Annotated in this window: 55 protein-coding genes (2 of these 55 running past the window's edge); 17 read left to right on the plus strand and 38 right to left on the minus strand. The window is 42.6% G+C overall.

Annotated elements, in window-relative coordinates; genetic code table 11:
• Window positions 1-729, minus strand: partial view of a malate dehydrogenase gene (gene mdh, locus L1077_RS00805; protein ID WP_237135184.1) — the 5' portion only. Its footprint begins 207 nt before the window's first position; the window shows 729 of its 936 coding nt (coding positions 1-729); it begins with the start codon at window positions 727-729; the stop codon falls past the left edge of the window.
• A gap of 242 nt (window positions 730-971) precedes the next feature.
• Here mdh and argR point away from each other — a divergent pair, with 242 nt between their 5' ends.
• Window positions 972-1,439: a transcriptional regulator ArgR gene (gene argR, locus L1077_RS00810; protein WP_046354427.1), complete on the plus strand. Its 468-nt coding sequence runs from the start codon at window positions 972-974 to the stop codon at window positions 1,437-1,439.
• 2 nt (window positions 1,440-1,441) lie between these two features.
• Here argR and L1077_RS00815 read toward each other — a convergent pair whose 3' ends face one another.
• From L1077_RS00815 to L1077_RS00835, 5 genes are all read right to left on the minus strand, one after another.
• Entirely contained in the window at window positions 1,442-2,371 is a 930-nt protein-coding gene (locus tag L1077_RS00815; protein WP_237135185.1) for a Dyp-type peroxidase, read from the minus strand.
• A 24-nt stretch (window positions 2,372-2,395) separates the two neighbouring features.
• Window positions 2,396-3,427, minus strand: a complete 1,032-nt coding sequence (locus L1077_RS00820; protein ID WP_237135186.1) for an ABC transporter ATP-binding protein — start codon at window positions 3,425-3,427, stop codon at window positions 2,396-2,398.
• On the minus strand, window positions 3,427-5,058 hold the full coding sequence (locus L1077_RS00825) for an ABC transporter permease (RefSeq protein WP_237135187.1): 1,632 nt from the start codon (window positions 5,056-5,058) through the stop codon (window positions 3,427-3,429). Before L1077_RS00825 ends, L1077_RS00820 begins: the two co-directional genes overlap by 1 nt.
• Window positions 5,058-6,062 carry a Fe(3+) ABC transporter substrate-binding protein gene (locus tag L1077_RS00830; protein WP_237135188.1) on the minus strand — a complete coding sequence of 335 codons (1,005 nt, stop codon included), beginning with the start codon at window positions 6,060-6,062 and terminating at the stop codon, window positions 5,058-5,060. The genes L1077_RS00825 and L1077_RS00830 overlap by 1 nt, the downstream gene beginning before the upstream one ends.
• Window positions 6,063-6,799: 737 nt before the next feature.
• Window positions 6,800-7,474: a tRNA-uridine aminocarboxypropyltransferase gene (locus tag L1077_RS00835; RefSeq protein ID WP_239032850.1), complete on the minus strand. Its 675-nt coding sequence runs from the start codon at window positions 7,472-7,474 to the stop codon at window positions 6,800-6,802.
• Between the two features lie 68 nt (window positions 7,475-7,542).
• Between L1077_RS00835 and L1077_RS00840 the strand changes: the two genes are divergently transcribed.
• On the plus strand, window positions 7,543-8,082 hold the full coding sequence (locus tag L1077_RS00840) for a GNAT family N-acetyltransferase (RefSeq protein WP_237135189.1): 540 nt from the start codon (window positions 7,543-7,545) through the stop codon (window positions 8,080-8,082).
• Window positions 8,083-8,126: 44 nt separating this feature from the next.
• Here the strand turns inward: L1077_RS00840 and L1077_RS00845 are convergent, their stop codons facing one another.
• From L1077_RS00845 to folB, 3 genes are read right to left on the minus strand one after another with little or no spacing between them, the layout of a single operon-like run.
• A complete protein-coding gene (locus L1077_RS00845) occupies window positions 8,127-8,930 on the minus strand; it encodes an undecaprenyl-diphosphate phosphatase (RefSeq protein WP_237135190.1) in 804 nt (267 codons plus the stop codon).
• Window positions 8,931-8,936: 6 nt separating this feature from the next.
• Window positions 8,937-9,416: a 2-amino-4-hydroxy-6-hydroxymethyldihydropteridine diphosphokinase gene (gene folK / locus L1077_RS00850; protein ID WP_237135191.1), complete on the minus strand. Its 480-nt coding sequence runs from the start codon at window positions 9,414-9,416 to the stop codon at window positions 8,937-8,939.
• 1 nt (window position 9,417) lies between these two features.
• On the minus strand, window positions 9,418-9,768 hold the full coding sequence (gene folB, locus L1077_RS00855; protein WP_237135192.1) for a dihydroneopterin aldolase: 351 nt from the start codon (window positions 9,766-9,768) through the stop codon (window positions 9,418-9,420).
• Window positions 9,769-9,873: 105 nt separating this feature from the next.
• Here folB and plsY point away from each other — a divergent pair, with 105 nt between their 5' ends.
• Window positions 9,874-10,470, plus strand: coding sequence for a glycerol-3-phosphate 1-O-acyltransferase PlsY (gene plsY / locus L1077_RS00860; RefSeq protein ID WP_237135193.1), 597 nt, complete (start codon window positions 9,874-9,876; stop codon window positions 10,468-10,470).
• Here the strand turns inward: plsY and tsaD are convergent.
• The 3 genes from tsaD to L1077_RS00875 are packed head-to-tail and all read right to left on the minus strand — an operon-like array spanning window position 10,467 to window position 12,450.
• Window positions 10,467-11,483, minus strand: a complete 1,017-nt coding sequence (tsaD, locus tag L1077_RS00865) for a tRNA (adenosine(37)-N6)-threonylcarbamoyltransferase complex transferase subunit TsaD (protein WP_237135194.1) — start codon at window positions 11,481-11,483, stop codon at window positions 10,467-10,469. The genes plsY and tsaD overlap by 4 nt on opposite strands.
• A 24-nt stretch (window positions 11,484-11,507) precedes the next feature.
• The gene (locus tag L1077_RS00870) at window positions 11,508-12,107 is read right to left on the minus strand and encodes a YjaG family protein (protein WP_237135195.1); all 600 of its coding nucleotides are present in this window, start codon (window positions 12,105-12,107) and stop codon (window positions 11,508-11,510) included.
• Entirely contained in the window at window positions 12,100-12,450 is a 351-nt protein-coding gene (locus L1077_RS00875) for a putative signal transducing protein (RefSeq protein WP_237135196.1), read from the minus strand. Before L1077_RS00875 ends, L1077_RS00870 begins: the two co-directional genes overlap by 8 nt.
• A 35-nt stretch (window positions 12,451-12,485) precedes the next feature.
• Here L1077_RS00875 and L1077_RS00880 point away from each other — a divergent pair, with 35 nt between their 5' ends.
• From L1077_RS00880 to L1077_RS00890, 3 genes are all read left to right on the plus strand, one after another.
• Window positions 12,486-12,884: a DUF2721 domain-containing protein gene (locus L1077_RS00880; protein ID WP_237135197.1), complete on the plus strand. Its 399-nt coding sequence runs from the start codon at window positions 12,486-12,488 to the stop codon at window positions 12,882-12,884.
• A gap of 57 nt (window positions 12,885-12,941) precedes the next feature.
• Window positions 12,942-14,468: a DUF3369 domain-containing protein gene (locus L1077_RS00885; RefSeq protein WP_237135198.1), complete on the plus strand. Its 1,527-nt coding sequence runs from the start codon at window positions 12,942-12,944 to the stop codon at window positions 14,466-14,468.
• 110 nt (window positions 14,469-14,578) lie between these two features.
• Window positions 14,579-15,487: a LysR family transcriptional regulator gene (locus tag L1077_RS00890; protein ID WP_237135199.1), complete on the plus strand. Its 909-nt coding sequence runs from the start codon at window positions 14,579-14,581 to the stop codon at window positions 15,485-15,487.
• 54 nt (window positions 15,488-15,541) lie between these two features.
• On the opposite strand, the gene ubiA is transcribed toward L1077_RS00890, so the two are convergent.
• Together ubiA and L1077_RS00900 are read right to left on the minus strand one after the other, a co-directional pair.
• Entirely contained in the window at window positions 15,542-16,405 is an 864-nt protein-coding gene (gene ubiA, locus L1077_RS00895; protein ID WP_237135200.1) for a 4-hydroxybenzoate octaprenyltransferase, read from the minus strand.
• Window positions 16,406-16,939 (minus strand): chorismate--pyruvate lyase family protein, encoded by a 534-nt coding sequence (locus L1077_RS00900; protein ID WP_237135201.1) that lies wholly within the window; start codon window positions 16,937-16,939, stop codon window positions 16,406-16,408.
• 155 nt (window positions 16,940-17,094) lie between these two features.
• Here L1077_RS00900 and L1077_RS00905 point away from each other — a divergent pair, with 155 nt between their 5' ends.
• Entirely contained in the window at window positions 17,095-17,490 is a 396-nt protein-coding gene (locus tag L1077_RS00905) for a flagellar basal body-associated protein FliL (protein ID WP_237135202.1), read from the plus strand.
• On the opposite strand, the gene glpG is transcribed toward L1077_RS00905, so the two are convergent.
• The 6 genes from glpG to L1077_RS00935 form a co-directional block, all read right to left on the minus strand.
• On the minus strand, window positions 17,468-18,292 hold the full coding sequence (glpG, locus tag L1077_RS00910; RefSeq protein ID WP_237135203.1) for a rhomboid family intramembrane serine protease GlpG: 825 nt from the start codon (window positions 18,290-18,292) through the stop codon (window positions 17,468-17,470). The two genes, L1077_RS00905 and glpG, sit on opposite strands and share 23 nt — an antisense overlap.
• Window positions 18,289-18,606, minus strand: a complete 318-nt coding sequence (gene glpE, locus L1077_RS00915) for a thiosulfate sulfurtransferase GlpE (RefSeq protein ID WP_237135204.1) — start codon at window positions 18,604-18,606, stop codon at window positions 18,289-18,291. The genes glpG and glpE overlap by 4 nt, the downstream gene beginning before the upstream one ends.
• Before the next feature lie 85 nt (window positions 18,607-18,691).
• Window positions 18,692-19,720, minus strand: a complete 1,029-nt coding sequence (tdh, locus tag L1077_RS00920) for an L-threonine 3-dehydrogenase (RefSeq protein WP_237135205.1) — start codon at window positions 19,718-19,720, stop codon at window positions 18,692-18,694.
• Between the two features lie 42 nt (window positions 19,721-19,762).
• The gene (locus L1077_RS00925) at window positions 19,763-20,959 is read right to left on the minus strand and encodes a glycine C-acetyltransferase (RefSeq protein ID WP_039611733.1); all 1,197 of its coding nucleotides are present in this window, start codon (window positions 20,957-20,959) and stop codon (window positions 19,763-19,765) included.
• A 309-nt stretch (window positions 20,960-21,268) separates the two neighbouring features.
• Window positions 21,269-21,817 carry a D-glycero-beta-D-manno-heptose 1,7-bisphosphate 7-phosphatase gene (gmhB, locus tag L1077_RS00930; RefSeq protein WP_237135206.1) on the minus strand — a complete coding sequence of 183 codons (549 nt, stop codon included), beginning with the start codon at window positions 21,815-21,817 and terminating at the stop codon, window positions 21,269-21,271.
• Window positions 21,814-22,857: a glycosyltransferase family 9 protein gene (locus tag L1077_RS00935; RefSeq protein WP_237135207.1), complete on the minus strand. Its 1,044-nt coding sequence runs from the start codon at window positions 22,855-22,857 to the stop codon at window positions 21,814-21,816. Before L1077_RS00935 ends, gmhB begins: the two co-directional genes overlap by 4 nt.
• 128 nt (window positions 22,858-22,985) lie before the next feature.
• Between L1077_RS00935 and L1077_RS00940 the strand changes: the two genes are divergently transcribed.
• Window positions 22,986-23,711 carry a 3-deoxy-D-manno-octulosonic acid kinase gene (locus L1077_RS00940; RefSeq protein WP_237135208.1) on the plus strand — a complete coding sequence of 242 codons (726 nt, stop codon included), beginning with the start codon at window positions 22,986-22,988 and terminating at the stop codon, window positions 23,709-23,711.
• On the opposite strand, the gene hldE is transcribed toward L1077_RS00940, so the two are convergent.
• The 3 genes from hldE to L1077_RS00955 form a co-directional block, all read right to left on the minus strand.
• Window positions 23,708-25,156, minus strand: a complete 1,449-nt coding sequence (gene hldE, locus L1077_RS00945) for a bifunctional D-glycero-beta-D-manno-heptose-7-phosphate kinase/D-glycero-beta-D-manno-heptose 1-phosphate adenylyltransferase HldE (protein WP_237135209.1) — start codon at window positions 25,154-25,156, stop codon at window positions 23,708-23,710. The genes L1077_RS00940 and hldE overlap by 4 nt on opposite strands.
• On the minus strand, window positions 25,153-25,746 hold the full coding sequence (locus L1077_RS00950; protein ID WP_237135210.1) for a D-sedoheptulose-7-phosphate isomerase: 594 nt from the start codon (window positions 25,744-25,746) through the stop codon (window positions 25,153-25,155). The genes hldE and L1077_RS00950 overlap by 4 nt, the downstream gene beginning before the upstream one ends.
• Before the next feature lie 61 nt (window positions 25,747-25,807).
• Window positions 25,808-27,247 carry a capsule assembly Wzi family protein gene (locus L1077_RS00955; RefSeq protein ID WP_237135211.1) on the minus strand — a complete coding sequence of 480 codons (1,440 nt, stop codon included), beginning with the start codon at window positions 27,245-27,247 and terminating at the stop codon, window positions 25,808-25,810.
• A 145-nt stretch (window positions 27,248-27,392) separates the two neighbouring features.
• Between L1077_RS00955 and waaA the strand changes: the two genes are divergently transcribed.
• Together waaA and L1077_RS00965 are read left to right on the plus strand one after the other, a co-directional pair.
• Window positions 27,393-28,655 (plus strand): lipid IV(A) 3-deoxy-D-manno-octulosonic acid transferase, encoded by a 1,263-nt coding sequence (waaA, locus tag L1077_RS00960; RefSeq protein ID WP_237135212.1) that lies wholly within the window; start codon window positions 27,393-27,395, stop codon window positions 28,653-28,655.
• A complete protein-coding gene (locus tag L1077_RS00965) occupies window positions 28,656-29,201 on the plus strand; it encodes a DUF1415 domain-containing protein (protein WP_237135213.1) in 546 nt (181 codons plus the stop codon).
• Window positions 29,202-29,252: 51 nt separating this feature from the next.
• Here the strand turns inward: L1077_RS00965 and L1077_RS00970 are convergent, their stop codons facing one another.
• From L1077_RS00970 to purL, 5 genes are all read right to left on the minus strand, one after another.
• The gene (locus tag L1077_RS00970; RefSeq protein ID WP_237135214.1) at window positions 29,253-29,573 is read right to left on the minus strand and encodes a YdbL family protein; all 321 of its coding nucleotides are present in this window, start codon (window positions 29,571-29,573) and stop codon (window positions 29,253-29,255) included.
• 11 nt (window positions 29,574-29,584) lie between these two features.
• The gene (locus tag L1077_RS00975; RefSeq protein ID WP_023399504.1) at window positions 29,585-29,764 is read right to left on the minus strand and encodes a YnbE family lipoprotein; all 180 of its coding nucleotides are present in this window, start codon (window positions 29,762-29,764) and stop codon (window positions 29,585-29,587) included.
• 15 nt (window positions 29,765-29,779) lie between these two features.
• Entirely contained in the window at window positions 29,780-32,335 is a 2,556-nt protein-coding gene (locus L1077_RS00980; protein WP_237135215.1) for a YdbH domain-containing protein, read from the minus strand.
• A gap of 213 nt (window positions 32,336-32,548) precedes the next feature.
• A complete protein-coding gene (locus L1077_RS00985; RefSeq protein ID WP_237135216.1) occupies window positions 32,549-33,874 on the minus strand; it encodes a hypothetical protein in 1,326 nt (441 codons plus the stop codon).
• 669 nt (window positions 33,875-34,543) lie between these two features.
• On the minus strand, window positions 34,544-38,428 hold the full coding sequence (purL, locus tag L1077_RS00990; RefSeq protein ID WP_237135217.1) for a phosphoribosylformylglycinamidine synthase: 3,885 nt from the start codon (window positions 38,426-38,428) through the stop codon (window positions 34,544-34,546).
• Window positions 38,429-38,672: 244 nt separating this feature from the next.
• Between purL and mltF the strand changes: the two genes are divergently transcribed.
• Entirely contained in the window at window positions 38,673-40,055 is a 1,383-nt protein-coding gene (gene mltF, locus L1077_RS00995) for a membrane-bound lytic murein transglycosylase MltF (protein WP_237135218.1), read from the plus strand.
• 94 nt (window positions 40,056-40,149) lie between these two features.
• On the plus strand, window positions 40,150-40,314 hold the full coding sequence (locus tag L1077_RS01000; protein ID WP_237135219.1) for a hypothetical protein: 165 nt from the start codon (window positions 40,150-40,152) through the stop codon (window positions 40,312-40,314).
• Here the strand turns inward: L1077_RS01000 and tadA are convergent.
• The gene (tadA, locus tag L1077_RS01005; protein ID WP_237135220.1) at window positions 40,305-40,823 is read right to left on the minus strand and encodes a tRNA adenosine(34) deaminase TadA; all 519 of its coding nucleotides are present in this window, start codon (window positions 40,821-40,823) and stop codon (window positions 40,305-40,307) included. The genes L1077_RS01000 and tadA overlap by 10 nt on opposite strands.
• Window positions 40,824-40,995: 172 nt before the next feature.
• Between tadA and L1077_RS01010 the strand changes: the two genes are divergently transcribed.
• On the plus strand, window positions 40,996-42,300 hold the full coding sequence (locus tag L1077_RS01010) for an inosine/guanosine kinase (protein ID WP_237135221.1): 1,305 nt from the start codon (window positions 40,996-40,998) through the stop codon (window positions 42,298-42,300).
• A gap of 40 nt (window positions 42,301-42,340) precedes the next feature.
• Here L1077_RS01010 and glsB read toward each other — a convergent pair whose 3' ends face one another.
• The 8 genes from glsB to L1077_RS01050 form a co-directional block, all read right to left on the minus strand.
• Window positions 42,341-43,258, minus strand: a complete 918-nt coding sequence (gene glsB, locus L1077_RS01015) for a glutaminase B (protein WP_237135222.1) — start codon at window positions 43,256-43,258, stop codon at window positions 42,341-42,343.
• A gap of 113 nt (window positions 43,259-43,371) precedes the next feature.
• Complete coding sequence (locus L1077_RS01020) at window positions 43,372-43,935, minus strand: phosphoribosyltransferase (RefSeq protein WP_237135223.1); 564 nt, start codon at window positions 43,933-43,935, stop codon at window positions 43,372-43,374.
• Between the two features lie 221 nt (window positions 43,936-44,156).
• Complete coding sequence (gene parC / locus L1077_RS01025; RefSeq protein WP_237135224.1) at window positions 44,157-46,445, minus strand: DNA topoisomerase IV subunit A; 2,289 nt, start codon at window positions 46,443-46,445, stop codon at window positions 44,157-44,159.
• Between the two features lie 18 nt (window positions 46,446-46,463).
• Entirely contained in the window at window positions 46,464-48,353 is a 1,890-nt protein-coding gene (gene parE, locus L1077_RS01030; protein ID WP_063360748.1) for a DNA topoisomerase IV subunit B, read from the minus strand.
• A 33-nt stretch (window positions 48,354-48,386) separates the two neighbouring features.
• Window positions 48,387-48,944 carry a YqiA/YcfP family alpha/beta fold hydrolase gene (locus tag L1077_RS01035; RefSeq protein WP_237135225.1) on the minus strand — a complete coding sequence of 186 codons (558 nt, stop codon included), beginning with the start codon at window positions 48,942-48,944 and terminating at the stop codon, window positions 48,387-48,389.
• Window positions 48,929-49,693, minus strand: a complete 765-nt coding sequence (locus tag L1077_RS01040) for a metallophosphoesterase family protein (protein ID WP_237135226.1) — start codon at window positions 49,691-49,693, stop codon at window positions 48,929-48,931. The genes L1077_RS01035 and L1077_RS01040 overlap by 16 nt, the downstream gene beginning before the upstream one ends.
• Window positions 49,680-50,162 (minus strand): DUF1249 domain-containing protein, encoded by a 483-nt coding sequence (locus tag L1077_RS01045; protein WP_237135227.1) that lies wholly within the window; start codon window positions 50,160-50,162, stop codon window positions 49,680-49,682. The genes L1077_RS01040 and L1077_RS01045 overlap by 14 nt, the downstream gene beginning before the upstream one ends.
• 15 nt (window positions 50,163-50,177) lie before the next feature.
• The gene (locus tag L1077_RS01050; RefSeq protein ID WP_237135228.1) at window positions 50,178-50,798 is read right to left on the minus strand and encodes an NUDIX domain-containing protein; all 621 of its coding nucleotides are present in this window, start codon (window positions 50,796-50,798) and stop codon (window positions 50,178-50,180) included.
• A 211-nt stretch (window positions 50,799-51,009) separates the two neighbouring features.
• Between L1077_RS01050 and tolC the strand changes: the two genes are divergently transcribed.
• From tolC to L1077_RS01065, 3 genes are all read left to right on the plus strand, one after another.
• Complete coding sequence (tolC, locus tag L1077_RS01055) at window positions 51,010-52,359, plus strand: outer membrane channel protein TolC (RefSeq protein WP_237135229.1); 1,350 nt, start codon at window positions 51,010-51,012, stop codon at window positions 52,357-52,359.
• A 125-nt stretch (window positions 52,360-52,484) separates the two neighbouring features.
• Window positions 52,485-53,408, plus strand: a complete 924-nt coding sequence (lpxL, locus tag L1077_RS01060) for an LpxL/LpxP family Kdo(2)-lipid IV(A) lauroyl/palmitoleoyl acyltransferase (RefSeq protein WP_237135230.1) — start codon at window positions 52,485-52,487, stop codon at window positions 53,406-53,408.
• A gap of 31 nt (window positions 53,409-53,439) precedes the next feature.
• Window positions 53,440-54,048: a TcpQ domain-containing protein gene (locus L1077_RS01065; RefSeq protein ID WP_063360754.1), complete on the plus strand. Its 609-nt coding sequence runs from the start codon at window positions 53,440-53,442 to the stop codon at window positions 54,046-54,048.
• A gap of 19 nt (window positions 54,049-54,067) precedes the next feature.
• Here L1077_RS01065 and glnE read toward each other — a convergent pair whose 3' ends face one another.
• Entirely contained in the window at window positions 54,068-56,863 is a 2,796-nt protein-coding gene (gene glnE, locus L1077_RS01070; RefSeq protein WP_237135231.1) for a bifunctional [glutamate--ammonia ligase]-adenylyl-L-tyrosine phosphorylase/[glutamate--ammonia-ligase] adenylyltransferase, read from the minus strand.
• 80 nt (window positions 56,864-56,943) lie between these two features.
• Here glnE and L1077_RS01075 point away from each other — a divergent pair, with 80 nt between their 5' ends.
• Window positions 56,944-57,671: the 5' portion of a DUF350 domain-containing protein gene (locus L1077_RS01075; RefSeq protein WP_237135266.1), read on the plus strand. It continues 166 nt past the right edge of the window; only the first 728 of its 894 coding nucleotides appear in the window; the start codon lies at window positions 56,944-56,946; its stop codon lies off the right edge, out of view.

Consider the following 57,671-nt stretch of genomic DNA (forward strand, 5'->3'; position numbering starts at 1 on the left):
TTGAAGACCTTTAACAAGTGAGAAGCAGAAACGCGCTGCGGCTGCACCCATTGAAAGCGTTGCAGAACCGCCACCCGCTTTTGCTTCAACAACTTCAGTACCTGCGTTTTGGATACGCTTAGTAAGAGAAGCAACTTCCTCATCAGAGAACTCAACACCTTCAACTTGAGAAAGAAGAGGTAGAATAGTTGTGCCAGAGTGACCGCCGATTACAGGTACTTTTACTTCTGATACGTCTAGGCCTTTAAGCTCTGAAATGAATGTTTCAGCGCGGATAACATCTAGTGTTGTTACACCGAAAACACGTGTAGCATCATAAGTGCCTGCTTTTTTGAATACTTCACGTACAATTGGTACAGTGCCGTTTACTGGGTTTGTGATGATACCAACAAACGCCTTAGGGCAGTTTTTAACGATACCTTCAGCCAGAGTTCTAACGATACTCGCATTCACATTGAATAGATCCGCACGGTCCATACCAGGCTTACGTGGCATACCAGCAGGGATCAAAACGATGTCTGCGCCTGCAAGTGCAGGATCTAAGTCATCTTTACCGTAACCTGCAACTGACACAGCAGTTGGGATGTGAGAAAGATCAACAGCAACACCTGGAACAACTGGTGCAACATCGTATAGTGCTAGCTCAGAGCCTGCAGGCAAACCGTTTTTAAGCAGAAGAGACAATGCTTGACCGATACCACCAGCGGCACCTAATACAGCAACTTTCATTATAATTCTCCATATATTGAAGGTAGGAATTTTGTGTGCTGTAAAGATAATGAAAAGCGAGGGTAAAGACAAATTTATCCGCGTTATTTTCAAGATTTTTTCGACTATAGTTGTAAACAAGAGACAACTTTCTCGCAATTTGCCTTTACGATATGCCATGAAAATTACTCCAGCGTTAAAATTTGGGTAACTGTTGGGATTTGTGTAAAATCGGGCAACCAAAATTAATAGAAGAGATGTATATGCAAGCGCAAGACAAACAAGAAGCCTTAGTTAAAGCCTTTAAAGCACTTTTAAGAGAGGAAAACTTTGGCTCTCAGGGCGAAATCGTTGATGCGCTAAAAGATCAAGGCTTTGACAATATAAGTCAAAGTAAAGTATCAAGAATGCTGAGCAAATTCGGCGCGGTTCGCACCAGAAATGCCAAACAAGAAATGGTTTACTGCCTGCCAGCAGAAATGGGTGTCCCAACAGCAAAAAGTCCTCTGAGACAGCTTGTTATCGATATCATGCACAATGAGATGATGATTATCATCAGAACCAGTCCCGGTGCAGCGCAGCTGATTGCTCGTCTGCTAGACTCTTTAGGCAGTGCCGATGGTGTATTAGGCACAATTGCCGGTGACGACACTATTTTCATCGCACCCGCGAAAATATCTGAGATTGACGCGACTTTAGACAAAGTAAAAACCTTGTTTGACAACGTATAAACTTAATCGTCAGCCATTATTTGCGCCATCTCTTTCAAAAATTGTAAGGATGGTGCAAAAAAAGATGCGCCCATATCCGCTTCAGAATAATCTAATAGGGGATCGTAACACTCTTGCCCTGATAGCAAACCGAACCGGCTCATTAGTACCGTCTCAAATGCATTACCGTGCGCTGCACAACTCAGATTAATGCTACCTTGCTCAAACACATCCCCAAACGGCATACTCTGATCCAACAGCAAAACTAGCCCTTGCGCATCTTTAAGCTCTGCACGACTGGCATGACTAAATGCCACCTGAGGCTCTATCAGCTTATTGTCCAAGCGTGTGCGGCCCATCAGCGCCTCTTGCTCATCAATTGCAAGTTGCTGCCACCTCGCCAAATCAAACTTCACTCGCTGAATATGAATGTAGCTGCCTTGATGATCTAGTCCTTCGGGGTTATCAACTAACGCGACTTTACGCTTAAAGCGACCGTGTGGTGATTCACTGGCATAAATAAAACCGTTAAAGTTTCGTCCATCCAAAAAGCGGAAGCCACGAACATGCGCGACAAGTTCAACGCAGCCCCCCAGCATATGTAAGACACTTTGCGCAAATAGGTGATTTACATCTTCTCTATCCGAGCGAATGACATAGAGCAAATCAAAAGGCTGACTATGAATTAAATGATCGGTAGAGCGAATATGAGGAAAGCTTTTAAGTTCAGGCGGTATAAATTCAGGATAGATATGAGGCCAATATTGGGCACCAATAGCGACGAAGCTGCTAAGCATAGATTCAGAGAATCTATCACTTAACTCATCTTGCAGTCGCCCAGCTTGCGCTAGTGCTTCTCGCACAGCTTCATCCTGCCCTTCAAGCACATTGAAGAATAAATGTAAGCCATGCAAGTTTGCCTCTGCACAGATCCCCGATTGCGGCTGGGCCATACCTTTTCCTTATCGTTTATCGCTCTAAGAAAAGAAATTTACCGCATGGGGCTTAATTTTTAAAGAGATAGGTTTAGACAAATCTAACGGTTTGTCAGCAGGTTTTGCTATTTCTAGCTGTTGGCCCTGCAATTCGATGGCATATAAATACTCAGTACCCACAAACCTCTCTTGATTCACTTGGATCGCACCATGGTCAGTATTATACAATTCAATGTGGCTCGGCCTGACAAATATTTTCCCTTTGTCTTGTGCGTCATTTTGCTGAGTTAATGAGTTCACTTGCCCAAATTGAGTGCTAAATGCCCCATTACCAGCATGTGTTGCATCTAAATAGATCCCCTGACCTAAAAACTCTGCAACCACTTGGTTTTTTGGCTGATGGAACAATTCAGTTGGACACCCTAATTGTGCTATTTGACCTTTGTGCATAATGGCAAGTCGATCTGAAAAAGCAAAAGCTTCATCTTTAGAGTGACTGACAAAAATCGCAGATACTTTTTGATCTTTTATAATACTGCGTATGTCACTGATAAGTTGAAAGCGAACTTGCGCGTCTATATTTGAGAAAGGCTCATCTAACAGTAACAAGCTCGGGCGATAAGCCAGCGCTCTTGCAATAGCGACCCTTTGCTGCTGTCCGCCAGACAACTCATGCGGGAAGCGCGTGGCATAAGCACCTAAATGCACCAGCTCTAACATTTCAGATACACGAGATTGCTTTTCAGCGCGGCTTAACTTTCCTAGCCCAAATGCAACATTTTGCGCTACCGTCAAATGCGGAAATAAAGCATAATCTTGAAACATCATGCCGACATTTCGATGTTGCGGCGCTACAAATGTGTTTTCACCGTTAACTTGGTTCTGGCCAATTTTAATACTGCCTTGTTGTGGCCTGATAAGTCCGGCAATGGCTTTAAGTGTGGTTGTCTTTCCACATCCGCTGGCGCCTAACAAGCAGACGATTTCATTTTCCTTTACCTGCAAATCAAGGTTGTCGATCACGGCATGACCGTCATAACTGTATTGCAAGGATTCTATAGCAAGGCTGTACATTATGTTTGCTGCTCCATTGAGCGGTTAACCAAATAAAGCGGGATTAACCCAACCAGTACGATAAACAAGGCCGATATTGATGCTAACTCTAACTGTTCATCGCTTACAAACTGAAAAACATGGGTTGCGAGTGTTTCAAAATTAAACGGCCTGAGCAGCAGTGCTGCCGGTAGCTCTTTCATACACTCAATAAATACCAATAAACCCGCGGTTAATATACCGCGCTTTAATAGAGGAATGTGCACGCGACCCAATGTCTGCATATTATTTTTGCCCAAAGACGCACTCGCCATATCAATACTTGGGCTGATCCGCACAAAACTCGCTTCTACAGCCCCTTGAGCTATGGCGTAAAAGCGCACTACATACGCAAAAACAAGGGCAAAAATGGTACCACTGAGTAACAGCCCGGGTTCAAATCCCGTGCCATCCAGCCAGCGGTTTAAATAGTCATCAAATAATGTGAGGGGCAATAACACCGCGATAGCTAAAACGGTACCAGGCAAAGCGTACCCCATACTCGCGACCTTCCCCGGAACGCTCTTGGTTTTTTGCTCGCCTATACGCTGATAAAACACCACCAAAATACTAAAGCAAATAGCGATTGCGCTGACATAAAGGCTAATTTTTAAGCTTTGCCACGCATAATTAAAAAACGCGTCATTCCAAGCCTGATCGAAATAACCAATCGCGTAACTGGTCAATACACCCACGGGAATAAAAAACGCAACAATCAATATAAGACTGCAAAAACCTGTCGCCAACCAGCCACTTTTACCGTTCAGTTCATATAAGCTGGTGTCATTTACACTACTTTGACGCTCATGTACGACCTTACTTTTACGGCTCATTTTTTCTAGTGACAATGCAATGAAAAGAAACAGCAACATGATCCCTGAAATTTTTGCGGCTGCAGTGAGAGAATAGTAGCCGAGCCAAGTATCATAAACAGCGGTGGTAAGTGTACTGACTGCAAAATAATGCACTGTAGCAAAATCCGCCATCGTCTCCATGCTTATTAAAGCAAGTGCAGCAACAATAGCACCACGGGATAAAGGCAGGCTTACTTTGAGAAAACTCTGAAATGGTGATAAGCCCATTAACTGGCTGGCCTGAACCAATTTGAAGGACTGCTCTCTAAGTGCTGTTTTAAAGATTAAATACAAGTAAGGGTAGAGTACCAACGCTATCATCACAATAGCACCGGGCAAAGTACGGATATCAAAGAACCAGTAATCATCAGGACTCGTCCAGCCAAACCAGTCTCTTAAAAAGATCTGTACAGGGCCTGCATAATCCAATAAATCTGTATACACGTAGGCAATGATGTAGGTGGGCATCGCAAGTGGCAGCATTAAAGCCCACTCAAACACCCGCTTACCGGGAAAGTGACAATACGCTGTTAACCACCCAAGGGGCAGTGCAATTAATGAACTCAGTAACAACACCCCTGCAATCAGCCAAATAGTATTACTGATGTAGTCCCAAAGAACGGTGTCCCACAGGTGTGAGAATACTTCAGATTCTCCTTGTAATGATTCAAAAATGAGAAAAGCCAGCGGGGTCGACAGACATATGCCAATCACCCACGCTGTTATCTGCCAATTGGACAGTTTATTTTTTAGCTGCATTAAAGGTCAAATTTTACCTCATCGATTAGCTTTAGAGCCAATGGACGGTATTTACTAATTTCAGCAAGCGGCAAGCTGTCTTCCTTAAACACTCCCCATGACGCTACCATTTGAGATAATTCGACGCCCGGCTTGACCGGATATTCCATATTCGTCGATGCGTACATATTCTGCGCCTTATTGTCCGTCATAAACTCTATGAGTTTCAAGGCATTTTCTTTATTTTTTGCATACTTGGTTAGAACTACGCCAGATACATTTAAGTGCGAACCGCGATTTTTTTGATTAGGAAAGTTGATGTAAACAGACTCAGCCCATGACTTTTGCTTGTCATCTGCCATCATCTTTCCAAAATAATAGCTATTGCCTAAAGCAATATCACACAAGCCTTCTTTAACTGCCTTAACTTGTGCACGGTCATTACCTTGAGGTTTTCGTGCGAGGTTGTTTTTAACTCCGACCAACCATTCTTTAGTTTCAGTTTCACCATGATGTGCGATCATAGATGCAACTAACCCTAAATTGTACGGGTGCTTGCCAGAGCGAGTACAAATTTTTCCTTTGTACTTTGGATCGGCCAGCTCTTCGTAGCTTAGTGACTCCAATTTACCAAGCCTTGCTTTTGATGAGTATACGTTACGCACACGTTTGGTAAGTGCAACCCATTGCCCTTCTGGATCTCTAAAAGAGGCTGGGATATTTTGCTCAACGGTCTTACTTGCGATTTGCTGCGTAAGGCCAAGGTCTTCTAACTGGATCATGGCGCTAAAATTTGAAGTTAACACTAAGTCTGCACGCGAGTGCTTACCTTCTCTTTTAACACGTTCAATTAAGCCTTTTTTTGCAAAAACAACGTTGGTTTTAATCCCAGTTTGCTTTGTAAAGTCATCAAGGATAGGTTGAATTAAAAATGGTTGGCGAAATGAGTAGATATTTACTTCATCGGCTGCAAAAGCTGGCATACAGGTCACAGCGGTCAATAATGTGGCGATAGCTCGTTTCATGAAGACTCCAAATCCAAACAATTATTATTATCAAGTAATTCTAACGCGATTATACATAAATTACAGCCCGCTGAGTGGGTGAACAAAATTATTATTACCGCATAAAGACAATTTATCTGTAAGAGATTTCTCACTCTGTTTGTAGATATCGAGTAATCTAATCCAGATTTAACCGCCCTCAAATAAGGAACCTATTGTTATTTAATAATTTTTATATATCAAATAGAAGATAGTCCTTTTTTGATAATCTTCAAGCTAATGTATTAATGCGCAGCACAGCATATACTTTAGTTGTCTCTTGGGGAGAGGCATAGCAGGGAAAACGGATGTGATAGGCGCGACATGGATTGACCCCCGAATGGAGTATGGAACTAGGATTATGATGTACTTGCAGGAAGCAAGTATTTAAGTAAGGATGTTCAGATATTCAGGATGTCAGGGCTAGATGGAATTAGGAAGGGAAATGGATTAGCCCAAAAGGAATTAGGAAGGGAAATGGATTAGCCCAAAAGGAATAATTGCAGGGTAATGTCAAACGCTGGATATGTTTGATGCAACTTAGGATGGGGTCAGGATGAGCCAAGTGGATTAGTACAGGATGTGCAAGAATTCGCAGAACCAAAACACCAAGCGAATTGTATGGAAATGAATTAGGGAGTTGAGTTATTCAACATAGCAGGATGCTGTTTAGAAGATTCCGTCAAGCGCGGCTCGAAAGAGTCGCGCTATCTTCATGTTTATATGTCAGAAAACTTACTTCGTTTACCTCGTAAATACGCATCTCTAAAATCAATAAAATGCGATGTGAGATTTTCAGCCGCTTCTGTTTCACCATTTTCTTCAAATACAACACAAGCGACTTCCGCCGTGCCGAGCTGGTGCTCATGGGGCGCAACTCTTAACTTATAATTTGACAAACTTTGCGGTGACACAGATAACACAGGGAATTGATCCAAATATGGGCTCTTTCTGAACATTTTCTTGGCTTCACGCCATGTGCCATCAAGAAAGATAAAGAGCGGTTTTTTCCCTTCTATACGCTCTACTGTTTTTATCACCCGCTGTGGTTGCACATTTTCTTCGGGAAAAACCACAATAGGTTGATACAGTGGATTCTCTAACAACGCAATCAATGCATCGCTCGGCTCTGTTCGATCCCATCGAAATGCATGATTATCAGGAACAATATCTGCGATTAAACGCCCAGTATTGGATGGTTTAAAACTTTCGTTATGATACATTAACAAGCACACTGCGCTTGAGCACTGAGCTTGCTTAACGCCAGCGCAAATACATAATGGCTCTGCGAGTAAGCAAGTCTCACATCGAGTAAGTTTTGAACCTCGTGCTTTGAACTCTCTCTTAGATTCAGAAATTTGCTGTGCACGAAGCGCCAATACAGAGTTACCCAAAATATTCTCCAAACAAAAATGACGCAGTATTGTATCAAGTCTAATAATAAAAGGATAAAGCAATTATTATGAAAGTTAATCAAACCAATCGACTCAAATACCGGCTACTCACTCCAGAGGATGCCCACCTGCTCTTTCAATTAGATCAAAGTCCTGCTGTGATGCAGTTTATTAATGGTGGCAAAGTCACGAGCCAAGAAGACATAGATTCAATATTTATACCTCGACTCAAGCAATTCTCTAACCCAGACAGTGGATGGGGATTATGGGGCTGCTTTTTGCAGCAAAGCAACGACTTTATCGGCTGGATCCTCGTGCGCCCTATGGACTTTTTTACAGAGAAAAGAGACGACACCAATTTGGAAATAGGTTGGAGGTTTATGCAAGCGAGCTGGGGTAAAGGCTACGCGACAGAAGCCGCTAAGCAGATCGCTGATGCCATAGCCGAACATAACATCGCAAAAAAGCTCACAGCCTTAGCTCACCCTGACAATCAAGGCTCAATTAATATCATGAAGAAAATTGGCTTAGAATACCGCACAAAGGCTATACACACAGAACCTTTGGGCAGTACAGAAGTGGTAGTTTACGATAAAAATATCGCTTGATCGCATATCAGATATATGGGGCTCATATCGCCCCATATATTAAGTTACATAGATAAATAGATGACCAAGAAGGCGCCTAATGCGAGTCGATAGATCACAAATGGCAGCATGCCCATCTTCTCAATAACCTTTAAGAAAAAGTGAATACATGCATAAGCCGCAAAGAATGACAATACTGCACCAGTAGCAATATCCGCAATATTAAACTCATCTCCTTCAGAAATAAGCTTATAGGTTAAATAACTTCCTGCAGCAGCAATCACAGGAATTGACATTAAAAATGAAAATCGCGCTGCACTTTGTTTGTTCAGACCCATCAATAAGCCTATTGTCATCGTGATCCCTGAACGAGACGTACCAGGCAGTAGCATTGCAATTACCTGAGACAGGCCAATGCATAGCGCCATCAACCAGTTGATCTGGTATATCGTTTTTATTTGCTTAGCCGTTTTATCTGCATACCAAAGTAATAAACCAAAACCAATGGTCGTCCCAGCAATGATCCAGGCGTTTCTTGAGTACTCTTCCACCAAGTCTTTGGCAAAATAACCAATCACCAACGAAGGTAAAGTGGCTAGTAATATAAACCAACCTAATTTGCTATCCTCAGTTGTCCCTTGACTGCCAAAGGACTTAAACCATGCGGCTAGGATTTCACTTACCTCTTTACGAAAATAAATAATCACTGCAAAAAGGGTCCCCACGTGAACCGCAACGTCAAATGCTAGGCCTTGATCTTGCCAACCAAAAACCTGTGAAGGTAATATTAAGTGAGCAGAGCTCGAAATTGGTAAAAACTCTGTTAAACCTTGGATTAAGGCTAGAACGATGATTTCAATCAAACTCATTGTAAATTAGAACTCCACTTTCCATAGCTTTTGACTAGGGTTATGATAATTTTCCCATATAGATGAAATAGTCTCACCTGTGGTTGGGAGCGTAATGTGTCCACCTACTTCAGTCAAAGGTAACAGTACAAAAGCGTTTTTTGTAATTTCGTCCCGAGGTAACTGCGCAGGCTGCTCACAGACCAAATCGTCATAAAGCAACAAATCGAGGTCTAAAGTGCGGGGACTAAACTTTTTATCGCCTTGAGTGCGACCGTTATCACGCTCAATTTTTTTGAGTAAGTGACACACTTCATCCACTGACATTTGCGTATTAGCAGCAAATACCGAATTGAAGAAGTTACGCCCATTAAACCCCACAGGCTCGCTCTCATAAACGTTTGAATGTTTATAATCTGGGAAGTGGTCAATTAAAGCCGTCAACCCATTTTTAAAATGCCGCTCCCGATCTACATTGGAACCAATACTGATATAAATCTCTGACATGCTATTTTTTCCGATAGATTTCAATACCAACTGTAGCAGCTTGTGCAACTGCTGCTGGTTTACTGACTTTAATTCGAACATCACTGACAGCAAATTCAGTCAGAATCATCTTAGCCAATTTTTCTAACAAGGTTTCCAATAGCTCCACTTGAATTGATTCTGATAAGCCAATGACTCGTTCGCTAACTTTTGCGTAATCTACGGTAAGATTTATATCGTCAGTTTGCGCTGCTGGGGTAATATCTGTAGACATTTCAATATCAAAATAAAGGCTTTGTTTACTTTCTTTCTCAAAGTCGTAAACTCCTATTATGGTCTCGACGTGTAATTGCGAGATATAGACCTTGTCCATGTATACTCCTAGCATGACTAAAACGGGGTCGGCGAATAATATTAGGCCGTGTAAAAAGAATCGCGATCATAGCCCAAAACAGAGCAATAAAAAATAAGGAAGCTTGTGTTAGTCATTTTAATGTGTATTTGTGCTTATTTATTTGGTTCGATTTCCTCAGCGATTTTAATATCAAGGCTGTTCTCATTGCCTGATCCCCGCTTTTCAGGTTCGAATAATCCAGGCGCCACCAATGTATTGCGCATTGGAGGAAAACTGCCGGCGGCATTGGTACTTATTTTTGATGTTTTAAAAGGCACGATTCCAGTTTGGGGCGCTTATTTCTTAAATATAGAACCGATTTGGTTAGGGGCAGTCGCTGTAAGTGCTTGTCTTGGACATATTTACCCCGTTTTCTTCCACTTTAACGGTGGAAAAGCGGTCGCCACTGCGTTTGGGGCTTTATTACCCATTGGCTTGCCTTTGGCTGGCATGCTGATAATGACATGGTTACTTGTTCTTTGGGCTTTTCGCTTTTCCTCCCTTGCAGCCATCGTGACTGTCACCGCGGCGCCGTTTTACACTTGGCTTCTCAAACCACAATACACGCTCCCAGTTGGCTTTTTAACGCTGCTTATTATTTTCCGCCACAGAGCAAATATTTCTAGGCTCCTCCAAGGAAAGGAGCCTAAAGTCGGGAAAAAAAGCGCTGGGAAGGATTAAGAAATCGCTGGTAGGCTGTCTAAAGGCCAGCGAGGTTGAGTTTTCATATCAAGCGGTGCGGTATGACCTGCTTTTAAACGCTGCATACCTGCAAACGCAATCATCGCCCCGTTATCCGTACAAAACTCAGTGCGAGGATAGTAAACACGTCCTTTCATCCCCTGCATCATACGCTCAAGCTTTGTTCTCAGTTCAACGTTAGCACTCACACCACCAGCGATGACAAGGCGTTTTATGCCTGTTTGCTTTAATGCGCGTTTACACTTAATTGCCAATGTATCAATGACGGCAGTTTGAAACGCATGTGCAATGTCAGCTTTAGTCTGTGTGTCATCACCCTCATTCTTTATCGTGTTTGCAGCTGCTGTTTTAAGACCACTAAAACTAAAGTCCAGTCCAGGTCTGTCTGTCATTGGCCTAGGGAAGACAAAACGCTCCGGCACTCCCTGTGTAGCAAGTTTTGCTAGTAATGGGCCGCCAGGGTAATCTAAACCCAATAGCTTCGCAGTTTTATCAAATGCCTCACCTGCGGCATCATCCACAGACTCACCTAATATCTCATATTCGCCAATGCCAGCCACTTTAACCATCATAGTATGACCACCAGAGACAAGCAGTGCAACAAAAGGGAACTCTGGTTTGTCATCTTCTAACATGGGTGCAAGTAAATGACCTTCCATGTGATGTACAGCAACCGCAGGAATATTCCAACCAAATGCCAACGAGCGCCCGATCGAAGTACCCACCAGCAATGCACCTACTAAACCTGGACCCGCTGTATAGGCAATCCCATCTAAAGACTCAGGGCCACAGCCAGCCTGCTCAAAAGCGGCTTCAATCAGTGGAATAGTTTTACGTACATGATCCCGAGACGCAAGCTCCGGAACGACGCCACCATAATCGGCATGCACTTTCACTTGACTGTAGAGCTGATGAGCAAGCAACCCTTGTTCATCATCATAAATAGCGATGCCAGTTTCATCACAGGAAGATTCTATACCTAAAATACGCAATCTAATTCTCCACTACACTTTTTACTACACATTTTCGATGGCCAAACCAATGTTAGTTTGACCATCAATTATCGCTTGCGCTTTTAACTGTTTAACGCTTTCAGAAGAAATGCGCCCCATATTTTCAACAAAGTCTATTAGCTCGCCCAATACTTCAATTTCATATTGCATCAGTGGGTGTTCTCGAACCTGCCTATTGTCAGGAATAACATCTTCTTGGGCGAATAGAAACTCAATATATCGCGCTACAGTGGCCTGAGAAATTTTTGCGACATTGACGAATTCTACGTCATCTTTGGTCATGATCCCTTGGATAAAACCCAACAATGCAGTTGCGACATCTATCGCAGGGTATGTACCAAACATATCAAAGTCAGATAATTCAGGGACATTAGGCTCGATTTTCTCGATTTGCTTTTCTAAGCTGATTTTACTTTTTGGTAATAGCAGCTTTTCCCAGCATAAATTCAATGCACTTCTAAAAACTTGCTCGTCACCAAATCCAGTTGCTTCACTAAATAACCCATAGTTTGGTGTCATTCTTTCCAAAATAGCCGCCGCAAGTACCGCTTTTTGTAAATAGTTCAGTTCACGAATGCGCTGAAAGTTGTTTGCTTTACTCATACTCTCTTCCACAGTGCCAACAATACTCGAAAGCTGAGCCATTGAGCTCATTGCAATGCTGACATTGCCAATCTAATTTCGATTTTTTCTGGTGGTAGTTTACCAATATTTCTTCTCCAAGGGGCAACTTTATCGCAGGCACAAAGATCTTAATGGTATTATCAGCAAACGGAAGCTCTCCAAGGGAAGATGATAACGCCTCCCCTTGCATAGTCGTCTTGATGCGAGCTTGATGCAATAGACCATTCACAAGGTGAGCTTCAATCATATTATCAGTGCTGAATACACAGCACCATTTATCTAAATCATTAACCATCGCACTCAATGTTAATTTTGCTATCATAAACAATATTGTAGTGTGTAAATTGGAAGAGCTCTATGACGCTTACCACACCCGGGTTATTATTCCCCGCTATTTCGTTGCTATTATTGGCTTACACAAATCGTTTTTTAGTACTTGCTCAGTTAATCCGTGAGCTCAACGCACGTGAAGGAGATACTTTGCGCCCGCTTGTTGTTCAACAAATCAATAACTTAAAAAAACGAATTAAATTAATCCGTTTAATGCAAGTATGGGGTGTCTTTTCATTTATTCTCTGCACACTGTCCATGTTTGCCTTATTTATCGATATCAATTTGCTTGGGATAGTACTATTTGGCGCCAGCCTTTGCTGCCTAGTCGCGTCTCTTATGCTCTCTCTTTACGAAATCCACATTTCTTGCGATGCAATAGAAATAGAACTTAACAATATTGAAAAAAAGCCTATGCAAGAGTAAGCAACTCGTTTTGACCTTACTATACTGAGATTATCAATAGCTAAAGGTAGGTCATGTGTGAGCGGTTTTCTTTTTTCAAATGAGCAACTAAGAGAAGAAGCATCACAACCTGAAGAGCGTGCTTTTTGGGATGTGCTAGTCGTTGATGATGAGGAGGACATTCACCAAGTCACCAAATTGGTTCTCTCTGATTTTAAATTTGAGGATAAAGCATTACGTTTTCATCACGCTTATTCGGCCAAACAAGCAATGGAAATCTTAGAGACCCAAGATTGTATATCGGTTGGACTGATTGACGTTGTCATGGAAAGTAATCATGCGGGACTTGATCTAATAAAGTTTATCCGCAATGAAATGGCTAACCATGACATCAGATTAATTCTTCGAACTGGCCAACCTGGAGAGGCCCCTGAAGAATCTGTGATCCGCGATTACGATATCAACGATTATAAAAATAAAACGGAGCTTACCGCTGTAAAACTGAAAACGCTTCTTTACTCTGCACTGCGCTCGCACCGAGACATTCAAACAATAGAGTTGCACAAGAAAGGCCTAGAGAGGATCATTGCTGCATCATCTAGCTTTTTAGAATGTGACAATGTGCAAGATTTTGCATCAACCATCTTAGAGCATGTTGCACAAGTCTTAGGACTATCTGATTCAGAAATTTATTGCGCTGCAGCAACCAATAAGCAAACAGATTCCGGTTCTCAATTCAAACTATTGGCTGCTTCAGGAGAAGGAGTAGAACCGAGCTCAGATAAGATCCCCAATAACGTCAAGAACTTATTTATTGAAACTCACAACAGAAAAACTTCTTGCAAGTCTTGCAATGAATATGTCGGGTACTTCACCTCAAAAGGCGGGCTGGAGACCATGCTATACGTAAATAAAGAAAGCTCTCTACGTAGCACTGATTGCCAGCTCCTAGAGTTTTTTGCAAACAATATTGCGCTTGCACACGATAATATTAAGCTGCGTGAAACTGTCAAAGAATCACAACGTGAGCTCTCCTATATTTTAGGTGAAGCAGTAGAAAAGCGCTCCAAAGAAACAGGCTCTCACGTTAAACGTGTCGCGATGTACAGTAAGCTACTCGCTGAGTTATCTGGCATTAACAGCTATCAGGCCGAAATTATTAAAATGGCTTCCCCTTTACATGATATTGGTAAAATCGGCATTCCCGATGTCATATTGAACAAACCAGGCAAACTGACCAGCGATGAATGGGAAGTAATGAAAACACATGCGCAGCTGGGTTACGACATATTGAAAAAATCAACAAATGAAATACTACAATGTGGCGCAACAATTGCCCATCAGCATCACGAAAAATGGGATGGTTCAGGTTACCCTCGTGGGTTAAAAGGCGAAGATATTGATATCGTTGGAAGAATTACAGCTATTGCTGATGTTTTCGACGCTTTGGGTAGTAAACGCTGCTATAAAGCAGCTTGGTCCCTAAAAAATGTACTTGAAGAGATAAAATCACAAAAATCCAAGCAATTTGATCCCAAATTAGTTGATTTATTTATAAATAATCTGGAACAATTCATTTTAATAAGGGATACCTATCCCGACTAGAACTTTGTAAGCGAAATGTAAAAAATTCACTTGGATGTTTCCTGAAACTGTATTAGTATTAGGAAATCAACGTCATGATTGCATTTTTGTTGAAATAAAAGGAATTTCAAATGAGATTTGAACAACTAGAGCAGTTCGTTGCTCTTGGTAACCTTCGTCACTTTAGACAGGCTGCCGAACAAACCCAGATAAGTACATCTGCTCTAACGAGAAGTATACAGACTCTGGAAGATGAAATAGGGTGTGAGCTGGTAAAACGCTCTACACGCTCAGTAAAATTAACCGAGCAAGGCGAGTTATTTCTCAATTACTGTAAAGCAACCCTAAGTGAGCTGGATGTCACGAAAAATACCATTAAGCAAAGCCTATTTGGCAGAGATCAACAAAAACTAGTTGTTGGATATACGGCCAAAGCTAGTGAAATTGTTCCAATGTCATGTGGCCGATTCTTAGCTGACTCTCCAAATGTAAAAATTGAGATGCAACTGTTAGATGAACACGAATTAACGAGAAAGCTTCAATTAGGAGAAGTAGATATCAGCGTATATTTATCTTCTGCTACTAGCCTTATCAGTGATATTCATTTACCGGATCAGCTGATTTTATTTGTATCAAAGCAACACCCTCTTGCCCAACAAGAGTGTATCCGCAGAGGAGAATTATCACAGTATCCAATGTACAGCTGTTTCTCGCAGTCTAAACAAGTGCAGAGTATGCTAAACGAGTCTGTAGAGGGTCTTAACAAGTCAACGAGTGTGAAGATAGGTAATATCACTCAAGTAATTGACGGGCTTAAGAGCAGCCAAAGTTTTGCTATTGCAAGCATTGAGCATTCAAAGACAATTGCACAAGATCCTGAGTTAGTCCTATTGAAGACCAACAAAGACAATAGCCATGAGCAATTAGTTATTAATACAAACCACCAACTTAATGGGAACAGCCATGTAAATAGCCTACTGCAATTGATTGAAAAAACAGCCGCTCAATTGCAAGTAAATGGTGCGCCAGTGCATTCTTAATTTTTTTTATACTCGACGCGCTAAGCCCACACTATAGCGGTGTGGGCAAAACATCTAGCCCAACAACACTCCGATAAATATCATCAAGCCCACATAATTATTATTTAAAAAAGCTTTGAAACACGCATCCCTATCGCGCCCCACAATCTCTCGTTGTAAATACACTAACATTGCGGTGGCAATCATCAATGCGGCCCAATACCAAATACCTAACATGAAATAGATACCCACTATCAACATACACAATAAGAAGCATATATTTAATAATGCAATAATGTGTCTATCCCATTTACCAAACAAAATTGCTGTCGATTTAACCCCGATCTTAATATCATCGTCCCTATCTACCATCGCATACATTGTATCGTACGCAACAGTCCACATCACATTGGCAATAAATAATAACCACGCTACAAGTGGTACCTCGCCCGCAGCAGCCATAAATGACATAGGAATACCCCAGCTAAACGCAGCGCCTAAAACCACCTGAGGTAAATGCGTATATCGCTTCATAAACGGATATAGAGCCGCCAGCAATACCCCGCCGACTGACAGAGCGATTGTTTGCCAATTTAAAGTCAGCACCAATAAAAAGGACATTAAGATCAACACGAGGAAGAGCGTTAGCGCTTCTTTTTCTGATACTGCTCCACGCGCTAACGGACGCTGTGCTGTTCTTTTCACTGAGCCATCTACTTTTCTATCTGCATAATCGTTAATTACGCACCCAGCACTGCGCATCATAAAAGTCCCTGCGCCAAAAACTATAATGTGTAGAAGGCTTGGCATGCCTCCAGAAGCTAGCCATAGGCTCCACATAGTAGGCCACAACAATAAAAATGTGCCAATCGGCTTATCCGTTCGCATCAATTGTTTGTATTGGGCTACATTGGCATATTGCAACGACGCTACTTTCATTTATTTAATCTCATTATTAAAAATTTCGCATACCAAAACTTTAGCAGAGCCTTTGGTAAATATACTGCGTCTAGCAAAGATAGGACTATGCTGTGCGCCGAGTAGTTTACATAATTGCATATGTGATTGGGTATCATCAACATAGCTTACTTCTAGCTCTCCCCTATGCCAAAGTGACTGTTGAAATAACTTCTCGCCAAGTGGTTTATCACCGAGATTCATCAGCCCTTGTTCGTTTGCATTCAACAAAATCCAACTTTGCGCATAAACATGGGGCAAATCATCACAATAGAGTAACACCTGCCGACATACTGCTTGCTCAACCTCGCTTGCGAGAGCTTTGGCAATATCTTGCGGTAGCATCAGATGCTGTTCATCGAGAACTTTTACTTTAAAGCTGTCACTTTGACTTTTTAACAATGCCGTTAAAGAGCCTTGCTCAATCAAACGTTCATGTATTTTTGAAGGTGCTTTGGCGACAACCTCGTCGCAGCTCCCCCACTTAAAATTTAGAGAAATAGGATTTTTTAACAATGCAATAATTCAATAAAGACTAAACCGCTGTCATGATAGCAAAGCTTAGCAATGCAAAAAAGTTCGTGATTATCCAAATGCTGGCTGTTCATGTTTTAAGTTTAAGTATAAACTAACCATATTGTTGATATTTAGTTACGTATTTTCAGACGATTATGGTTCGTACTCTTTTATTATTTATGGCGTTAACGGTCAGTGTTACAAGCTTTAAGCTTAAAGCAGAATCAAATGTTGGCTATTACGGTTTTGAGCCAGATATTATTACGAACTATATTGGTCAATCCAATAAAAAACTCGGTTACGTGCGCGTTACTATAGATTTAATGCTGGATGATATTGCAAATATCGCTGTAGTCGAACACCATACCCCATTACTGAGAGATGCGATTGTTCAAATCCTGAGTAAAGAACCAGAAGAAACGATAAAGTCCCTTACTGGTCGAGAGGAGATCAGGAAGCGCTGCGCCGAAAAGTTGAAAACACTGCTTAAAGATGAAACCGGACAAGAAATTATCCGAGAAGTTTTATTCACGAAGTACCTCTACCACTAATTTGATGCATTATTGTTGCAAGGCTCATTCCTGTTAGTAATCCAACTAAATGGGCCCAATTTGCCATACTGATAAATAGCACATCAGTAAATCCTAAAATCATCCACACCAGCATAAACCCGATCATGGGTTTAGACAAAATAGCCTGCTCATCTTTATTAAGATATGAGTAGATCCAGCAAAACCCCATCTGTGCGTACACAACACCGCTCAACCCACCAAAGTTCGCATCCACAACTAAAAACTGCGCCCAATTACTCAATAATGCACTGACAGTGAAAAGAGATAGCAAAGTTATAAAGCCCGCTCTGTTGACAATTTGGTTACCCAAAAAGATCCACCAGCTCAAGTTAAACAATAAATGTACCGCACCAAAGTGCATAAAAGCAGGAGTTAGCCAGCTCCAAGGGTGGTTTATATCAAATTTAAGCGCTTCGAATACAGCCGATGGCGTGAAGTAATAAAAACTGATGTAGACAAGTAAAGCGATGATTGTGACAGCCTGTACGAGCCAGTTTAGACGCATAAAACGCTGGAATAAGTTTAGCTGAGCGCCTTGATATTTTAATGCACTGTCTGTTTCACCCACTTGCCAAGAGGCATTGCTGTACTTTTCATGATAGGGGTTTGCTAAGAACTCTTGCCAAACAGCCTGAGCAGTATGCAGGTCATGCTCTTGTACCCACACTGACACAGTTCTTCCATCTTCACTATGTAATTGGCTTTCTACCCCAAGTGTTCTTAGGTAATCAACGGCTCCTTGAACCGCTCTAGGGTCTGATAAGGAGCCAAGTAGCTTCATTTTTCTACATGTTCCGGAAGTGTTTGCTCCCATTGAGTAAAGCCACCATCCATACTGTAAACATCTTCAAAGCCTTGCTCAACTAAATAATTCGCAGCATTTTGAGAGCTGATCCCATGGTAACAAACAATTATGATTGGCTGTTCAAACTCTTTTTCCTGCATAAAATGGGCTAAGTTTTCATTAGAAAGGTGCTCTGAACCAGGAATGTGTCCCGCTGCAAACGAGTTAGGATCACGGATATCTGCAACAACCACGTTGTCTTGTGTCATTAACGTTTTTGTTTGTTCAATACTAATATGTTTAAAAGCCATATCTCTCTCATTAAAAAAGCGGCCCAATTAATACAATACCTTATATAAAGGAAAGTACAATTTAAAGCCGCCTGTTGGATTTAAATTACTTAGTCCAGTCTAGAATCACTTTACCTGACTGGCCTGAGATCATTGTATCAAAGCCCTGCTGGAAATCATCCACATTAAATTCATGGGTAATGATAGGCTCAAGGTTCAAACCAGACTGAATTAAGCTTGCCATCTTGTACCAAGTCTCAAACATTTCGCGTCCGTAGATCCCTTTGATAACTAGCCCTTTAAAAATAACCTGGTTCCAATCCACCGCCATGTCACTGGGTGGAATACCCAACATTGCAATTTTACCGCCGTGGTTCATGTTGTTTAGCATGCTATTAAATGCAACCGGTACACCAGACATTTCAAGACCCACATCGAAGCCTTCTGTCATACCCAGTTCTTTCATCACATCTTCAAGGTTTTCGCTTGCCACATTGACCGCCTTAGTAGCGCCCATTTTACGTGCAAGGTCTAGTCGATATTCATTCACATCAGTGATAACAACATGGCGTGCACCAACATGCTTGGCAACAGCGGCTGCCATAATGCCAATTGGACCAGCGCCAGTAATCAATACATCTTCACCCACTAAATCAAATGATAAAGCAGTATGTACGGCATTGCCAAATGGGTCAAAAATCGATGCTAATTCATCTGAAATATTATCTGGTATCTTAAATGCGTTATAAGCTGGGATAACTAAGTATTCAGCGAATGAGCCTTCTCGATTAACGCCCACACCAATGGTATTGCGACATAAGTGTACTCGACCTGCTCGGCAGTTTCGACAGTGCCCGCATGTGATATGACCTTCACCAGAAACACGGTCACCAACAGAAAAACCTCGCACCTCTTGACCCATATCGACGATTTCACCCACATACTCATGGCCCACGACCATAGGTGTTGGGATCGTATTTTGAGACCATTCATCCCACTTATAAATATGGACATCGGTGCCACAAATTGCCGTTTTACGGATCTTGATTAGTAAATCGTTGTGCCCCATTTCAGGTTTAGGCACATCGGTCATCCAGATCCCTTCTTCAGCTTTCAACTTGGATAATGCTTTCATAATATTCACTCGTTAGAAAGTAGGTGCGCTAGCACCTAGCAATTAAATCACACCTAAATCTTTACCAATGCGGATAAACGCTGCAATCGCTTTATCCAATTGTTCTTTAGTGTGCGCAGCTGAAATTTGCGTACGAATACGAGCTTGGCCTTTAGGTACTACAGGGAACGAGAAGCCAATCACATATATACCTTCAGCGAGCAATCTATCTGACATTTCTGCTGCCACTTTTGCATCGCCCAGCATAACAGGAATGATTGCATGATCTTTACCAGCACATGTAAAGCCAGCCGCTTCCATCTCGTTGCGGAAGTATGCTGCGTTTTCCCATAGTTGGTCACGTAATGCTTTACCGTCTTTAAGCATATCAAGCACTTTGATAGATGCTGTCACGATAGATGGCGCTAACGAGTTAGAAAACAAATATGGACGAGAGCGCTGGCGTAACCACTCTACAATCTCTTTTTTACCTGAAGTGTAACCACCCGATGCGCCACCAAGTGCTTTACCAAGTGTACCTGTGATAATGTCAACTCTGTCCATAACACCACAGTACTCAGCCGTGCCCGCGCCATTTTCACCAACAAAACCAACGGCGTGTGAATCATCTACCATAACAAGTGCATCGTACTTATCCGCAAGATCGCACACTGCTGCTAAGTTACAGATAACACCATCCATTGAGAAAACACCATCCGTTGCTATTAGCTTCGTTTTAGCACCCGCTTCTGTTGCTGCAATCAACTGCTTCTCTAAATCAGCCATGTCATTGTTTGCATAACGGAAGCGTTTAGCTTTACACAGACGTACACCATCAATAATAGATGCGTGGTTTAAAGAGTCTGAGATAATTGCGTCTTCTGGGCCAAGGATCGTTTCAAATAAACCAGCGTTCGCATCAAAGCATGACGAGTATAAAATCGTATCTTCAGTTTTTAAAAACTCACTGATTTTTTCTTCTAATGTCTTATGAATATCTTGAGTACCACAAATAAAGCGTACAGATGCAACGCCAAAACCATGATCAGATAAACCGCTTTGCGCTGCAGCAATCAGATCTGGATGGTTAGCCAAGCCTAGGTAGTTGTTTGCACAAAAGTTAATAACGCTTTCACCCGTTGATACAGCGATTTCTGCTTGCTGCTGTGATGTAATAATGCGTTCTTTTTTATATAAGCCTTCAGCTTTCACTTCTTCTATTTGTTGTTGAAGTTGGCTGTAAAATGCCGCTGATCTCATGTAGAGTCTCCATTGGTTGCACGGAGTGTGTACGCCTAATTTTGCTTCTGAGGTGAACACACGACTATGATGCCTCGAATACTGCATGAGTTATTTAACTCAATGCAACAATGTTTCGATTCGATAGACGTTGAAACTCAGGTTAAATCAATTAAAAGGGTACACACCAAATGAAAAGTCATACTCAAGCCAATTACCCACTTGTTGTATGAATGAGTTAAATTACTTGAGTATATTTTAAAAGGTTCGCAAGCTAAATGCACGGATTGTGATTATCTTGTTTTATATGAGCGTAAAGCTAAATGGGCGTTAACCTAATTTTTGGGGCAGCTGTGCCAAAGAATCGCAAACAAAATCTGCAAATGATTCATCCTCAGCTGTGAGCTCTTGTCCTGAACGCACCAATATTTTAGTTGCTACACCTGCTGCAATAGCAGCTTTCATATCTGAAGCCTTATCTCCCACCATGATACTGGTTGTAGGATCTATATCATGCTCTTCAATCGCTTGTAATAGCATGCCTGGTTTTGGCTTTCGGCAATCGCAATCACGCAAGTACTGTGGTAGTGCTTTTTTGGGGTGATGTGGGCAAAAATAAACGCCTGCGATGTCAATACCATGCCTATTAAACTGCTCACACATCCACTGTGTTAAGCGCTGGAACTGAGCTTCATCATAATATCCGCGTCCAATACCAGATTGGTTCGTCACCACGACAAGCTTATAACCTAATCCTGTAAAGTATTGACACGCTTCAAACACACCGTCGATGAACTCAAAGTCTTCAATGGCATGTACATAAGCATGATCATGATTGATCACACCATCTCTATCTAAGAATACTGCTTTAGATTTCATAATTTCTCTTGCTGAACGACTTTATCAAACATCGCTGTTACATCATCAACACTAATTTGTGCCATTAAATCTGCGCCTTTTACCCGAGTGCCCCAAGGCAACTCACTGGCTGGCTTGCCTTTTTGTTGCAATAAATTTTGGTGATACACCTCAACAACATATTGCTGATATAAGTATGGCCCTGTTCGCTTTGGATTGGAATGCGCATATAAGCCAATAACTGGCGTGCCCACCGTCACAGCCATATGGGCAGGTCCTGTATCAGGCGCAAGTACTAATTTTGCTTGTTGAAGTACACATAGAAGGGTTTTCAACCCAGTTTTGCCCACGAGATTTAAAATCGGACATTTTGCCTGCTCAATAATGGCTTGGCTTAGACTAACTTCCAACTCAGTTGGGCCACCGGTTATTACAACCTGAAAGCCTTGTGCTGTAGCATAGTCTGCAAGCGCTGCATAACGCTCTGGCAACCAATTTCGCTCTTTTTTACTCGCAGCAGGTGAAATGACAAACACGCGTTCAAGGCCTTTCAAAAGCGTTTTTGCCTGTTCCTCATCCTCTGCAGTATAAGGCATACTCCAAGTTGGGTCTTGAGGCTGTGCGCCAATTGCCTGAGCGAAATGATGAAAACCGTCGAGTACATGCGGTTCTGTTTGACCTGTGATACGTTGATTAACAACTAACGAGTGCAACTCTTTTGAGCGCGCGCTATCAAAACCAATTTTCACTTTTGCAGGAATGCACAGCGCAGCCACATTAGAACGAAACGCAACCTGCATGTGCAGCAGCACATCAAATTTTGTGCCTTTAAAATGCGCCTTTAAATCCTTAAACGCCGCTTTACCGCGTTTTTTATCAAACACCACAAACTCTACACCCGGTAAGTCGGCCAATAACATCGCCTCTACTTTACCTATTACCCACGTTATTTTCGCTTGAGGATGTGCGCGTTGAATCGCTTGGACCGCTGACACTGCATGACAGACATCGCCAATAGCTGATAGTCGAAGCACGCAAATAGAAGAAATTGTTTTTGACACTCGCCTTACCTAATCAGTTTAAGAACGCATGATCTTAAATTAATCGTCTCGATTTGCAACACTTGTGCATTTCCCTCTTGAGAAAAAATCGCTAAACTTGCGACATATTTCCACTTTGCTAGCCACTTATGCTCAAAATAGACAATACCGGCAACCACTTCATTATAACGCCACAAAATAGCGTATTAAACATTAACCAAGACTGGTTTGATGTAGAACATTGGCGGCAAAAAGACGCTATCGTAAACAGTAAACTTGGCCGCGCGCCAGCATGGTTTATTCAATATCAAAAAGGCAGTATTGCCGTATTAAAACACTATTGGAGAGGCGGCTTAATAGGCAAAGTATTAAATGATCAATACGTATTTTTAGGCTTAGAGAAAACCAGAGTATACAAGGAATTTAAGCTTCTTTTAGAACTGAAGGCGTTGAACCTACCAGTGCCAGGACCCATTGCGGCTTATATTAAACAAACCTATGGTATTTATCGTGCTGATATACTGACACAAGCTATCCCAAGCGCACAAAGTGTGTGTGAAAAGCTACAACAATGCCACTTATCAGAAAATGAATTAGTGTCCGTCGGTCAAACCGTTGCTGATTTCCACCGTCAAGGTGTCTATCATGACGACCTCAATATCAATAATATCCTTTTTGATGGACAGGGTAACGTCAATTTAATCGACTTCGATAAAGGAGAGATCAGAGCCATAGATAAAACATGGCAACAGGCTAATATTGATAGGCTGGCGCGCTCTTTTAAAAAAGAAGCCGGCAAATGGCCGACTTTCTTTTTTGACGAATCACACTGGCAAGTGCTGCTTAAGGCTTACGAAAAGCAATTAAACAATTAACTTTTGCTCAAACGTGCTTTTTTTATGATATTCGAGGTTGAGCAACCGTCTAGAAAAGACAATACCTCAACCTGACCGCCTTGTGCTAAAACATGATCGGCACCCGCGATCTCCTCGACCTTATAATCACCACCTTTGACAAGAACATCAGGGCTTATCGTCGCAATTAAATTAGCAGGCGTATCGCCTTCTACTTCTTTGCCAAAAGGAATCACCCAGTCAACAGACGCAAGAGCTGAGATAACCATCGCACGCTCGCTTAAAGGATTAATTGGCCTATCAGCCCCTTTCAAACGCGAAATTGACTCATCGTTGTTTAACCCTACAACTAAACGGTCTCCCATCGCTTTAGCCTGCGCTAAATAACGCACATGACCGGCATGTAAAATATCAAAACAGCCGTTCGTAAACACTATTTTCTCGCCATTTTGCTTAGCAAAAGAAATATGCTGTAGTACATCCTCAAAAGGTGTCTGATAATGCTCGCCCGTCTCTTTCAAGTACTGGCTCAACTTTGCACTCAACTCTTCCGGCGTCACCGTGGCTGCGCCTAATTTCCCAACCACGATACCCGCTGCCAAATTAGCCATTTCAACGGCATCTTTGGCGTTCATACCAGCGCCTAGCATAGTCGTTAACGTTGCAATGACCGTGTCACCAGCCCCTGTCACATCACTTACTTCAAGTACTTGTGCTGGAAAGTCGTGTTTTTCATCTTCGGATATAAGAGACATCCCATGCTCAGAGCGCGTAAGTAACATAGCATCGATACCCGCTTCAGAGATTAGCTGTCGAGCACTTTGGGTAATCGCAGCCTCTGAACTGACATCACCACCGGCGAGCTTAAACTCATTTAAATTAGGCGTAATAAAGTCAGCACCGCGATATAGCGATAAATCACTTAACTTAGGATCAATGAGTACCGTTTTACCTGCACGTTTTGCAATAGCAATCATCTCAGAAATGTTAGCAAGGGCGCCTTTATTGTAATCAGAAAACAAGACATATTCATATGCATCAATGACTTGCTCAAGTTTTTCAGTCAGTAATACACTGTGCTCCGCTAAAAATTGCTCTTCCATATCTAAGCGAACAACCTGCTGATGGCGACTGATCACACGCATTTTCGCAATGGTCGGCAGGTGTTCCACGCTTACCAGCTGAGAATCAATATTTTCATCTGCCAAAATACTATTAAGCTTGCGACCATTGTCGTCTTGGCCAATCAAGCCAAGAAGGCCAACTTTACCGTCAAGGTGTGCAATATTCTTCGCCACGTTAGCAGCACCACCGGCTTTGTCATCCAAGCTACTTACTTTAACGACAGGCACTGGTGCTTCAGGTGAAATTCTACCGGTATCACCATGCCAATATCTATCCAGCATCACATCACCTACAACAAGCACACGTGCATTATTCAGGTTTTGTAAGGCAGCTAAATTCATTTGCTTTGCTCCGCAATTAGAAGGTCAACTGCTTCGCACAGCCAATGACCAATAAACATATGTGCTTCTTGAATACGTGCTGTTTCATCATAATTTATGATGATAGGCAATTTAGCAATGTCTTTTACTTCGCCGCCCTGACGGCCAGTTAAAGCGACTGTATAAGCGCCAATTTCATTTGCTGCTGCCAAAGCCAAATTGATATTTTCACTGGTACCTGACGTTGTAAGCCCTATAACCAAATCTTCTGGTTTGCATAGCGCTTGAACCTGCCTTTCAAACACAGTATTAAAATGATAATCGTTGCTATGAGCTGTCAGTATTGAAGTATCTGTCGTAAGTGCGATTGAAGCCAATGGCCCGCGCTCTAGTTTATAACGTACGACAAACTCAGCGGCAAGGTGCTGTGCATCTGCGGCACTACCACCATTACCAAACCAGATAACTTTACCACCTGAGGCAAGTGTTTTCTGACATGCTTTCAACAGTGCTACCGACTCTTGATGATAATTCGCCATATTCGCAAATAGCGCCATATGGCGTTCCAAACTATCTAAGTAGCTATTCGCAATTTGTTCATTGACTGACATAGTGAACCCTAAAATTCTACAAGCCCAAAAATTGGGTTAGTTCTTAATTATTTCCCGTGTACTACCAGTATACATTGACTGACAGCCAAGTGTAGTTTTCTCCGAAGACATCTTTGCCCACTGTTAGGCTCGTTTCTAGTTGATAGTCATCAATTTTCCTAGAATTAGAAAGTTTGAGTTCATTTTGCTTTTTATACTCATACTTCTCATTATCTTGGTTATCAACCGTTGTCCACTTGATGCGCCACAATGAATCTAAACTCTCGGCATAAGTAACTTCAACAACTTGGCTTTGCGTCGCCACTCCGTGATTAAATACGCGGTGATTGCTTGCAAAATGACCTAGTACGAAGTCATTTATACTATTTCCTTTTTCTGGATAGATATGATGCGTAAACCAATGCTCACTAATATCTGAAAACTCGTAACGCAATGAGATATCTTTGGTTAATTCTGGAATGTAAAAACCATAGTTTGTAACAGAATTACCAAACAGGTAATTTTTATGCTCTCTTGTATCTTCACCACCATGTTCGATATACCATTCAACAGGTATATACCAATTCGTTTTAAACGATGTAGTGACTGTAGCCCATTGGTCTCCAAGCTCACTATCTGTACTGCCGGTTAGGCCGCTGTTATCACTGCCTGCTGGATCAAAGAATGCCTTAAGTACATCCTTTCCTGAAACTTCTCTTGGACCGCCTCCAAATTGCATCATTCGGTTGATACCGATTTTCCAATTGTTCAGCGGCTCAAAACTTAAATGCGTCCCCGCCAGTTTAGGCGTACCATCATGTCGTTTGTCTTGGTAATGAATACCTTTTTCAACATATTCCAATTCAGAATAAAATAACTCAAAGTCAAAGTTCCACCAGTTTTCAAGTGGAGAATTTAATCCTAAAGAAATCGATAAAGGGGTCTGTGCATTCGTTGAATAGACTTGAGCCGAATGCTTAAAAGGCGAAAACCAATGCTCTTTGTAGCCTATATTAAGTTGAAGATTCTCTCCGCCCAGTGCATAAAAAGTATTATAAGGCACTAACCTACCAGCTTCTACACGGTACTCTGCGCCTAATTGTAATAGTGAGCTATCACTACCTCGATAAATACCTCCGAGCGAAATTTCTGCATATTCGCCTGAATAATTCCCTCGATCATTTGCAATTTGTTGCTCTTCCCCAGAGTCGATGCGCAATTTAATGCCCCTACGAGTGATAGCATCTGTTTGCAAATATGGCGCAATGCGAGCTCGAATACTTGCTTGCAACGCAGGATCGATGTTGCCTAGTTTTACAATATGCTGGTTAATCTCTGAAATCCTGTATGGCTTACTCATTGGTGTTACTGCCGTAAGCGTAAACATCTTTTCAATTTGATACTCGAGAATATTATCTTTACCAATCGGAAGATAAGCAGTCGGCTTAGCAAAAGCCGATTGAGCGACAAAAGTCAGAGGTAAAGAAACAGCAAACAACAACTTTTTAAAAATTGACAACATTTTATTTCTTTCAAAAACAATCAGGGGCGAGCATACTAGCAAATTAAGCGCAGTTGGGCACGCACCTATATGTGTAAAATTGTTATAGTCATTTCCATTCACCTTTAATCACGTTAAACTGCGCTTTTATTTATGTCCTGATATCATGACCCGATTTATCTACTCACTAATCTTATTATTACTTGCACCGCTTATTGCATTTTATTTGTACCACATCAGAGGCAAGAAAAATCAGGGTTATAAGTCACACTTTTCGCAAAGGTTTGGCACGGTCAGTTCACATTTTCCTCAAGAGGCAATTATTATTCACTGCGCCTCAGTCGGAGAGGTATTAGCAGCAGCGCCCTTAATTAAAAAAATACAATGCCAGCATTCAGCTCACCCCGTTATTATTACGACTAACACACCAACTGGTAGAGCTGAAATAAATAGACAATTTAAAGAGTCAGTGCACATCTGTTATCTTCCTATTGATTTTGGCTTTGCTGCACGCCGGTTTATGCAGCGTTTAAAACCTAAATTAATTGTTGTATTAGAAACCGAGCTTTGGCCGAACCTGTTTCATTATGCAAACCAAAACCAGTGTCCAGTTGCAATTATCAATGCTCGCTTATCTGATAAGTCCTTGCGTGGATATCAAAAGTTTTCTTCACTTAGTAAAAATATCATGGATAACATCACGGTGCTTGCAAGTCACAATGATGAGGATGCTCAAAGATTCATGACGTTAGGACTCAAACAGGATAAAATTACCACCACTGGTTCTATCAAGTTTGACGTCAACCTTAGCCATAGTGAAATGGAACAGTTGGCAGTATTAAAGTCTCAACTTGGAGATAGGCCTGTTTGGATTGCAGGCTCTACACACCCAGGAGAGCATGAGCAAATCATTGAAATACACAAGCAACTACTAAAAGAAACGCCTACAGCATTGCTGGTCATTGCGCCTCGTCACCCAGAGCAATTTAATCCAGTCGCAACTTTACTGTCAGATTCAGGTCTCAGTTTTGGCCGCCGAAGTGAGGCATATGACACAATCAACCAAGTATTGTTGGCAGACACCCTAGGCGAATTAAAGTTTCTTTATGGCTGCGCTGACATTGCGTTTGTCGGTGGCAGCTTAATTGAGCGAGGTGGTCATAACCCACTTGAGGCCGCGGCAAGCGCCATAGGCGTTTTAAGCGGACCGAGCACTTATAACTTTTCACACATCTACCCACAGTTAATCTCGGCCAACGGAGCTCAAATTTGCTCAGATAAAAACGAATTACTTCAGCAGTTAAATCTGTATTTACGAGATAATACTGCTGCGAAAGAGCTAGGGAAAAACGCACACACTTGCCTTGCGAGTAACCAAGGTGCCATTGATCGCACCCTAGACATTATCGATTCACTATTGGAGCAGTAAATGAGTGAGCATATTAGTAACGCGATGAAAAACTGGGTAAGTAATGTCATCGTGAAATATAACTTTTGTCCATTTGCCAGAAAAGAGGTGGAACAAAATGCCATACATTACTATGTCAGCGAGGCCCTTAGTCATGACGATGCGGTCATGGATATGCTGGAACAATGTTTTGAGTTGAATCAAAACGAAGAAAGAGAAACAACCCTGCTTATTTTCTCTCATGGCTTTAGCGATTTTGATGCGTTTTTAGATTTAGTCGATTTAGCCAACGCGATGCTTTGCGCTCAGGGCTTTGAAGGTATCTACCAAATAGCTAACTTTCATCCAGACTATGTGTTTGCAGACAGCGAAGACGACGATCCAGCAAACTATACTAACCGCGCACCATACCCTACACTGCACTTAATTAGAGAAGATAGTATGGCTGAAGCGCTTGAAGTGTATGATGACCCTGAGTCTATTCCCGACAACAACATTCGCCTAGCTAGGCGCAAAGGCGAGGCATTTTGGCAGCAGTTGTTAGCAAGCTGTATTCACCAAAAGTAAAGCTTTAAACCAAATAACTGCGCTATACAGCGCAGTTATTACAAAGTAGCTTTATTTTTTCACCCACTTGCCATTTACTTGAATGAAATGCCCAGAAGAGGTCTTCTTATAGGTTTTTTCTGCGGCAAGCTTTTCCACTTGTGACAAACTAATGCCATTTTTCTTTGCCAGCTGCTGATACTTTGCTTTACGTTTTTTATTAATATCAGCGACCAGTTTCTTCACATCACCAGACCCCTTAATAACGCCTAAATAGCCCGTGGAGTTTTCGCCAACCATGCCTTGTGATTTAGCTTCATTAATCGTCAAAGCCATCACCGAAAAGCTCATACATGCCGCTGCGATGGTAGTCAGTATCATTTTTGCTTTCATGTTCTCACTCCTTAGAATAATTCACTGTCGTCACTAAACAAGTCGTCTAGTTCTTTGTCTACTTTAACACGGATTTCGTGGTCAACTTTTACATTTAAATTGATGGTAATTGGCTCTTTTGTCTCTACCTGAACTTTATGAGTACAGGCTGAAGTAACCAAGACCAGCATCAAAGTTAGCATCCATTTCATGCTTTCTTGCTCCTATTAGTTTAATGCTTTTTCAACTTCTTTGGTGATTTCATCGCTCAATCGCAATGCCCTAAATAACTGAAAAATATTCTCTTTATGTGTGTAATTAAAATTAATTGGCTGTCCCTGCTGCTCGTTGACACCCGTAATTTGTACAGCCAAGTCAAGCCATCCATCCGATGACATATTCACGTCGCTGGTTAGCTTCTCTATGTTTAACCGCTCTAACATGCCAAAAGCCGTTTCTAAACTTGGCTGTTGGGCCTTAAGCGCTTCCACGGATTGATTATTTTCAATACTCAATAAGCCAACATCTATGTTATTTAGCTTACCGCCATGAATTTCTAGTGCGCCATCAACAACGGTTACAGGTAGTTGCCCATAGACACGACCACTAAGTTCGACACCAGCGTTTTTAGCTGCATGAGCTATTACAGCCAACTCCCAGTCTTGTGCTTCAACCAGAAAACTCTGATCTTCCTCGGATAAACTGATCTGCTGAGCACTTAGCTGACCATCAAATATATAAGCACTGATATTGCTCAACATGGGCTTTGAATCATAAGATGATAGACTCGCTTGAAAGTTCTCAAGCACTGCCCCAGAGCGGATCTCTCGAATACCTATCGGTGACTCTTCAATGATCAACTGTTGGGCCTTGATCATGCCAGTGACTGGCATATTCAAACCACTTAAATAATGGGAATCGTATAAGATCCCCCCTTCTTCTATCGTCATATCAAAATGGTAGCTTTGTTCTGAAGCATCCCCACTGATATTAGCCGAAATTGTCCCTTCACTTAGCTGTATCTTTGGATCAATTTGTTGAATGATTGGCTGCAGAGTTAAAAAGCTTTGTTCAGGTACCGAAACATTAACTTCATTCAGCTGTGGCCCGATTTTATGCTTGATCAATACTTCAAGCTCTTCCAAGTGTAAGACATGGTCTAAATTAAGTTGCTCATTAAAGTTCCCTGAAGAGGTCACAACCGCATTTCGAAAAGAGAATTGAGGAGTGGCAACTAACCCAAGATGGATTTCACCATCAAAGAGAAGACTCGTTTCCACATTCGCTAATTCACCTTTAAACGTCATGCTCTGTGAAACATCTTTCCCTCTTAGTTCACCCCTTTTAAATGAACCTACTTCCATATTAAGTTGACCTTTGAAGTGTTTTAACTCATCAGTATTGAGCTTACTCTCCAACAAAATATGCTTTCCTAGCGCCTCTTCAAACCTGTATCGTTCCACGCTCACTTGAGTATCCAACACATCCACCTCAATTGCCTGAAGCGGATCCACTGCCAATTTATTCATATCAGCACTTAAACGCGTGTTTATATTCAGCTCTGTATTGTTCAAAAACGCTTGTGTATTTTTTAGCCCACCAATTGACGTTTGAGTTACTAAATCAAGATTGATAATTTGGCCAAGCACCCCATCCAAAGAAAACTCCCCTTGGCTAACCATATCTTCAACGGTTATATCATTGGCTAAATTCAACGCTGTGCTATTTAATAACCAATCCCCATTTGTTGATAATTGATTGCCTTCGACAGATAATTTAGCCTGAAGCTCTAACCAACCAAGCTGAGAATTCTGGTGACTCAGGTTAAGATCTAATAACGCTTTTTTTTGAGGCACTGCAAGCCGAAGGTTATTTAAAACGATTGCAGTCAAACCGTTTTGATCTTTGGCACTGAGCGAAGGTATTTCCACTTTTGCCAGCGTCGCTGTAAATGGTTCGGGTATGAATAGTTGCCAATCAGTACTCACTACCTCTGCGGGTAAAGACTGCTGGAAATCTGTGAGCTTTCGGCAAGACTGACCATTTATTTTCACCTGCAGCTTGGATAAGTCGACGTTAGCTAAGAGTGAGTTTAAATTTAGCTGACTCACCAGACCACCCTTTATATCCGCCATCATTTGACAATCTGCCAGGCTGGAATCCAAAATACTCGCTTGTAAATTGGCCCTAGAATCAATTTCAACACCATCAAATGTAAAAGATAATAGCCCGGATAACGCCTTTATTTGTGTTGGTAAGTAAGGCTTAAACCCTTGGCTTGATAAATCTGTTTCAACACTGATTTGATCTGGCAACAAGGCAACAAGTGCAGATACATCACCATCAATGCGAAATCTATTGAGTTCTGGTTCATTGATAGAAAAAGAGAGCGACTGCTGCAATTGCTGCGACTTAATATTCACATCTTTTATCGTCAACAGCGGCCGGTTTTCAACCAGCGGTAGCAACAACTTTTGCAATGGCTTTGATTGTTGCGCAGACGGATCGGTAATATGCTCAATCTGCAAATGCTCTACCACAAGAGCATCTGGTGTCACCGTTACCTCTTTTGCCGTGATATTTGCTTGTGTATGTGACAAGCACGCTTTACTGATGTCGACTTTAGTAAACCCTGCAATTGACCACTCTAAACAAGTTAGCTCACCCTGCTCTTGCGTTAAGTAGTGATCCGCCACCACAAGACTTAAAGGCATTCGAAATATATACAAAGAGATCAGCAATAAGCAAAAGCTTATCCCAGCATAAACTAAAAAGCGCCGCATGCGTTCCTAAACTAACTTTTCATCAAAACAATGAGTTTAAGCCATCGCGCTCACAATGTAATGTAGAAGAGCGTAAGAAGTTGTAAAATTGACAAAAATACCTGATAGGTTATCGCTGCAAGTCTGTAACAGCCTGCTTGTTAGCCATAATCAAGCCATCATATTTTTTTGAGAAACAAACAAAAAAGGCCACCTTAGTGACCTTTTACCGCATTAGTCAAACTCGACCAAGGCCCTCGTATAAATAAAGTTGTCAAATTCGGCTCTGTGCCGAGACTCACCCTGTGCGATAAAGTCTAACAACTTCGCATATGTTTCGCTGTCAGTTTCGTTACCTATATACCCGTAAATGTAAGCACCTAACTCCTCTAACTTCATCTCTTCTTCTGGTAACTTAAACACATCACCAAAGGACAATTGCGGAATAGTGCCCCTAATCCCACCATTTATTTTCCAGTCGTAACGTGTCTCAGCGTCATCACTGACCAAATAGCTATATCTAAATTCGACGCGAGCCAAGTCCTCATTTATTGTACTGAAATCATAAGTCACATTTTCTCTGCCTGAAATGCCCATTACCTCATCATTCAAACTATCAGATAACAATGGTATTTCATTTACGCCAAACTCATGCTCAGTATTCGCTCTGCTTCTGGCCGATTTCCACACCTTGAACCTAGCGGTATCAAAGTTGGTTTGATTGAACTCTACTTGGTGGTAGTAGCTATGTTCAACTGCATCAGGGAAAATATACAGCGGCATCGTTTCATCTGTTGCTTGCCTTTGATTAAATACCAAAGAAGATGCGTCTGTTGCAGCACCAAAAGCACCAATTATTTGCGCACTGGCACTGATTTGTTTATCCACGATTACGCCACTATGAGTGAAATCCGCATCAGAGATTACTATTGTTTGAGAACTTTTTGGTAACGAGATAACTGCGGCTTTTGCATCATTATGCTCACGTGATATCGCTGCTAAATATAATGTTTCACTGCCATCACAAACGGCTAAGTTACCATTGGATGGTAAAGTACTATTCGAAAGTAAAAAATACCCATTTTGTTTTAAGGTTAGCCCCGAATCATCGACACGATACATCTCACAACTACATTCTGTAGTGGTTTTAAAGTAGTAAGTTCCTAAGTTTTCTCTATGCTCAATATCTAATTCTGTCCGGATATATTGATATTCACCGTCAGCACTATCACTCACTTCACCAATAACAGAAAGGTGCTTTGTACCTACCGGCAGCTCTCCAGAAAAATCGCCATTTGAATCCGTCTTTGCAGATCCAAGAGATGCCCCATTTTCATCGTGAAATACAATATCAACTTGTTTAGGTTGATAATTCGAGCACTCTTGAGATTCTGCTCTTAAAGTAATTGTTTGAGGAGTAACCTTCTCGGCCGGAGTGTCAGGAGTCGATTGCTGAGCTTGTTCACTTAATTGATTATTATCTCCCCCAGAAGACCCCCCACAGGCTGCCAGTGCAAGTGTGATTGAGGCAGCTAGCGTTGTGTATAAAAGCTTCTTCATTACTTCTTCCTTTATTATTATAAATCTGAGTGTTTCCCATATGCGGCCAATTTACACTAAAGCAAGCGCACCATAAACTTAGCTTGAAAACTTATGATTACTTTAATAGTGAGCGCTTTATACTCAGCCCTCCTTTTTCTGGTATGTGTGATTAGTGCAAGCTTTCGCTGCGTCATAGGTATAACGATGCCAACCTTAAAAAGGGGTTATCAATTTCAGGAAAAGTTCAGCATCATATTAAATGGCCTGAGCACTTCACTAAGTAGTAAACACTCAACTTTTGTTTGAAGTCACCTGCAACAACCAGTTTTATAAGCAAAAACAGCACCTAATTGACCTTTTTCAAACAAACTAAATTACTAGCCTATGGTCTTTCTAGCATTGCGGAACATACGCATCCACGGGCTGTGTTCGATCCACTCCTATCATAGGTATCGTTGCCAAGAATTAGCTTTCTCAAGCTACAAAAAAGGCCGCTTTCGCGACCTTTTCTTTAGAGTAATATACTACTCAATTAACCCACGTTTTTACGTGCATTGCGGAACATACGCATCCATGGGCTATCTTCTTTCCACTCCTATCAAAGGTATCGCTGCCAAGAGTTAGCCTGCTTCAAAAACAAAAAAGGCCGCTTTCGCGACCTTTTCTTTAGAGTAATATATTACTCAATTAACCCACGTTTTTACGTGCGTTACGGAACATACGCATCCATGGGCTATCTTCTTTCCACTCATCTGGGTGCCAAGAGTTAGCAACTGCACGGAATACACGCTCTGGGTGTGGCATCATCACTGTTGCACGACCGTCCGTTGATGTAATACCAGTAATACCTTCTGGTGAACCATTCGGGTTGTTCGGGTATTGCGTCGTCGGCTTGCCAAAGTTATCAACATACTGAACTGCAACTGTGCCAGACTCAAGCGCTGCTTTCACTGCTGCGTCGTTTGCAAACTCAGCATGACCTTCACCGTGAGATACCGCGATTGGCATGCGAGAACCTGCCATACCTTGGAAGAATACTGACGGGCTTTCTTGTACTTCAACAAGGCTGAAGCGTGCTTCAAAACGCTCTGACTTGTTAGTTACAAAACGTGGCCAGTGCTCAGTGCCAGGAATAAGCTCTTTCAGAGTTGATAACATCTGACAGCCGTTACACACACCTAGGCTGAACGTATCTTGACGCTCAAAGAAGGTTTGGAACTGGTCGCGTGCCATGTCATTGAATAGGATTGACTTAGCCCAACCTTCACCAGCACCAAGTACGTCACCGTAAGAGAAACCACCACATGCTACAAGGCCTTTAAACTCTTCTAGCGTTAGGCGACCTTCGAGAATGTCACTCATGTGTACGTCTACTGCTGCAAAGCCTGCACGGTTAAATGCAGCTGCCATTTCAACGTGTGAGTTAACGCCTTGTTCACGAAGGATTGCCATCTTAGGCTTAGCACCTGTTGCAATGTAAGGTGCAGCAACGTCTTCATTTAGGTCGAAGCTCAGTTTTACGTTCAGACCAGGATCTTTCTCGTCAAATTTTGCATCAAATTCTTGCTTAGCACACTCAGGGTTATCACGAAGTGCTTGCATCTTGTACGTCGTTTCAGCCCAAATCGTGCGAAGTTCAGTACGTGTATTTGCAAGTACTGCTTCACCGCCACGGTTGAAGATAACTTTGTCTTCTGCGTTTAGAGCACCGATTGTGTGGCTGATTGCACCAAGGCCATTGTCAACTAACACAGCTTCAACAGCTGCAAGGTCAGAGTTGCGAACCTGAATCACTGCACCTAGCTCTTCGTTGTAAAGCGCTTCGATGTCAGAGCCAGTTAAGCTATCAAGATTTACCGTTACACCTGTACGACCTGCGAATGCCATTTCAGCAACCGTTGTGAATAAACCACCGTCTGAACGGTCGTGGTAAGCAAGTAGCTTCTCGTCAGCCACAAGTGCTTGCATCGCATTGTAGAAGCCTTTCAATAGCTCTGGGTTATCTACGTCAGGCGTCTTATCACCAAGTTGCTTGTAAACCTGTGCAAGGCTTGATGCACCCATACGGTTTTGACCAGCACCTAAATCAACTAGGATTAGGCTTGAGTCACCTTTATCAGTACGAAGCTGAGGCGTGACTGTTTTGCGGATGTCTTCTACACGACCAAATGCAGTGATAACGAGAGAAAGTGGCGCAGTAACTTCTTTGTTTTCACCATTCTCTTCCCACTTCGTCTTCATTGACATCGAGTCTTTACCAACTGGGATAGTCAGACCAAGTGCTGGACATAGCTCTTCACCTACCGCTTTAACTGCTTCGTAAAGACCTGCGTCTTCACCTGGGTGACCTGCTGCTGCCATCCAGTTTGCAGATAGCTTGATGTTCTCAAGACCACCAATGTTTGCGCCTGCAATGTTCGTTAACGCTTCTGCTACTGCTAAACGCGCAGATGCGCCATAGTTTAGAAGTGCCGCAGGTGTACGCTCACCCATTGACATAGCTTCACCGTGGTAAGTATCAAACGCTGCTGCCGTTACAGCACAGTTTGCCACTGGTACCTGCCAAGGGCCAACCATTTGATCACGTGCCACTAAACCTGTAACCGTACGGTCACCAATGGTGATAAGGAATGTTTTTTCAGCGATAGTAGGTAGACGAAGTAAACGCTTAGCAGCTTCCTCTACATCAATACTATCTGTTTTAAGTGCTTCACCAGATACTTGCTTTGACTCAACGTCACGGTGCATCTTAGGTGCTTTACCCAGTAGTACTTCAAGTGGAAGATCGACTGGGTTGTTATCAAAGTGGCTATCCGCAACGGTTAAGTGACGCTCTTCAGTTGCTTCACCAATTACTGCATATTGCGCGCGCTCACGCTTACAGATCTCTTCAAAACGTGCAAAGTCTTCTGCCGCTACTGCAAGTACGTAACGTTCTTGTGATTCATTACACCAGATCTCGTGTGGTGCCATGCCCGGCTCATCGTTCGGGATGTTACGTAGTTGGAATTTACCACCACGACCACCATCGTCTACAAGCTCTGGGAATGCGTTTGAAAGACCACCTGCACCCACATCATGGATAAACGCGATTGGGTTTTCGTCGCCTAGCTGCCAACATTTATCGATAACTTCCTGACAACGACGTTCCATCTCTGGGTTTTCACGCTGTACAGAAGCAAAATCTAAATCTTCGTTTGACTGACCAGATGCCATTGATGATGCAGCGCCACCACCCAGACCAATGTTCATCGCTGGACCACCTAAAGCGACTAACTTAGCGCCAACTGGGATTTCACCCTTTTGAACATGCTCAGTACGGATGTTACCAAGACCACCTGCAAGCATAATTGGCTTGTGGTAACCACGTACCTCGAAGCCGTTGTGGCTGTTCACTTTTTCTTCGTAAGTACGGAAGTAACCTAGTAGGTTAGGACGACCGAATTCGTTGTTAAACGCCGCGCCACCTAGAGGGCCATCGATCATAATGTCTAGTGCATTAACGATACGGCCAGGTTTGCCGAAGTTTGTTTCCCACGGCTGCTCAAAACCAGGAATACGAAGGTTTGATACGGTAAAACCAACTAGGCCTGCTTTTGGCTTAGAGCCACGGCCTGTTGCACCTTCGTCACGAATTTCACCACCGGAACCAGTAGATGCACCAGAGAATGGCGCAATCGCTGTTGGGTGGTTATGAGTTTCAACCTTCATCAAGATTTCAATGTTTTCTTGATTGTAGCTGTACTCACCTTCTTTATTTGGGAAGAAACGACCCGCTTTAGAACCCTTCATTACTGCTGCGTTATCTTTATAAGCAGACAGTACATTTTCAGGGTGCGTCTCGTAAGTATTCTTGATCATTTTAAACAGCGATTTAGGCTGCTCTTCACCGTCGATTGTCCAATCAGCGTTGAAAATTTTGTGACGACAGTGCTCAGAGTTCGCTTGTGCGAACATGAATAGCTCGATGTCGTTCGGGTTACGGCCTAGTTTTGTGAAGTTTTCTACTAGGTAGTCAATTTCGTCGTCCGCCAATGCAAAGCCTTGCTCAACGTTTGCTGTTGCAAGTGCTTCACGGCCACCGCCAAGAATGTCAACAGATGACATTGGGCGCGGCTCTTCTACACGGAATAACTGTCCAGCATCTTCTAAGTTGCTGTGTACAGACTCTGTCATGCGGTCATGAAGTAACTTAGCTACATCCGCTAATTGCTCTGCGCTTAGTGCGCCCTCAACATAGTAAGCGATACCACGCTCAACACGGTGAACTTTATCTAGACCACAGTTGTTCGCGATGTCAGTTGCTTTAGAAGCCCATGGAGAAATAGTTCCAATGCGAGGCGTCACTAAAATAAGTGTTCCCTCAGGCTTGTGCTCGACGGCGGTAGGCCCATACTTTAATAACTTGCTTAGCTTGTCGAGTTCTGTCTCTGAAAGGTCAGCTGTTACATCAGCAAAATGCATAAACTCAGCATATACGCCTGTAACAGGTAACTCTGCATCCGCGCAGCTTTTAAGGATCTTTTGGACTTTAAAATCAGAAAGTGCAGGTGCACCACGTAGGATTAACATAGATATTTCATCCGGGGTTAAGGATTGAACGATATTTTGGGCCGCCATTATAGTCGAATTGACGCACAGATTTAACTCAAAATTGTCATTTATCGAAAAAAACACGCTTCACAAATAGGTATATACTTGAGAGCATACGATTAAAAGTTTGATTTTGCTTTTAATGCACACCATCATTGCGTAAAAACACTCTGTATCTTATGGAGTTAATCGGTAACTTAATAAATTTCATAACGGAAAAGGCATGGTACAAAACAAGCTAACGGGTTTATTAAGCACGCTGGTGTTCATTCTATTACTGGCAGGCTGTGATAAGGCACCACCGAGCCAGCTTCAACAAATAAAAAACAAGGGCAAACTCAATGTTGGGATCTTGGTCGGTCCTGCAACTTATTATCAGGGCCATAACGAAGAAGAAGGCTTTGAATATGAACTTGCAGGCATGTTCGCCGATGAACTGAATGTCGAGCTTAATATCATCCCCTTTTTCAATTTAGAAAAACTTTTTGAACAGTTAGAGCGAGGTGATGTCGACATCATCGCCTCTGGGATTAGCTATCACCCAAAGAGAGCAGAAAGCTTTCGTTTTGGTCCTTTTTACCGAGATATCAGCCAAAAGTTAGTGTATAAGCAAGGTAAAAAGCGCCCTAGGCACTATGGTCAACTCTCGGGGCCTGTTACCGTACTTGCCAATAGCCATCACGTACTTTCGTTACAAGCAGCAAAACAAGATTACCCTGAGCTACAATGGCAAACGACTCAAGCCTTAGATCAAGAAGAATTACTGCAAGGGATTCTAGCCGGCGAGATTGAATATACGATTGTGGACTCTCACTCCCTATCGCTTTTTCGTCGCTATCACCCAAACCTCAGTATTGCATTTTCTGTCACCCAATCAGATCCCATCGCTTGGGTGATGAAAAAGCAAAATGATGATTCATTGTATGCTTTACTGCTGCCATTTTTTGCCAAAATTCAAAGTCACAACCAGCTTGCTGCTTTAGAAGAAAAGTACTTTGGTCATGTCGAACAATTCAATTACGTGAATACTGTGGCGTTTGTCGAAGCCAGCAAAGCAGTACTGCCTAAATACGCACCTTGGTTTATCGAATATGCAAAGGCACATAACGTTGACTGGCGATTACTTGCGGCACTGAGTTATCAAGAATCGATGTGGAACCCAAGAGCAAAATCCCCCACTGGCGTTCGCGGCATAATGATGCTCACTCAAAGCACAGCCAAGCGTGTTGGTGTTAAACATCGACTTAAACCGGAACAAAATATCCGTGGCGGCGCAAAATACCTAGCTAACTTAATTTCACGGGTACCAGAAGATGTATCTGATCCAGATAGAACTTGGTTGGCCTTAGCGGCGTATAACGTCGGTATGGGACATGTAAGAGATGCATTAAAACTGACGAAACAACAAGGTGGCAATCCGAATAGTTGGGCGGATGTTAAAAAACGACTACCACTGCTGACTAAAAAACGCTACTATCGAAGTACAAGATATGGATATGCGCGTGGCGATGTTGCTGTACATTATGTCGATAATATACGCCGCTACTTCGACGCTCTGGTCTGGTTAGACGAAAATGGAGCGCTCCCTTTCAGTTCCGGTAATTAACGGCATCCCAGTCTCGTTGTCATAAGCCTGTCATACAAAGCAGGTATTTCTGTCACGCGTAATACAGTTTTTCTCTCACATTAAGGAGGTTCAGATGCTAAGAAGACGTCGAACTCATCAATTTAAACGTAACATGCGCAATACAAATCCAAATCGCCGCCGTGTCATGCTCAAAAACATACATAAAAAAATTCTCCTGCGCCGCCGTATTTATTCTCTATTACAGCTTGCCGCAGATGCTAAAACGGCTCAATCTTGAGCCGCATTTCCCGCTTGTAATTTTCGCGCTTTTTTTGCCGCTTTATGCTCTTTTCTTCTGCGTTTAAAAAAATCAGATAACTTCTCACTACACGCTTGAGCGAGCACACCGGCTGTCACTTCTGGCTGATGATTTAATTGTGGTTCTTGCAACAAATTCATAACCGAGCCTGCCGCCCCCGTTTTTGCATCACTTGCACCATAAACCACACGCTTAACTCGGCTGTGTACCAAAAGCCCCGCGCACATCGGACAAGGTTCCAAGGTGACATACAAGGTACAATCTACTAAACGATAATTTTGCACACGTTTGCCCGCTTCACGAATTGCTATCATTTCCGCGTGTGCAGATGGGTCGTGGCAACCAATTGAGCGATTCCAGCCCGCAGCAATCAGCTTACCATCTTGCACAATCACTGCACCAACAGGAATTTCATTCTCTGCTTCTGCTTTGTCAGCATATGCCAGCGCTTGGCGCATCCAATATTCGTCTAATTCTTGGTTATTCATACTAAAATTAACAAAGTAAATATGAAACCAAGTATACCAGCTTGTACTGTAGAAACCCCTTGGTTACAGAATTATTGCTAAAATTACCAAATTACCATGGCTCACTAATATAAAATTAGGCTATAATTCGCCGCTTTTTTTATTTAATGAGCTCAAAACACACGGGTAAAACATGAAATTTCCGGGACACCGTAGGCATAAGCATTATTTTCCTGTGGAAGATAAGGACCCACTTATCAACCACTTAAATGCTGAAGATCGCTTGAAGCGTAACTATATTTGCGGCATCGACCAAATCGTTGTCGACATCGAAGCTAAAGTCGACCAAGCTTTTTTGGATGAATTCCACCTGCAGCGTGGTATGTCACAAGTCATAGACAATGATGTCACCAATGCACTTTATGAGCGTTTAAAACGTGATGACATGATTGACTACGAATTTGCTGGCGGCACCATAGGCAACACCATGCACAACTATTCGGTACTGGCTGATGATCGCTCTGTACTATTAGGTGTGATGAGTGAAAGTATTGAAATCGGCAGCTATGCATATAAGTTTTTATGTAATACATCCAGCCGCGTCGACTTAGACCACCTTCAGCCAGTTGCCGGTCCTATTGGCCGTTGCTTCACACTGATTGATGATAGCGGTGAGCGTACCTTCGCTATCAGTGCAGGTTTAATGAACTACTTGCGCCCTGAATCGATTAGTCAGTCATTAATCGAAAACGCCTCAGCTTTGGTGATCAGTGCTTATCTCATGCGTACAAAAGGCGATGAGACAATGACACAAGCAACCATGCAAGCCGTTGAGTATGCGAATAAAGCAGGTGTGCCAGTGGTATTAACCTTGGGCACTAAATTCTTGATCGAGCAAGATCCACAGTGGTGGGCTGAGTTTGTTGAAAAACATGTTGATATTCTCGCGATGAACGAAGAAGAAGGCGAAGCAATCACTGGCTTTGACGATCCGCTGATGGCCGCAGACAAAGCGCTTGACTGGGTTGACTTAGTTATCTGTACGGCAGGCCCTACCGGCTTGTATATGGCAGGTTACGTTGAAGACACCATGAAACGTGAAACCGAGTACCCACTGCTGCCGGGCGCGATTCCTGAATTTAACCGCTATGAGTTCTCTCGCGCCATGCGCAAGTCTCATTGTGATAACCCAATCCGAGTTTATAGTCACACAGCCCCTTATATGGGTGGTCCAGATACCATTAAAAATACCAATGGTGCCGGTGACTGTGCACTCGCTGCGGTATTGCATGACTTATCAGCAAATGTTTATCACCGTTTGAACGTGCCAAACTCTGCCAAACACGAACAGGCTGCAATCACCTATTCGTCACTTGCACAGATCAGCAAATATGCAAACCGTGCAAGCTTTGAAGTGTTGGTTCAACACTCACCACGATTATCTCGTGGTTTACCTGAAAGAGAAGACTCTTTAGAGCAATCTTACTGGGATCAGTAATTTAATTTGCGCACACACTGTGTGCGCAAAATGTGCTGCGTTAGAAAATAGCTGTTCCGAGCTCTTCAGCAAGAAACTCTAACGCGGCAATTCCTGCAACTGAATTCCCCACTTTATCAAGACCAGGGGACCAAACAGCTATCGTAAAACGACCCGGTACCACTGCAATAATGGCGCCAGATACGCCCGACTTTCCTGGCATACCAACTCGATAACCAAAATCTCCTGCCGCATCATACAAACCACTGGTAAATAGCAATGAGTTAAGTTGCTTGATCTGTTTGGCAGGCAAAATTTGCTGCTGTGTTTGCGTGCATACACCACCATTGGATAGATAAGAAAAGCACTTCGCCAATTCAGCTGCATTTAATTCAATGGCGCAAAAGTTAAAATATGACCAAAGCACCTCTTCAACTTCATTGTTGAAGTTACCAAATGATTTCATTAAATATGCCATCGCTGCATTGCGATAACGATGTTCATACTCTGACTGTGCAACCACTTTGTTGACGCTCAGCTTAGGATTACCGGTTTGCATTCGATAGCTTTCTAGCATGGTATGAATAGGCGCACTTAAACGCGAGTACAGCGCATCACAGGTCACTATCGCACCCGCATTGATAAACGGGTTTCTCGGGATGCCATTTTCAAACTCTAACTGTGTTAGTGAATTAAAAGCAGTGCCTGAAGGCTCTTTTCCGACTCTTTGCCATAACTCATCACCATAACGCTGCAGCGCCAGTGTAAGTGTCATGACCTTTGAGACGGACTGCACCGTAAATTTCGCCTCACAGTCACCGGCACTATATGTGTCACCACTTTGCGTTTGAATCGCAATGGCGAACTGCCCTAACTGCTGCTCAGCAAGGGCTGGAATGTAATCAGCAACTTTACCATGGTGCAATAATGGCTGAACATGTCGTACTGTTCGCTCTAAAATAGATTGATAGTCTGTCATATCAAAAATGCAAAATTCACAATGAGCGGAGTGTAACAAAAGCGCTATCACCCAGCCATAAAAAAGCCGTTGAAAACGCTGTTTTCAACGGCTTTTGAAAAATAAGTGTTCAGTTACTTCGAAAATAAATCTTTAATGTTAGCGAGGTCTGACTTACCTTCAATCAACTCATCTGGTGTTAAACCTGAGAGTTCATGTGGAAACACCAACCACTCATCAGACTCGTGAATGTAGTAATCTGGCGTCATTGGTACTTTTTTGTTTGCTGGTTTGTAGTACGGGCAAGCAACACGGATATCTTTAGGCAAGTTTAGACGCATTAGCTCTTCAAGCTTTTCTTTCAATGCGTAAATACTGCGGCCAGAGTCAAATACATCATCAACAATCAATAAAGAGTCGCCCGCGTTGGCATTCTCAATGATGTAATGTAGACCATGTACTTTGATCTCTTTGGACTGCTTGCCAATCCCATAATACGAAGAGGTACGTACCGCGATATGATCTGTTTCTATGCCTTTGTAGTCATAGTACTCTTGCACAGCAATACCAATTGGCGCACCACCTCGCCAAATACCGATGATAAAATCCGGACGAAACCCATCTTCATACACTTGAGCCGCCAGACGAAATGAATCCTCTAAAAGCTGTTGCGCTGTGATATAGCACTTATCAGACATAAAAACCCCGTATTGTCAGTGCGAGTGGCACCTGATCATGTGTCACTCTGAACAAGAATAACTTATAACCGTGTATTCTAGCTGAGTCGGGTAGAAATTGCTTGCGGTACATCAGAGTTTTTACGACAAAATGACGGAAAAAAGATATTAAAAAGAAGAATTGTAGAAAGATGATTAGCGATGATTAAATCGTGAGCAGGCAGAGCCCGCTCACGATGGAATTATTCTGCCGTATCGGCTTCTGAGTCGTCTTGTTCAATTAACTCAATTTCAAAGTTATCAACGCGTTGTAAACCTCGAGGTAATTTATTACCACGACGACCGCGCTCACCAAAATAGTGCTCTAAGTCCGAGTTCTTGAGCGTTAATTTACGCTTACCTGCATACAGCGTAACTGCACGTCCATCTGGTACTACAGCGAGTACTTTAACAAATTCTTCCCGTGCTTGTACCTTGGCACTTGGGATTGAGATGATTTTATTTCCCTTACCCTTTGCAAGCTTCGGTAAATCTCTTAATGGGAATAATAACATGCGCCCTTCATTAGAAATGGCCATACAGCGATCAGTCGCCACATCATTCACTGAGATGGGCGCAATGAGTTCAGCTCCCTTAGGAATACTCACGAGCGCCTTACCATTTTTGTTTTTGCTGACTAAATCATTAAATTCAGCAATAAAACCGTAACCAGCATCAGTTGCCATCAAATAAAGTGCTTGCTCTTCACCCATCACAACATGTTCAAAGTTCACACCCGCGGCAAGGTTAAAGCGCCCAGTCATAGGCTCCCCCTGACTTCTTGCCGATGGCAAACTATGTGCATCGGTTGCGAACGCACGGCCTGAACTATCTAAGAAGACCGCTGGCTGATTACTCTTACCTTTAGCTGATGCTTTATAGACATCCCCTGAACGATAATTTAAGCCTTCAGCATCAATATCATGACCTTTTGCGAAACGCGCCCACCCCTTTTCAGATAGCACAACGGTGACCGCTTCAGATGGGATTAAGTCTTTTTCGCTCAGCGCTTTCGCTTCTTGACGTTCAATCACAGGTGAGCGTCTTTCATCGCCATATAACTCTGCCGCTTCTTGGATCTCTTTTTTCATCAAGGTCGACATGCGACGCTCTGAGCCTAAAGTAAGTTCAAGCTTGTCACGCTCTTTGCTCAGCTCGTCTTGCTCACCGCGGATCTTCATCTCTTCAAGCTTCGCCAAGTGACGAAGTTTCAGATCCAAAATGGCTTCAGCTTGTGTTTCTGATAAACCAAAACGTTTTATAAGCTCCGCTTTTGGATCATCTTCATTTCTAATGATTTCAATCACTTCATCAATATTCAAAAAGGCGATCATCAAGCCTTCTAGAATATGCAAACGCGCTAAGACTTTATCTAGGCGATATTGCAAACGTCTGCGTACTGTCTCACGACGGAAGATCAACCACTCAGACAAAATCTGTTGTAGATCTTTAACCTGAGGGCGGCCATCTAGCCCAATCATGTTGAGATTTACACGGTAGTTTTTCTCAAGATCTGTGGTCGCAAACAAGTGCGCCATCAACGGCTCAGACTTCACCCGATTGGAACGAGGCACTACGACAATGCGCGTCGGATTTTCGTGATCTGATTCATCACGTAAATCTGCTACCATAGGCAGCTTCTTCGCGGTCATTTGCGCTGCAATTTGCTCCAGCACTTTTGCACCTGATGTCTGGTGAGGCAGTGCTGTAATAACAATTTCACCCTGCTCTTCATGGAACACCGCGCGCATCTTAATTGAACCACGACCCGTGGTGTAGATTTTACGAATATCATCTTTTGGTGTGATGATTTCCGCTTCAGTTGGATAGTCTGGTGCTTGAACAACTTCTAACAACTCTTCTAGCGTTGTTTTTGGCTTGTCTAGCAACATACAACAAGCAGAAGCTAATTCATTGACATTGTGTGGCGGAATGTCCGTCGCCATACCAACGGCGATACCCGTAACCCCATTTAATAAGATGTGTGGCAGTCTGGCAGGTAATACTTGCGGCTCTTTCATTGTGCCGTCAAAGTTAGGCACCCAATCCACAGTACCTTGACCAAGCTCTTTGAGTAATACCTCAGAGAATTTAGACAAGCGCGCTTCTGTATAACGCATTGCCGCAAATGATTTAGGATCGTCAGCAGCACCCCAGTTACCTTGGCCATCGACCAAAGGGTAACGATAAGAGAATGGCTGCGCCATTAATACCATGGCTTCGTAACAGGCACTGTCGCCATGTGGGTGGTATTTACCTAATACATCACCGACTGTACGTGCTGACTTTTTGTATTTTGCAGCTGCTGATAAGCCCAATTCACTCATCGCATAAACGATACGACGCTGCACAGGCTTAAGGCCATCACCAATATGTGGCAATGCCCGGTCCATGATCACATACATGGAATAATTTAAGTAGGCGTCTTCAGTAAAACGCCCCATAGGTAATTGTTCTATGCCCTGTAAAGAGAGGGCCTGTGGATCAGTCATGACACACCTTACTTCTTGTTATACCTCGGCTTTATCGCCATGTTGCTCTAACCAAGCCTTTCTGTCACCAGAGCGTTTCTTCGCCAGTAGCATATCCATCATTTCTAATGTTTGCTCTTGCTCATCTAATGTGAGCTGAACCAAGCGGCGAGTATTCGGATCCATCGTCGTTTCACGCAATTGCATTGGGTTCATTTCACCCAAACCTTTAAAGCGTTGAACGTTGACTTTGCCACGTTTCTTTTCGGCTTCAATACGATCTAAAATGCCCCGTTTTTCATCTTCATCCAGGGCGTAAAATACTTCTTTGCCGACATCAATTCTAAATAGCGGCGGCATAGCAACGTACACGTGCCCCGCCTGTACTAAGGTTGGGAAATGCTTAACAAATAGTGCACACAACAGCGTTGCAATGTGCAGTCCGTCGGAGTCCGCATCAGCAAGAATACACACCTTGCCATAACGCAACGTCGATAAATCAGTTGAATCTGGGTCGATACCAAGCGCAACGGAAATGTCATGCACTTCTTGTGACGCCAAGATCTGACCTGAATCCACTTCCCACGTATTTAAGATTTTACCACGCAGTGGCATAATGGCTTGAAACTCTCTATCACGTGCTTGCTTAGCTGATCCGCCCGCAGAGTCACCCTCTACCAAAAATATTTCTGAACGCTCTGTCTCACTGCCTGAACAATCAGTGAGCTTACCTGGCAGTGCCGGTCCACTGGTGACCTTTTTACGTACCACCTTTTTCGCTGCACGCAAACGCTTTTGCGCATTGCTGATACACAGCTCAGCTAATAGCTCTGCTGTTTCTGTGTGCTCGTTGAGCCATAAACTAAATGCGTCTTTCACTATGCCTGACACAAAGGTTGCACATGAGCGAGACGACAGTTTTTCTTTCGTTTGGCCCGCAAACTGTGGGTCTTGCATCTTAACAGATAAAACGTAGCTACATTTATCCCACACGTCATCTGGCGTTAATTTTACGCCTCTTGGTAACAAGTTACGGAATTCACAGAACTCTCGCATTGCTTCAAGCAAGCCTTGCCTTAAGCCATTCACATGCGTACCGCCCTGCGCGGTTGGGATCAAGTTCACATAACTTTCAGCTATCGACTCGCCTCCCTCAGGTAGCCAGTGCAGTGCCCAATCAACCCCTTCTGTTGAGCCACTAAAGCTCCCAGTAAATGGCGATTTAGGTAGCACTTCTAAATCTTTTGCACTGTCACTTAAATAGTCTTCTAAACCAGATTCATAATGCCATTCTTGCGTTTCTTTGGTTTGCTTATTAATAAAACGAATACGTAAGCCCGGGCATAAAACAGCTTTCGCTTTAAGTAAATGATTTAGCTTGGTCAAAGAGAAATTAGCAGAGTCGAAGTAGCTCGCATCAGGCCAAAATTGTACAGAAGTACCGGTATTGCGTTTGCCTACGCTGCCAGTGACTTCTAAATCCTGAACTTTATCACCGTTTTCAAAAGCTATTTCATATTGCTGAGCATCTCGTTTAACGGTGACCTCTACTCGCGTAGATAAGGCATTAACAACAGAGATACCTACCCCATGCAAACCACCAGAAAACTGATAGTTTTTATTTGAAAATTTACCACCAGCATGAAGCTTAGTCAGGATCAATTCAACGCCTGGGATCCCCTCTTCAGGGTGAACATCCACGGGCATGCCTCGACCGTCATCAATGACTTGCAATGAATTGTCTTCATGCAAAATTACATCAATCTTGCTTGCATGCCCTGCAAGTGCTTCATCGACACTGTTATCAATGACTTCTTGGCCCAAATGATTGGGCCTAGTGGTGTCTGTGTACATTCCAGGGCGGCGTTTAACCGGCTCTAAGCCATTCAACACCTCAATGGCTTCTGCGTTATAATTTTGCTGACTCATAAATGCTACTGACTAATTTTAGTTCTAACTGTTTTATTTAATTTTAAGAAAGTTGGCAAGGCGACTAAAATGCCTCTCAAAGCCGATGAAACTATGGTCGCCACCAAATTCAATGATTGATGGACAGTCTCGATAATAATTTACAGCATCTTGATAAGGTAACACTTCATCTGCTGTTTGTTGCAATAGAAAAAGATTACTTGGCATTGAGAGCGTTTCAATATGCATGTGCTGCAATGCCGTCATATGTTCTATTGTAAGTTCATAATTCAATTCTTGATAGGGATTATACTGAGGACCAAGGTAATCCCATAGTAATTTGTCTGGTCGTACAGCCGGATTGACCACTACCGCACGTAAATTAAACGCTTGTGATAAACATGTGGCAAAAAAACCACCCAAAGAACTACCAACTAGCGCACACTCATCATCAATGATACTTTCCAGCTGAAGCATTGCAATACGCGGATCATAATGTAACCGAGGAACTAGGTATTCACAACGGTCTTTAAAATACGCCCCCAGTTGCTGCGCTTTAAACGACTTTTCTGAACTGTTAAACCCGTGGATATAAATTACTTTACTAACCATCTTACCTCTGTCTGCACACCTGCCGGTGACCAATTGATAAGTCGATAGCCAGCTCCTAAGTCTTGTTGCTGCCAATCACTGGTATGTTTCGTAAACTGGATTGACGTCGCGGGGGTTGCGTAAACAGGAAGCTCTCTGAAACTAAAAACATATTCATTATGTACATGACCATGAAAAAGCGCCAAAACATGTTCTGAATCGACCAGCGTGTTTAGCAATTGCGGACCATTTTCTAGCATATGCTTATCTAAATAGCCTTGGATAGATAATGGGTTATGATGACAAAAGACAAGACTTGGTACAGCGCACTGTTGTTGTATTTCTGATAAATGCCTTTCGGTTACCCAGCCCGCGGGTGTAGCCCCTTTGCTATTTACTAACAATATTTGTCCCAACTTAAAACTCATTTTTTTCGCAGATACTATTTGGCCTTGGCTGATTTCATTTAAATACGCGATGTCATCATGATTGCCCGGCAACCAAAATACAGGACATTGTAAATCCGACTCACTCACTAGAGACGCAAACAATTGATAAGAACCAAAAGTATGATCTTGGGTAAGGTCTCCGCCGAAAATCACCGCATCTAAATTTTGCTGTGCTAAATCGATCAGAACGTGTTTAAAGTGCTCAGCTGTCTTAACTGAAAAATACTCACCATCTACATGATCAAACAGGTGAGTATCTGTAATATGGGCAAGCCTTAATCGTGTTTGGTCGAAGTGATATGCTTCATTAAACCAATCCATTATTGACATCCCAATCTAGTGGTACGCGGCCATTTTCAACACATGCCAACAACCAGTCACCTAAAAACGCATTGAGCTGATACTTTTCATCTTTATGGTGCATACCCGGATTCGGGTAGCGGTACGAAGGCTTCACACGTTGATGGTAATTATGCTGATATACTTCAGCAACTTTTGCATCGTGATACAACCTCACGGCCAACTCAAATTGCCCTAGGTGGCTGCTCAAACTGTGCTGCTGAGTAATTTTTATGTCTGTCGTGTATTTTTCTACACTGTCTACTGATATGAAAAAATCCATTGAACCAATTTTAATTTGGCGACTCGACCCCACCGTTTCTTCAGGCAGCACCTTAAGTGCACGCAAATAATTACGCTCACACAAGGTGATGTACTTTGGTAAAGACTGAACATAACCTCGACTTACTGCGTTGCCGTTATGCTCTTTATGATGGATTAAATCAGACAAAGCGACTCCTATTTACTACTTAAAAGACAACTTGGGTTTGTTTAGCGCTAACCATTGTAGACTAATCACTGTCGCAGCGTTATCTATTTCCTCTGATTCTAACCTACACATCGCCTCATCAAATGGCATAATATGGGTTTTTATATCTTCCCCTTCTTCAGGCAAACCAAATGTGCCACCTTGATAGTCTCGCAAATTTACTTGTGCAAGATATAGATATAAACGCTCTGTTGTGCCACCGGGACTGGATAAATATGAACACATGTAATGCAACTCAGTGAGATCTAACCCTGCTTCTTCTTGCGCTTCTTTTCGAGCTACGGCTTCTAAGTCTTCACAGCCTTCAGCCATACCTGCGATACATTCTAACAGCCAAGGTGAGTCTTTCGTCGCCAACGCGCCAATTCTTATTTGCTCTATCAATAATATCTCATCACTAACAGGATCATAAGGAAGGACTGCGACGGCATGCCCTCGCTCTAGGATTTCCCTTCTGATCGGTTCACTCACCCCTCCGGCAAATAACGCATGCTCAAATACATATTCCTCTATTTTGAAAAAACCATCGTACAGTACCTTGTTGGGAGATGCCTTGAACATCAAATTTTCTCGGTTGTACTGGCTAATTTCTTTCATATTTCATCCTACATTCATTAAACGGGGTTTAATCTAAGCTATTTTATCCCCATAACGTTCTTAATTAACGTGAGTATACCTAGCATGTGAACTTGCTAAGTATTATATTCTGTTACACTTGTTTTGCCTTTATCTCTGGTTAGCCGTTGGGATTTTGTCTTAAAACAAGGTAACATGCTGACATCAAAATTGTCTAAGGACTGCACAAATAATGAAAAAAACCATTTTATCTATGCTGGTTGGCTTGAGCTGTGCTTTGTCAAGCAACGCCGTTAACGCAGAAGACTTATTACAAGTATACGATATTGCAACTGCAAATGATCCTACTGTTTTACGTGCGAAGGCAAATGCGGACGCGCAGAAATATGCTCAAGACAGCGCACTCGGTGAACTATTACCTTCTCTAAGCTTAAATTTCCGTTACTCTGATACAGACACAACTGGTGCGCCTCTCTCAGAAAATGACGCAACAAGTTACCAACTGGTTGACAGTTGGAGTGACTCTTTTAGCCGTACTCTAACACTGAGCCAAACCATTTTTAACATGGGTATCTGGGAAAGCCTGACAATTGCAGAGAAACGTGCAATGCAGTCTTTAACACAATACGAGCAAGAGAAGCAAAATCTGATTGTACGCATTGCTCAAGGTTATTTCGACGTCTTAAGTGAACTTGATAAATTAGAGTTTGTGCAAGCTGAAAAACGCGCTATTGAACGTCAGCTAGAGCAAACTAAACAACGTTATGAAGTCGGTTTGACGGCAATCACCGATGTACACGAAGCACAAGCTCAATTTGACCAATCTGTGGCCAATGAGATTGTTGCAACAAATGATGTAGAAACGGCTCGTGAAACGCTTCGTACGATTACAGGTAAATACCACTCAAAGCTAAACGCTCTGAATACAGATAAATTTTCTACCGTTAAACCAAATAAAAAATCAGATGACTTTATCGGTATTGCTAAAGAGAAAAATTTAGCACTCCAAGTTGCAAAAGCATCTTTAGAAATTGCAGAAGATCAGATCGATTTAGCGCAGGCAGGCCATTACCCAACGCTTTCACTAACAGCAACTCATGGTGATTCACTTGATAACTCACCAAATAGAGAGCTAGCGCCACGTGGGGATTCTACAAACATTCGTTTGGACTTGAATGTGCCAATCTATTCTGGTGGCCGCACCGTCGCTGCTACCGATCAAGCACGCACTCTTTATGTTGCTGCAAGCGAAGATTTAGAAGCATCGATGCGTAACGTGACACGCTCAGTTATCACATCATACAACCAAGTAATGTCAAATGTTGCGACTTATCGTGCACTTGAACAAGCGGTTGTTTCAGCTGAAAGTGCATTACAAGCGACTGAAGCAGGTTTTGAAGTAGGTACCCGTACAATTGTAGATGTACTAGTTAGCACACAAAACCTATATAGGGCAAAACGAGACTTAGCTAACTTGCGTTATAGATATATTGTTTCAACGCTACAGTTAAAACAAGCGTCAGGCGAATTAAGCCGAGCAGATTTAGAAGCGATCAACAGAGGCCTTCAAGCTGCGCTTTAATTGCATTCAATATCAGATCAGCAGGTCGCTGGTCTGATATTTCCTACCATTCTCTCCCGCCACTTGAGCATCACAGCCGTTATCGATAAACTACGCTCTTTTAAAGCTGTACGAGAGTATTTCACTTGGTCCATAATCCAACATTTAAACTGCAATTTTTAGCACCTAAGTTCTGGCTAACTTGGATCGGTGTTATCGTTTTATACTCTTTGTCTTGGCTACCACAAAATATGCAATTCATGCTTGGCAGGCTGCTCGGTCGAATTGTGCATCGCTTTTTGAAAAAACGTCGCAAAATTGCAGAAGTCAACCTTAAGCTTTGCTTTCCTGACATGGACGAGCAACAACGAAATGCCATGGTATTAAAAAATATGGAAAATACCGGCATTGCCACATTCGAAACCGGCATGGCTTGGTGGTGGCCTGAATGGCGAGTTAAGCGCGCAGTCGGATCGATTTCAGGGTTAGAGCACTTTGAAACTGCACGTAACAATGGCAAAGGTGTCTTACTCCTTGTGCCGCATATGCTGCATTTAGAAATGTTAGGAAGAGTACTGGGCACAGATACTCAAGGTATTGGTTTTTATCGCCCCCATAATAACCCTCTTATGGAATATTTCATGACCAAGGGCCGATTACGCTCTAACGAATTTTTAATCGGCAAACGAGATGTAAAAGGGTTGCTCAAAGCGCTTCATAATAAAAAGGTATGCTATTACCTGCCAGATCAAGACTATGGTAGAAAGCGCTGCGAATTTGCTCCATTTTTTGCTGTGCCAGATGCAGCAACTACAACTGGTACATTGCTATTTGCTTCTAGTAAAAAGTGTGAGACATTGAGCTTAGTGGGTTTACGTGATAAACAAGGTAAATACCATATCACTATTAAGCCAGCGATGGCTGAGTTTCCAAGTGATAATGAAAATCATGATGTCACTCGAGTCAACAAGCGAATGGAGCAATCCATCATGGAAGCACCTGAGCAATATATGTGGTTACATAGGCGCTTCAAAACACGACCTGATAAAGATGCGCCTTCGTATTATTAGAAATTAATCAACGACGTCGAACTAAAATAAAATGGCTAGAAAAAATAAAAAACGAATATCGGCAATGTGGTTTTGGACTAGGCACCTTACACTAGGCGCAGTACTCGTGTGGGCAGCGTATTATTTTTTATACGGTAATATACCAAAAATGGAGTTCAAGGAAACGACAAATGCCGCGGCCCAAGGCCTATCACAGTTTTACGCTAATTATAGAAACCGCGTTAATGAACGTGACACTGAGCGGGAAAAATTTGTGATGGATATTGGTAAACCCACTTTCCCACTCGATGATGCACTCGCTCAGCGCGGGCTCGTTGTGAAGCCGACGCATCAAAGGTGGACGGGAGAAAGTCAACCTCGCCGTTTTGAGATGGGTAATACGTTAAAAAGCGTACTCACCAATTATGCAAAAAAAGAAGACATCGAACTATTTTGGTACCTGAGTAAAGATTATGTTGTAAAACAAAACTTTCGCGTTGACTCAGATTTTGTCAGTGCCCTGTATCAAGTCGGTCGTGCCATCAATGATGATTTTGAATTCGAGGTATATACCTTTTTCTGCCACCGCCAACGTGCCGCTGTGATAACAGAAAAACCCTCCGTCTTCGTGCGTGAAAATTGTCGCAGATTAACAAACTAAGTGCTGATTTTAAGGCCTACTACTGCAAGTAGGCCTGCCAAATTTCTCTAATATATTTGCTTTGCTCAGACATGAGTGAAGCATCCACTATTTTACCTGAACTATTCAAACTATTAAGATGATAATGCTCTCTTAGCTGACAATAAACTTGTGTAAGCGTACTTTTTTCATCACTACTTATGACTGATTCTTGGCTGGCCAGTTCAAAAATCCGAATATTATCCGAGTAGCGTGTTAAGGCTTTGTAGTCATAGGCGAATGCTAATACCAGATATTGTGCTAAAAATTCAATATCCGTCATACCACCCAGACCTTGCTTTAAATCAAACACAAGCGAAGAGTCCTGAGATAAATGTTGGCGCATTTTTTCACGCATTGCCACAATATCCGATTGCAACTTTGCTGTATCACGCTGCTGGCACAAAATATCATGTCGAATCGTATAGAAGCGTTTCGCCATCACTTCTTCGCCTACTATCATACGCGCCCTCACCAGTGCCTGATGTTCCCATGTCCAAGCCTGCTCACGTAAATATTGGTGATAGCTTTCAATATTAATGGCAAGTAAGCCTGAATTCCCTTCTGGCCTCAACCGGGTATCTAGTTCATATAAAATCCCCGAAAGCGTACGGGTATTAAATAAATGCATCAAACGCTGCGCCATTTTAAGATAAAACTGTCTTGAGGCGATTGATTTATCACCTGTGGTTTTGCTCTGCCCATCACAGTTATGGACAAACACCAGATCCAAATCCGAGTCGTATCCCAATTCAAATCCACCAGCTTTACCATATGCTATCACCGCAAAGCCTTTTGCTTCTGAGGTGGTCCCCTGAGGCGCACCGTACCTCGCTGTCATTTGCCCCCATGCAATATCAACGGCTTTAGCAACAATTGATTCAGCTAAAGCCGTTAAGTGATCGCTGACTTTCATAATATCTATCACCCCAGTTGCATCCGCAGCGGCTATTCTTAGTTGCTGCGTTTGCTTAAATTGACGGAGCGCTTCCATTTGCAGCTCAAGATCTTGAGGATCGATACGCAAAAAATACTGCTGGATTTCATTGTAATATGCATTGAGTGGTAGCGGACGATAAAGCACAGCAGGGTCAATAAGCTCATCTAGCAAAATAGGATATCGTGCAATCTGTTGTGCAATCCATGCGCTGTGAGAGCACAGCTTAATTAGCTGCTTAAGGGCGCCTAGATTTTCATAAAGCAGCTCTAGGTAAGCAGTACGAGAAGCGACTTTAGAGATCACGCCAAGCACACGCTCTAATACTTGCGGTGAGTTTAATGGCGTAATTTCACTGAGCACCAAAGGCATAAGCTTATCAAGCACATCGCGCCCTCGCACACCTATCTGTTTTTTGGTTATGTCGGTGTAAAAAAGATTTAAGGTGTTTTGCCACAAACTGTGCGCTTGCTCACTGAATTCGATGTCTAGGTAGCTCACATCCTGATATTCCCAAGCAGAGATAAAGCATGCTTTTAAGGTCTGCGTATCATGGGGTTCCTCACCAATCACCTGAGAAAACTCAGCCCTTATCTGGGCTTGAGCCTGTTCAAGATAATCCACCAGCTGCGCATATTCTGGCAGACCTAACAATGCGCACAATCGGCTTTGGTTCAGCGTGTCATCCGGCAAAGTTTGTGTTTGTTCGTCATTAAAAGCTTGCAAGTACTGCTCAACCCGGCGCAGTAACAAATACTGCGATTTCAATCCTGATGCGACAGAACTCGGGATCACCTCTTGTCGCGCTAATATGCCCAATGCAACTAACAGTGACGGCGTCTGCAGATCAGGTTCCCGTCCACCTCGGATCATTTGCAACGCTTGAACAATAAATTCAACCTCTCTGATCCCACCAGCACCTAATTTGATGTTATTGATCAGCCCCTTTCTTCTTACTTCTTGCGCTATCATATGTTTCATTTTGCGCAGCGATTCAATCACAGAAAAATCAATATATCGACGAAATACAAAAGGTTTGATTAACGCTTTAAACTCACCCCAATGCGGGTTTGGTTGACCGATCAAGCGCGCTTTGAGCATCGCATAACGCTCCCACTCTCGGCCTTGATCTTGATAGTAATCTTCCATCGCAGAAAAGCTCATGACCAAAGGGCCACTTTCTCCAAATGGCCTTAACCGCATATCAACCCTAAACACTTGCCCATCTGCTGTTCGCTGGTCAAGCGAAGCAATTAACTTTTGGGCCACCTTAGTATAAAAAACTTGCGCTTCGATACTGCGGCGACCACCTTGCGTCTTCACCGACAGTGGATAGGTAAATATCAAATCAATATCAGATGAAAAATTCAGCTCCTGTCCGCCCAGCTTTCCCATTCCCAAAACAAGCATAGGTAGCGGTGATTGCGCATCATCCAGTGGCATACCATTGCTTTTAGCGACTTGAGCAAATGCCCATTGATTAGCACTATCAATGAGTTGTTCACTAAGTCTCGATTGGTATTCAATGCTGTCAGCAATATCGTTACACATCACCAAATCAAGCCACATCAGTTTTAACCAAAACCGTTTGCGGTAAACTCTTAATTGAGCAAAGCACTGTGCCTCTGTTAACACTTCCAGCTCGCCGGTCAGTGCAGGATTTATATCTCGGCAATTCATCGCGTTTTCATCAAGTAACCAATCCAACCACTGTGGGTGTTGAGAGAGTATGCGATAAGCAAAGTCACTGAGTGCCAATAGCCTCAAAGCTTGTGGATTTAAAGCGTGTCCAGGAAATAGCTCAGTAGAACGCTGCTGCGCTAAAGCTGTTAACTCGGGACTTAATTGGCCTTGTTCCATAGAAAAACCTCCAGTGCTTTATGGCTCATTTGTTGTGCGATGTTATAGTAACGCTAAATAACAACAACCTTACACCGAGCATGAGTTACTTGTCTTTAGAAAACAGCAATTTTTTGACCTTTTTAAGCGGTTTATTTCTCGCCTTTGTGGCATTAATGTGTCTGAGAGTCACGGTTCAAATGCGTGCCAAAATGCATTTAAAAAAAGAGTTGGCTCAACATGACAACTTCGCGCTAGGCATTAACTATGCAGCAAAAGTTGCGGTGTTATGTGCAAGTACCGGATATTTTTTTGGTCACTTAGAGGCATTTGAATTGTCACGGTTACATACTCAGATCGTGCTACCACTTATACTGATTTGGTTATTTATCTATATTGGCCAAGCTATTCATAGGAAGTGGATCCTGTACCGCTTTAACGAGACACAAGCCATCCTCAAACAGAACGTCTGCGCAGCGCTTGTCGATTCTGGCATGCTGATTGGCAATTGCATTTTGGTACTTGGCTTGTATCACTGGTTAACGCCAAATTCACCGCAAGCACTACTTATCGTGAGCATCTGCTTTTTGTTTTTACAGGGTGTCTTTGCACTTGATAGCAAGATACGTGAATCTCGATTTGCAAGGAAAAATCAAGGCGCATCTTTACAGTATAATTTTAGTTTGGCCAATACGTCGATAGGGATCCGCTATGCTGGCAAGACGATTGGCTTAGCATTGGCTATTTATGCTGGATTACACAGCGCACCAAGCTACCCAGATAAAATCGTTGATAACCTACTCACCGTGGTCATGCATTCTATTTTTAT

It is taken from the genome of Pseudoalteromonas luteoviolacea (assembly GCF_021654285.1).
GTDB classification, from domain to species: Bacteria; Pseudomonadota; Gammaproteobacteria; order Enterobacterales; family Alteromonadaceae; genus Pseudoalteromonas; species Pseudoalteromonas luteoviolacea_J.

Coding starts and splice junctions, on each gene's coding strand:
- argR (WP_046354427.1), top strand. CDS start 972: ATGCAAGCGCAAGACAAACAAGAAGCCTTAGTTAAAGCCTTTAAAGCA.
- L1077_RS00815 (WP_237135185.1), bottom strand. CDS start 2,371: ATGGCCCAGCCGCAATCGGGGATCTGTGCAGAGGCAAACTTGCATGGC.
- L1077_RS00820 (WP_237135186.1), bottom strand. CDS start 3,427: ATGTACAGCCTTGCTATAGAATCCTTGCAATACAGTTATGACGGTCAT.
- L1077_RS00825 (WP_237135187.1), bottom strand. CDS start 5,058: ATGCAGCTAAAAAATAAACTGTCCAATTGGCAGATAACAGCGTGGGTG.
- L1077_RS00830 (WP_237135188.1), bottom strand. CDS start 6,062: ATGAAACGAGCTATCGCCACATTATTGACCGCTGTGACCTGTATGCCA.
- L1077_RS00840 (WP_237135189.1), top strand. CDS start 7,543: ATGAAAGTTAATCAAACCAATCGACTCAAATACCGGCTACTCACTCCA.
- L1077_RS00845 (WP_237135190.1), bottom strand. CDS start 8,930: ATGAGTTTGATTGAAATCATCGTTCTAGCCTTAATCCAAGGTTTAACA.
- folK (WP_237135191.1), bottom strand. CDS start 9,416: ATGTCAGAGATTTATATCAGTATTGGTTCCAATGTAGATCGGGAGCGG.
- folB (WP_237135192.1), bottom strand. CDS start 9,768: ATGGACAAGGTCTATATCTCGCAATTACACGTCGAGACCATAATAGGA.
- L1077_RS00870 (WP_237135195.1), bottom strand. CDS start 12,107: ATGAGTAAAGCAAACAACTTTCAGCGCATTCGTGAACTGAACTATTTA.
- L1077_RS00875 (WP_237135196.1), bottom strand. CDS start 12,450: ATGATAGCAAAATTAACATTGAGTGCGATGGTTAATGATTTAGATAAA.
- L1077_RS00880 (WP_237135197.1), top strand. CDS start 12,486: ATGACGCTTACCACACCCGGGTTATTATTCCCCGCTATTTCGTTGCTA.
- L1077_RS00890 (WP_237135199.1), top strand. CDS start 14,579: ATGAGATTTGAACAACTAGAGCAGTTCGTTGCTCTTGGTAACCTTCGT.
- ubiA (WP_237135200.1), bottom strand. CDS start 16,405: ATGAAAGTAGCGTCGTTGCAATATGCCAATGTAGCCCAATACAAACAA.
- L1077_RS00905 (WP_237135202.1), top strand. CDS start 17,095: ATGGTTCGTACTCTTTTATTATTTATGGCGTTAACGGTCAGTGTTACA.
- glpG (WP_237135203.1), bottom strand. CDS start 18,292: ATGAAGCTACTTGGCTCCTTATCAGACCCTAGAGCGGTTCAAGGAGCC.
- glpE (WP_237135204.1), bottom strand. CDS start 18,606: ATGGCTTTTAAACATATTAGTATTGAACAAACAAAAACGTTAATGACA.
- tdh (WP_237135205.1), bottom strand. CDS start 19,720: ATGAAAGCATTATCCAAGTTGAAAGCTGAAGAAGGGATCTGGATGACC.
- L1077_RS00925 (WP_039611733.1), bottom strand. CDS start 20,959: ATGAGATCAGCGGCATTTTACAGCCAACTTCAACAACAAATAGAAGAA.
- gmhB (WP_237135206.1), bottom strand. CDS start 21,817: ATGAAATCTAAAGCAGTATTCTTAGATAGAGATGGTGTGATCAATCAT.
- L1077_RS00940 (WP_237135208.1), top strand. CDS start 22,986: ATGCTCAAAATAGACAATACCGGCAACCACTTCATTATAACGCCACAA.
- hldE (WP_237135209.1), bottom strand. CDS start 25,156: ATGAATTTAGCTGCCTTACAAAACCTGAATAATGCACGTGTGCTTGTT.
- L1077_RS00950 (WP_237135210.1), bottom strand. CDS start 25,746: ATGTCAGTCAATGAACAAATTGCGAATAGCTACTTAGATAGTTTGGAA.
- L1077_RS00955 (WP_237135211.1), bottom strand. CDS start 27,247: ATGTTGTCAATTTTTAAAAAGTTGTTGTTTGCTGTTTCTTTACCTCTG.
- waaA (WP_237135212.1), top strand. CDS start 27,393: ATGACCCGATTTATCTACTCACTAATCTTATTATTACTTGCACCGCTT.
- L1077_RS00965 (WP_237135213.1), top strand. CDS start 28,656: ATGAGTGAGCATATTAGTAACGCGATGAAAAACTGGGTAAGTAATGTC.
- L1077_RS00970 (WP_237135214.1), bottom strand. CDS start 29,573: ATGAAAGCAAAAATGATACTGACTACCATCGCAGCGGCATGTATGAGC.
- L1077_RS00975 (WP_023399504.1), bottom strand. CDS start 29,764: ATGAAATGGATGCTAACTTTGATGCTGGTCTTGGTTACTTCAGCCTGT.
- L1077_RS00980 (WP_237135215.1), bottom strand. CDS start 32,335: ATGCGGCGCTTTTTAGTTTATGCTGGGATAAGCTTTTGCTTATTGCTG.
- L1077_RS00985 (WP_237135216.1), bottom strand. CDS start 33,874: ATGAAGAAGCTTTTATACACAACGCTAGCTGCCTCAATCACACTTGCA.
- purL (WP_237135217.1), bottom strand. CDS start 38,428: ATGTTAATCCTACGTGGTGCACCTGCACTTTCTGATTTTAAAGTCCAA.
- mltF (WP_237135218.1), top strand. CDS start 38,673: ATGGTACAAAACAAGCTAACGGGTTTATTAAGCACGCTGGTGTTCATT.
- L1077_RS01000 (WP_237135219.1), top strand. CDS start 40,150: ATGCTAAGAAGACGTCGAACTCATCAATTTAAACGTAACATGCGCAAT.
- tadA (WP_237135220.1), bottom strand. CDS start 40,823: ATGAATAACCAAGAATTAGACGAATATTGGATGCGCCAAGCGCTGGCA.
- L1077_RS01010 (WP_237135221.1), top strand. CDS start 40,996: ATGAAATTTCCGGGACACCGTAGGCATAAGCATTATTTTCCTGTGGAA.
- glsB (WP_237135222.1), bottom strand. CDS start 43,258: ATGACAGACTATCAATCTATTTTAGAGCGAACAGTACGACATGTTCAG.
- L1077_RS01020 (WP_237135223.1), bottom strand. CDS start 43,935: ATGTCTGATAAGTGCTATATCACAGCGCAACAGCTTTTAGAGGATTCA.
- parC (WP_237135224.1), bottom strand. CDS start 46,445: ATGACTGATCCACAGGCCCTCTCTTTACAGGGCATAGAACAATTACCT.
- parE (WP_063360748.1), bottom strand. CDS start 48,353: ATGAGTCAGCAAAATTATAACGCAGAAGCCATTGAGGTGTTGAATGGC.
- L1077_RS01035 (WP_237135225.1), bottom strand. CDS start 48,944: ATGGTTAGTAAAGTAATTTATATCCACGGGTTTAACAGTTCAGAAAAG.
- L1077_RS01040 (WP_237135226.1), bottom strand. CDS start 49,693: ATGGATTGGTTTAATGAAGCATATCACTTCGACCAAACACGATTAAGG.
- L1077_RS01050 (WP_237135228.1), bottom strand. CDS start 50,798: ATGAAAGAAATTAGCCAGTACAACCGAGAAAATTTGATGTTCAAGGCA.
- tolC (WP_237135229.1), top strand. CDS start 51,010: ATGAAAAAAACCATTTTATCTATGCTGGTTGGCTTGAGCTGTGCTTTG.
- L1077_RS01065 (WP_063360754.1), top strand. CDS start 53,440: ATGGCTAGAAAAAATAAAAAACGAATATCGGCAATGTGGTTTTGGACT.
- glnE (WP_237135231.1), bottom strand. CDS start 56,863: ATGGAACAAGGCCAATTAAGTCCCGAGTTAACAGCTTTAGCGCAGCAG.